We start from the raw sequence: 57,671 nt of genomic DNA, 5'->3' as shown, positions 1-57,671 counted from the left end.
CTTTTCACCAGGCTCGCGGCCCATGGTACAGCAGTCGGACTGCCCTCGGATGATGACATGGGGAACAGCGAGGTCGGGCACAATGCCATCGGGGCCGGGAGGGTCTTTGACCAGGGCGCCCGACTTGTCAATTCGGCGCTCAAAACGGGAAGGATCTTTCAGTCCGGTGTCTGGGATAATATTGTGAAGCAATCTCAAAATGGTGGAACGATCCATTTCATCGGGCTGCTTTCCGACGGGAATGTCCATTCCCACATTGAACAGTTATTTATTATGATCGACAAATGCGCCGAGCTGAATTTAAGCAAGGTCAGAATCCATGCCCTTCTGGACGGAAGGGATGTGGGAGAGAGGACGGCGCTTGATTACATTAAACCGACAGAGGAGAAACTAAAAGACATATCGCAGCAGAAAGGCCTTGATTACGCCATCGCTTCAGGCGGCGGACGCATGAAGGTAACCATGGACCGGTACAATTCCGACTGGAGTATCGTGAAGAGGGGATGGGATGCCCATGTTCTGGGAGAGGGGAGGAAGTTTCCATCCGCTTCTGAGGCCGTGACAACCTTTTACGAGGAAGACCCGAAGGCCACCGATCAGTATCTGCCGGCATTTGTTATCGCCGATGGTTCGGGGACGCCCGTTGGGGCGATCAAAGACGGGGATGCCGTGATCTTTTTCAATTTCCGGGGTGATCGCGCCATAGAGATATCCAGAGCATTTTCCGAGAAGGAATTCTCTGAATTCGAAAGAGGTCCTCTTCCAGACATATTCTATGCGGGAATGATGGAATATGACGGGGATGCCCATATCCCTCCCCATTTTCTGGTGCAACCTCCGGCGATCGACCATGTCATCAGCGAGTACCTTTGTGCGGCAAAGGTAAAAACCTTTGCCGTATCCGAAACCCAGAAATTCGGTCATGTGACTTACTTCTGGAACGGTAACCGTTCCGGCTATATCGACGCATCACTGGAAAAATATGTGGAGATCCCTTCCGACCGCATTGAGTTTGACCGCGCCCCGCAGATGAAGGCAAAAGAGATAACAGATGCCGTCATTGATCTGCTCAGGAGCCGCCATTACAGATTCGGAAGGCTGAATTTTCCGAATGGTGACATGGTCGGGCATACAGGTCAGATGGATGCAGCCATAGTTGCAGTGGAGACAGCGGATCGCTGCGTGGGAGAATTGCTGGATGTCATAAAGGAGATAGGCGGCATTGCCGTCATCACCGCAGACCATGGTAATGCGGATGAAATGTTTACGATAGACAAGAAGGGGACGAAATCGGTAAAGACCGCGCACAGCCTGAATCCGGTTCCCTTTATCATTTATGATCCCCTGTATCAGGGCGAATATCATATGGCGGATGTCCGGGAAAAAGGTCTGTCCAATATCGCGGCGACACTTCTTAATCTTCTGGGTTTTGAGAAACCGCCGGAGTATGATCCGTCATTGATAGAAATGGTGTCTGCCGGGAAGTCATAAATTCCGAAATGGATTCAGCTAAAAAGGGGATTGTCCCGCAGGTCAGGATAATCTATTGAAATCATTCGAAGGACGCTACAAATTCCACTTCGCGTGGCACTTTATAAGGAGATAGATACATTTTGCAGTGACGGATCATTTCTTTTTCATCCGGATGAAGTCCGCTGCGTAAAACAATCTGAGCTTTCACCACTTCGCCGCGCATCAAGTCTTCTTTGCCTGATACACGTGAGTTCAGCACAGCCGGATGCATTTCCAGCACCATTTCCACTTCGCGCGGATAGACATTAAAGCCGCTGGTGATGATCATTCTTTTCTTACGGCCCGTCAGGAAAATATAATTTTCCTCGTCCATTCTGCCCAGATCTCCGGTATAAAGCCAGCCGTCCCTGATTACTGAAGCGGTGGCCATGTCATCTTTATAGTAGCCCTTCATGACGTTTTCGCCCCGGACAATTACTTCTCCAATTTGATTGCGCGGCAGCTCCCGTCCTTCATCATCAACAATTTTGGCGTCAATGCCGATGAGGGGAGTGCCGATGGAACCGGGTTTGGCGACGCATTCCATCCTGTTGAAAGAACAGCAAGGAGCAGCTTCCGTGAGCCCATAGCCTTCCAGAATACGGACACCGAGCTTTTGCTCAAAAACGGGTATGAATTCGGGAGGCATGGCCGAGCCGCCGGTGACGCAAAGCTTAAGTGAGCTCAAATCATATTTTGCTGCTTTTTCATAAAAGACCATTCCCATATAGAGGCGGGGGACGGCGCAGATATAAGTTATTTTTTCTTTTTCAATAGTGGAGAACAGGCTGTCCATGGTCAACCGATCCATCATGACCGTTGAGCAGCCGGCCTGAATGACGTTGAGCATGTTCACCGTGGCTCCGAAAGAGTGAAACAGGGGAATCAGACAAAGTCCGACATCGTCCGGAGATCGGCGAAATATGGGGTGAACCATGTCGAGCTGCGAGCATAGATTGCGATGAGTAAGGACAGCTCCGAGCGATTTGCCGGTTAATCCCGCCGTATAAATAATCTGGGCCGGATCATCAGGGTTAATGGCCTCTGCCCGGAGATTATCTTTACGGACGGTCATATGGGGATCCTTGTCGATGTGAATCTCTCCTGAGTCAATGACGCAGGTGGAATGACACGACGAAATTTGATCTTTGATTTCCCGGTATTTTTTTTCTCCTGACGGATAAGTGATGAGAATCTTTGCGTCGCTGTTATTCAAAAGATAGCATAGTTCGGCTGATGTAGACGAGGTATTCAGTAAAACGACGACAGCTCCGGATTGGACGACGGCAAAATAGTAATAAACAAATTCAGGAATATTGGGAAGCATGAGGGCTACTTTATCGCCTTTTTCCATTCCCATGCTTTTCAATGACTGCGCGGCAGCCTGAACGGCTGATTGCAATTGCCTGTAGGTAACGCGTTGGTTGTCAGAAATCAGGACAGGCCGGTCAGCGTATTTTTGAACAGATTCTTCTAAAAGCCGGGCTAGAGTAATCGTCTTTATATTCTCCTGTAAGTTTTGCCGTTCCTTAACAAAGAATACATTTTTTTTCAAGCGGATATCGATTTGAATGGCGTTATTTCAAGGGGTGTCAACTTCTTTTTACTTGCCAGTGCCTTGTTTTTACTTTATGATTCCCCCCGTTCGTAAGAAGTAGTGATAAATATTGGGATTGACGCAAAGTTTTAAAAAATAAGCATCTCCTGCGGGAGTGCAGAAGGTTTTGAAGATTACAGGGGTGTTAAAATAGCGATAACAGTGGACCAGGCTTGTTGCCAGGTGCGCCGGGTTTGTAGCACACACCGGCGCACCTTCTGTTTGTAACCTGTTTTTCATTTTGTAAATTAAAGGATTTTAATCCCGCTGTTGCGGGACGCGCGTTAATTCGCCGCAGCTTGTTGTGATATGAAGCGTTCATTTGAACGCCTCGACAGTTTGCTGCGAGGTGGTTGATTAAAAATAAAGACTATGGGAAGGTAAGGCATGTCAATTATCATAGATGGCAACAAGATAGCGCAGGACATCCGTAGCGCGGTTCGTGAAGAAACTCGGGCGTTCAAGGCGAAAACAGGTATTGTCCCCGGTTTGGCGGTTGTGCTGGTTGGCGAAGACCCGGCATCGCAGGTTTACGTGGGAAGAAAGGCCAAAGCCTGCGCGGAAGTCGGCTTTCTGTCGCGCGAGTATAAATTGCCCGTTGATGCAAGCGAAGAGAAGCTCTTGGCGTTAATCAACGATCTGAATCAGGATCCGCTCATCCATGGCGTTCTGGTTCAACTTCCGCTGCCCGGGCATATTGCCACCGATAAAATCATTGCGGCAATTGATCCGCACAAAGATGTGGATGGTTTTCACCCTTATAATGTGGGCGGTCTGGTTACCGGCTCGCCGCTGTTTGTTCCCTGCACGCCTCGCGGCATCATGGAATTAATAACCCGAACCGGTATTGAACTTTCCGGAAAGGACGCGGTCGTTGTCGGACGCAGCAACATTGTCGGCAAACCCATGGCGCTTCTGCTTCTGGCACAAAACGCGACGGTCACGATGTGCCATTCCAAAACAAAAGATCTGCCGGTGGTAACCTCGCGGGCCGATGTGCTGATTGCCGCCGTGGGAAAACCGCACATGATTAAGGCGAACATGGTTAAAGAAGGCGCGGTCGTTATAGACGTCGGTGTCAACCGCCTGGAAAACGGCAAGCTGGCCGGCGATGTCGCTTTTGATGAGGTTGCTGCCAAGGCATCCTATATCACGCCCGTGCCCGGCGGTGTGGGGCCGATGACCATCGCCATGCTGATGAAAAATACTCTGGATGCGGCAAAAATGGCCCGATAGAACCGAAAAAGACGACAGGCGCTCAGTCATTGAGGCTTTTGCAACAATATGACGGTCACGCTTTAACGCCGTTCAAGAGATTGGGGAATAGTAAGTGAAGACGAGCATTATCATTTGTTTTTATGAAAAGACGGACTATCTGAAATGCTGTCTTGATTCCCTTAAAAGCTGCAAAGATGATTTTGATGAAGTGGTTGTTGCAGACGATGGTTCCAGCGAGACGGCAGTAAATGAAGTGAAGAAGCTTGCCGGGCATTATCCTTTCCCGGTTGTTCATGCCTGGTATCCCCGGGACGGTGCCCGCCGTGCCGCGTGCCGAAATAACGGGATCCGGCATGCTACCGGCGATTATCTGATTTTTCTGGATGCCGATTTTGCCGTTCTGCCTCGTGCGATAAAAAGTCATGTCGACGCGGCCAGGCCCGGGTGGTTTGCAGCCGGCCGATGTAAATATTCAACAGAAGAGCAGGCCCGAAAAATATTTTCCGGCCCGATTTCTCCTGATTTACTGGAAAACATATACGCGGAATTACCGGAAGATCCCATTTTGAAGGAACATCGTGAATTTGTCCGTTATGGAATTTTGCGGAAGCTGCGGCTGGCATCTGCCCGGAAGCAGACTTTCGGCGGCCATTTTTCCATTCACAAAAAGGATATTGAATCGGTTAATGGGTATGATGAAAACTATGTCGGTTGGGGCGGTGAGGATCAGGATATTGCTTTGCGTTTAGTGATGGCGGGATTTCGCGGCGCTTCGGTGATTAAAAGCTCCCGGATGCTGCATCTCTGGCACCCGAAGGCCATGGGAGACAAGCACTGGCGTGAAGGCCAAAACACGGAATATTTTTTTCGGAAGAAAATTCCCGTATTTTGTGAAAATGGATTGAATAAGAAAGATTTCGGAAAATGAAAACCTTAAAAGAAATTGCTAAAAAAATTCCGGGACAGCTGTTTGATTCTTTCAGAGGAGGAAATGACTCGGAGACAGGGGAGAATGTTTCCATCGGGATCACCACATTTGGAAACCGCTTCGATCGTTATTTTGTTCCTTTACTGTCCCGGCTGAAAGAGTACGCGCCGGAAACCGAAGTCATCGTTGCGATCAACGGCGAGCATGAGCAGGCATTTGATGAAGTTTATCGCAGACGGATCTTAGAGTTTGCTGCCTGCCATAAAAAAATCTACCCTGTCATGTTTCCTCAGTTCAGAGGGTTATCGAAGTTATGGAACAGTATTATCATCAATGCCTCTCACGACTACATTCTTCTGATTAATGATGATATTATGATTAATGATGCTTCATTTATGAACAGTATCTGCCTGGCCATCAGAAAAAACAAGGGTCGATCCTTCCTGATTAATAAATCGTGGTCACATTTTCTGATCAGCAGGGCGGAAATTGACGAATTAGGGTATTTTGATGAACGGCTGCTGGGGATCGGTGAAGAAGACGGCGATATGACATGGCGGTATATCTCCCATTTCGGAAGAGAGATGAACAGTTTTAAAATGAAAAGTTTTATCAATTACGCCGAAGAAACGGTTAATACCTATAAACCGATCAACATAAAAAGCCATTCAGGGAGCAAGTACAGTCTTTTTAATCGGGAATTTATGTTTAAAGAAAAATATCAACCGGATGCAACAGGTCTCAAAGGAATGTTTGATGAACCGGTCAGGGTAAAAGATCCCGGGAAAGAACAGTATCCAAACGAGCGTTTCTATCACCTGCACAAGAAAGATATATAGTGTTGAAGACCCCGCCTCGATTTTTTCAGTTTTCGAATACGAAATTGATTACACGGTATCGACGGTGAGCAGTTTCATCCAGAAAATTGCAGAATTCTAACATCGAATGTGTTAATAGATTGCCATCAAAATTAAACAATTGTTGCAGAGGAGTTATTTAATGCGTAACTTGATATTTGGCTCGGAAGGGTTCGTTGGTAATCCTTTGGCTGTTTATTTGGAGGAATTGGGTGAAGAAGTTGTGCGCTTCGACATCAAACGTGATGCCTCGGAGGATTTACGTCAGTGCCGTATCGATTTTTCAGGTATCGATCGCGTTTACTTTCTGGCATGGGAGGTGGGAGGCGCCAAGTACCTGTATGAGCAGGACTCGCAATTTCAGCAACTGGATTGGAATCTGAGACTGTTGATCAACGTCATGCCGCAGTTGCAAGCCAGTCAGATCCCGTTTCTTTTTATATCAAGTCAGTTGGCGGAAGAATATGACACGGTATATGGTGTAACCAAGCGGCTGGGTGAAGTATGGACCCATCTGATGAACGGGGTGCGGGTAAGGCTCTGGAATGTTTACGGCCCCCTGGAGAAACCATCGCAGCGCACCCATGTCATCAGTGATTTTGTTCACCAGGCGGTTATCGACAAAAAAATCGTCATGCTGACAACAGGCGATGAAAAACGCCAATTCATTCACATTAATGATGTCTGCCGGGCTTTTCATAAGGCACTCGATATGAATCTTAAGGGTGTTTACGATGTCAGTAGTTTTGAATGGGTCAGTATAATGGATGTTGCCAGGATTATTGCCGAGGCAGCAGGTGCAGAGGTTGTGACCGGTCAGAAAATCGGAGCTACCCCCATTACGCCCATGAAAGGCCGTGTCCCCGGATGGTTGCCGGAAGTAGGTTTGCAGCAGGGTTTGAGCCGTATGGTCAATGAGTTGCAGTCAAACCTGGGTGTGAAAAATATCAGATGATTAAAGCTTGACAGCGGAATCATTCAAAATTGTCAACGGATGGGCCATACATGTTAGCTAGAATTGTTAAAAGTTGGAAAGGACAGGATTTCCTGCGTCAGACACCCGGCGGGAAGGGATTTTGGGACGGCATTCAATTTACTTTCGATCCTGTCGATGAATGTGACGTGCTGATCATGCTCAACAACCAGATGAAGACGGATGTTACCTGCCGCTGTCCCCGGGAAAATGTCTGGGCCATCATGCAGGAACCTTACCTGAAGGGTCACAGTGACTGGATGGCGGAAAGGCATGAAGCTTTTCACAGGGTGTTTTCAAACTACCTTCCTGCGAATCATCCCAAATATGTTGTCTCACACCCCGCTGATCCATGGCATGTAGACAAAACTTTTGATGAGCTGACCACCATCGCCATGCCTTCTAAAGAGAGAGCGGTATCCTGGATTGCCGGAAATCCGAGCGATTTGCCCGGACATTTTAAAAGATTGTCGTTTTTGAATTTTATCCGGAAAGATACTCAACTGGATATTGACTATTATGGACGGGCCATTCGCTTCATTGAAGATAAATGGGACGGGCTGGCGCCTTATAAATATTCCATTGTTTTACAAAATAGCAGCAGTCCGGATTACTGGACGGATATGGTGGCCGATAGTTTCTTGTCCTGGACCATTCCGATTTATTATGGCTGTACGAATCTTGAAGATTACTTTCCTGAGGAATCGTTTATTAGAATCGATATCGATCAACCCCAGCGCAGCCTTGAAATAATCAGACAGGCTGTTCGCGATGACCATTGGGAGAAACGTCTTCCGGCGCTTGAAGAAGCCAGAACGAAAATACTTCATCAGTACCAGTTCTTCCCGCATATGGCAAAATGCATTCACCGTTACGCCTCTCAGTCCGGCATTAAGTCGACCCAGACGATACCGGCGTATCACAGAAGTGCCAAAGCGCAATTGTACCGATATGAATATAAATTAAAAAAAATGATGAAATTCAAATTCGGAACATGAACGGCGGACTATTCATGTCGCCGGCTATCAGCATTTGTTCAATACGCATGAACATGTTTTTTCAGCTGACGGTTTCCGGATGACTCATTTTTTGCGCTTCGCAATATAACAAGGCAATCATTGCAAACAAGACACACAGCGGCGCTTCGAGCAAATGCATGAAAACCTCATTAAAGAGGCCGTAAACAGAGAACAAAATAATAAGCCCCAGACAAAGCTGCCCCGTCAGACGCAGTTCCCGGTTATTGCGTTGTCTTATTCCAGCAAAGCACATCCTGACTCCCTGTATAACGATGAAGATGGACAGTAAGAACCCCACCAAGCCTAAGCGCACGATGAATCCCAGCCAGATATTATGATGAGTATTATATTCAACGGTCTCATTTTTGTATTTCTGCGGTATCTGCGCCCGCAGCGCGTCGTAATCGATGAGCTTCCGGCCCGGGGGAGCGATGCTGAAGCCCGTTCCCGCTACCGGATGTTCTTTGATTATCAGCAATGAAATGTAGTTAATCGTGTATCTTTCGGAATTGGATCCTTTGTCCTCGAATGAACGCACCTGGGCGGAAAAAATGTATAAACTTAGAATCAAAAGCAGGACGACTGCGGACAAAATCTTTTTATTATCCCAGAAGAGCGCAAAAATAACAAAAGGCGAAGCAACCATGAGCGAGCGCATTTGAGTGACAAATAATATTGAGAAAAGTCCCCCAAGACATATAGTTAAAGCGCATTTACCCCAAAGTCCCTCGCCGGTTCTCATCAGATGAACAACAAGCACAACGGCAAATAGGGCCATGAATCCCAGCGGTCCTACCGGAAGCTGATGATGAGGAATGCCCATACGGGCCAAAAAGGAATTTTGGGCCACCACATAAAAATAGTACATGTCGTGCAAACCGGAGATCATGACTGATACGATTATCACCCAGAACAACAGACGGATCTTTGCGCGTGAGTTGAAAAAAATCGTCAACAATAAGAACAACAAAATATACTTTAACAGATGACTGCGAATATCGTGGATACTGGCACCGACATCGAGGGCCCAGAATAATCCGATAACCGCCCATCCGGCAAAGAGTGCAAACGGCAGGGTAAGGGGAGTTTTTAAAAAGCTCCAGTCGCGGTATCGGTAAAAATAAAAAAGCAACAGAACGACGGCTGAGTAAAAGCTTGCTTCACGTATTGCCGTAACATGAGGAAAGGGATTAAGTGCGACATTTAATAAGACGAGGAAAGGGACGACTTTTCCCCATAAGGCACTTTCCCATTTTGCCGGTTGGTCGAGACAGATGCCTCCCACACGGAGGGGAGCAATAGTTTGCATACCCAATTCCTTTTCTTCAGTATGGTAAATGACCGATGGATGGTCGAATAGACCGCATCAACACGGCATTTGCCCATGCTATCTTATTTTGCCAGCAAGGTCTTCGATCGTACTTGTTTTTTCGCGTTCATCCAACCTTCTGGTCATAACCGCCGTTGCGTCAATTGCTTCCCGAATGACCTTTTTTACCTGATCGGGGTTCAGTTCTTCCAGGCATCGGCTCCGTCCGCTGTTGTTACATCCTAATTGGCGGCAGGGGATGCAATCCATATCCGACACGATGACATAATGATCTTTTCCCAGAGGGGCCCAGTCCTGCCAGCTTGTCGGTCCGTAAATAGTGACGGTAGGAGTGCCGGTTGCTGCTGCAATATGAGGCGCCGCGCTGTCCACACCCACATGAAGACGGCTCAAACTTAATAGTCCGGCCAGGTCAGGCAGCGTGGTGATACCCGCAAAGTTGAATACCCCCTGTGTTTTCTCGCGCCGGATGAGTGCTTCCGCCTGGGGGCGTTCTTCCGCTGATCCGATTATGAGGATCGGGAGAGAAAACTCCTGCCACAGCCAGTTGATAATTTCAATCCATTTGCGATGATCCCATTCTTTGTAAGACCAGCGGGAGAAGGGATTAATGGTAAAAAAAGGGTTTGCAGTACCCACTTTTTCACGCGTCAGGATATCCCCGACACGCTTTTTAACGGAATCGGCAATCCGCAACCTGGGAATGATGTTATCCGAATCTATGCCGAGCTTTCTTAAAATGCGCAGGGATTGATCCGTCGCGCCGCGCGGATAAACCGGATAGTCGGGTACTATGCCATGGGTAAAAAGATAGCTTCTCCAGAAGGGCACGCCTTCAGGATGATGCTGGGTTACCCGATACGGCGCTCCCGTGGCAAAAGACAGGAATGCTCCCCGATCTCCCAGCCGCAGGTCAACCGCAAGATCGAAATGCTGATCCCTGATATTTTTTAGAAAAGAAAGGTGCGAAGCTGCCTGATGGAATATATTTCCCTTATATCGCTCCACTTCGAACACCTGAGAAACGGAAGAATCCGCTTTCAGGAGGCCTCCAAAGCCCTGTTGGACCATGACGGAAATCTCTGAGCCCGGGATTGAATTTTTTGCTGCCCATATGCTGGGTATTGTCCAGACCACATCACCGATATCCCCAAGCTGAATAAGAAGAACTTTTCGGATTTTATCGGGAAGCCGGTAAGTGGATTGGTTGATGATGATCATAGCGTCAAAGGTCTTTCCTGCTTTTTTGAGGCAATAATTTCCGAATAAATGTCACGATATTGGCCGGCTACCGCGTCCCAGGTGTTTTGCAAAGAGGTCTGAACTGCGGCGTCTGACATTTGCCGGCGAATGTTGCCATCCAGGAGCAGACTAATCCGGGAGGCGACGTATGGATAGTCCGATGTCTCGGAGATGATGAAACCGTTTTTTCCTTCCTGCACCAGATCTTTTGCGCCGACATGGCTGCTGATGATGACCGGGAGCCCTGCCGCCATGGCTTCGAGAACAACCATGCCGAAAGTGTCAAATTTGGAAAGCATGATATACAGATCACTTGCCAGATAAAGATCCGTTAAATTATTTTTGGGGACCGGACCCGTGAAAATGACATTTCCGCCAATGTTCATTTCCTTCGCCATTTTCCGATACTTTTTGATGTTGCCTTTTCCGGCGATCACCAATTTAAATTTGCTGTTTGCTGTTTTTAATCGTGCAAGGGTCAGTAAAATATCATCGAGGCCTTTTATTTCAAAATTCATCGAAGCGAAGATAATAACCGGATCGGTGCTGTCGATTCCCAACGCGTTCCTGACGGCGTGGCGAACATCGTTTTTATTTTGATGCGCGTAGTCGGATAAATTGACGCCGGGATGGATGATTTGAACCCGGTCGGGGTCGATGGGGTATTCCTGAAGGAAGATGTCTCTGGTTAATTTGGAAACAGCAATGAACTTTTTACAATGGCCTTCATAGACAAGTTTCTTTTCCACCCAGGCCGTAGCCCGGTCATTGAGGCTCATTCTTTTGCGGCGGACCTGATCAACCCAGTACCGGTGAGGCACGCCATGAAGCGTAAAAATATCAGCCGAGAATATTCTTTCGTGGCTGTGCACCAGTGAAAAATTGTTTTGTTGGAGACGGTGTCGGGCAAACCAGGCAAAACTGACGGTGGTCAGGAACTTGGGAAATGAAATGATCGGGACCTTATGAAACCGGACAGGATTGGCATTGGACTGCCATCGGTTGGCAAAAACATGAAACCCGTAGTCGGTGTTTGCGCATAACCTCCCGGTTAATTCGGAGGCAAATTGTTCAGCACCGCCGAGCAATCCGTATTTGGGGATAATAACTGCAATTTTGTGCATAAAATAAAATTTCTTTACCTGCTTTTTGTGCTGCCAGATCTATCACAGATAAAAGAAAAAATCAGGTTTAAATAATTTGGACCGTGCTTTCTTCGGTTGTGTGAGCGGGCCATGGAGGCGTTTCATGCCGGGAGAAGCCGGAAATAATGCGGCCATCAAACACGCTTAAGATTAAAGTTTGCGTCGTTACGAGAATTATGCTTTATAGATAAAGCTTAAATAAAGTGTATAAATATTAGGGATAATGCCGCGGATGTTATCGGGATTTGTACCGGAAAAGCAGGCGTTGATCCGCAAATTATCATAGGTGTTGAAACAGTCGAGGGTATGGAATGGACAGAGTTCCTCTATCCGTGGCGATTATAACCAAGAACGAAGCGGAAAATATCCGGAGCTGTCTGCAAAGCGTTGTTTTTGCCGCTCAGATCGTTGTGGTTGATTCCGGAAGTGAAGACGCAACGCTTGCGCTGGCCGAAACATTCGGCTGTGATATTTACCGGGAGTCCTGGTATGGTTTCGGTCCGCAAAAGCAACTGGCCATAGATAAATGTGTTCAGCCCTGGGTCCTTGTTCTGGACGCTGACGAGCGAATTCCTCCGGAAACGGCGGATGTCATCAAAAGGATTGTCACGGATGCAGGGGTACAGGCAGCCGGTTTCAGTTTTCCGCGTAAAAACTTTTTCCAGGGCCGCTGGATTCGTCATGCCGGCTGGTGGCCGGACCATGTGGTGCGGCTTTTTCGCCGCCAGTCAGGGCGCATGACGGCCGCGACGGTTCATGAAGCGGTTGAGGTTCAGGGTCAAGTCGATCAACTGGATGTCCCCATTGAACATTTCACAGAGAGCAGTTTGAGTAAAATTCTGCAAAAGATTGATAAGTATTCAACGCTCGGCGCACAGGAGTCTTTTACCGCCGGGAAGCGTTCATCGCCATTCTCTGCTTTTTTCCGATCCTTTTTTACGTTTATTCAGGATTATATTCTTCGTCTGGGATTTATGGATGGCCGTCAGGGACTCACGCTGGCCGTTACCGATTCAGTTAACAAATATTTCAAGTACGCTAAATTAAGCGAACTGGGAAGGATCCAAAACGGCGAAACGCAGCAGAGACTGTCCCGCCGAAAAAATACCGGATAAAACATGGATATCTCCGTTATCATCGTCAACTGGAACACCAAAGACCTTTTGGCGGTCTGCCTGAATTCTATTGCCGAAACGATGGAAACGCTTGCATATGAGATTATTGTCGTGGATAATGCGTCTTCCGACGGATCGGTTGCGATGCTTACGGAGAAATATCCACGGGTTAAAATCATTGCCAATCAGGAGAACCGTGGATTCGGCGCCGCTAATAATCAGGGTTTTGCGGTGATGCAGGGTCAATACGCCCTGCTGATCAACACGGATGCCGTGCTGACGGCCGGGGCGGCAAAAAAAATGTGGATTTTTGCCGAAGCGAACCCCTTGGCGGCAATTGTCTGCGGCCAGTTATTGAATGCCGACGGCAGCAGGCAAAACTCCGTCGCCGCTTTCCCGACGCTTTTGACCCTGGCCACCAACACATCGCTTCTCGAATATCTTTTTCCCCGTAAATATCCCAGCAAAAGGTACAATCATGCCGGGCCGCTGGAAGTGGATTCGGCCATCGGCGCCTGTATGATGATTCGGAAAAAGGCACTGGACGAAGTTTCTTTCTTTGATGACCGTTACTTCTTCTTTTTCGAGGAGACGGATATGGCCTACGCGATGAGACGCAAAGGCTGGCTGGTCTACCAGGTTCCCGACGCGTTGATCTATCATTTGCAGGGCCAGAGTATCGGCCATAATGTGAGATCGCGGATAGAATTTTACCGTTCCCGATATCAGTTTCTGCGCAAGTGGCACTCAAGCGTATACTACCGGGCGGCGGCTGCCGTCATTTTTCTGCGGCTGTTCGTGAACGCGGTGCTGAGCGGGGCAGGGGTTCTGGCAACGCTGGGTTTGGCGGCCGGCCTTCGGCAAAAGCTGGTGGTATATGCAAAGATCATCAAGTGGCATTTTTCAGGACGTTAACCGACGCAAACCTGTTCCATTACTGGATAATTTATTGACAGTCATGAGGATATTTAGTAGTTAAAACCCCCTATTCCGGTTCATATCACGCGCTGTGTGATTGACAGGATGGAGGGGTGAGAAATGTTCAGAGAGATAATGGGCCGTTTCTGATACAGCATCCAAGAAATTTAGTTGGTAAACCATTGATTGATGACGTTGTCAGAATAAAAGGTGTTTAGCAGTATGGCGATGAATCCGCAATTAAAAAATCCAAAATTTTACTTAATGATATTTTCGGATATTCTGCTTTTCATTGTTGCTCTTTGTTTGTCCTATTTGATTCGCTTTGAATTTTCTTTTGACAATGTTTACACCCGGCAAATCTATGGTCTGATTCTCTGGATAGTCCCTCTAAAACTTGTTGTCTTCCTTTTGGGTGGGCTTTATCGTGGTATGTGGCGTTTCACCGGCGTGAGGGATTTCTGGCTTTTAGCCAAGGCTTGTCTCTTGTCAACGATGCTGATCATGTTGATTATTCTGATTGCCAAAGGATTTCAGGGATATTCCCGCGGCGTTTTTATCGCTGATGGTATTATCACCTTCATGTTGACCGGCGGGGTCCGAATGGCGATCCGATCTTTCTATGCCGTCCTGATGAGCCCGAACGCAAATGTCCATCCACCGGCTCACACCCGAATGACAAAAGTACTAATCATCGGTGCCGGACAGGCCGGTGAAAAGATATTGCGCGAGATCATCGAAAATTACAACCTTAATTATGAAGTAGTCGGCTTTATTGACGACGATGCTGCAAAGCAGGGGCGGACCATTCACGGGATACGGGTATTGGGGACGTTAGACCATCTGTCCGCCATCATTGAGAAAGAAGACATCCAGCAAATCCTTATCGCTATTCCGTCCGCCAGCGGCGATAAAATCAGGCGGATTGTGGAATCCTGCCAACAAAGCAATACCTCTTATAAAATATTGCCCGGTATCGGTGATCTGATTGACGGTCGGGTCAGCGTGAAGTTTCTCAGGGATATCAGCTACGAGGATCTGCTGGGACGGTCGCCCGTCCAACTTGATACTGAAGGCATCCGCAGCTATCTTGACGGCAAAATCATTTTGATTACCGGCTGCGGCGGCTCCATCGGTTCCGAGCTTTGCCGGCAGGTGGTCAAATATCAGCCCCGCAATCTGATTTTGATTGACTCCAGTGAGTCCAGTCTTTTCAGCATTCAGATGGAAATGCAAAACGAAAATTACTGCCGCCGCTGTGAAGCCGTTTTGGGACAGGTGCAGGACGAAGTTTTGATGAATACTGTTTTTGAGAAGTACAAACCCGATGTTGTATTTCACGCGGCGGCCTATAAGCATGTGCCCATGATGGAGAAAAATCCCTGGCAGGCCGTTTATAATAATATTATCGGGAGCCGTGTGATTATGGAGACGGCTGTGCGGCACCACGTGGATCGATTTGTATTGGTTTCGACCGATAAAGCCGTTCGCCCGACGAACGTCATGGGCGCCAGTAAGCGGGTGACGGAATTGATTATGCAATGCCAAAAGGGAAATGGCACCCGGTTTATGGCGGTAAGATTCGGCAATGTGGTTGGTTCGTCCGGGTCCGTAATTCCTTTTTTCCGCCGTCAGATCGAACAGGGCGGGCCGGTCACCGTCACGCATCCGGAAGTAAACCGTTTCTTCATGACCATTCCCGAAGCGTCGCAAATGATCCTGCAGGCCGGTACGATGGGGGAGGGCGGTGAAATCTTCATTCTAAAAATGGGAACCCCCGTCAAAATCATCGATATGGCACGGGATCTAATTCGTCTTTCGGGTAAAGAACCGGATGTGGACATTAAAATTGTTTTTACCGGTTTGCGGGAAGGTGAAAAGTTATATGAAGAGCTGATTACGGAGGGGGAAGATATTCTGCCTACCGGGCATAAAAAAGTCATGGTTTTGCGTTCAGACAGCCTCTTCAGCGGTGCGGCGAATCCCGATGACGCTAAAGAAAATCTTTATCGTGAAATCGATGAACTGGTGAAGATGGCGGAGCGTCACGACGCAAAAAGCATTAAAGCAAAACTCAAGGAAATTGTGCCTGAGTTTGCACCGCAGGAAAACGATAGCGTTCTTTAAAGATACAGGAGGTTGATAGTGAAGCGAGTACTGATAACAGGCGGATGCGGTTTTATCGGATCAAATTTTGTCCGCCACATGCTGGAGCATTATCCCGATTGTCACCTGACCAATCTGGACAAGCTGACTTACGCCGGCAATCCCGGCAATTTGACGGATATTGAAAGGAGTCCGCGGTATCGCTTTGTGAAGGGCGATATCGGCGATGCCGCTTTGGTCAGAAAAATCTTTGCCGACGAACAGATCGATACCGTCATTCATTTTGCCGCTGAGTCTCATGTGGATCGCAGCATTACCGGACCGGCTGAATTTGTACAGACCAATATTATGGGAACCTTCAACCTTCTGGAAGCGGCGCGCGACTCATGGCTCTCCGATTCTTCGGGCAACCCGTCGGACAAGGGCTGTCGATTTCTGCATGTCAGCACCGATGAGGTTTACGGATCTCTTGGCGACACCGGCGCTTTTCAGGAGACCACCCCCTATGATCCCCGGTCGCCTTATTCCGCCAGCAAGGCATCTTCCGACCATCTGGTCAGTGCGTATTTTCATACCTATGGCCTGCCGACGCTGATTACCAATTGTTCCAACAATTACGGACCCTACCAGTTTCCGGAAAAGCTCATCCCGCTGATCATCAACAACGCCCTGCAGGGGAAGTCTTTGCCGGTTTACGGCGACGGCAAAAATGTCCGGGATTGGCTCTATGTTGCTGATCATTGTGAGGCGATTCTAACCGTCATTGCCCGCGGGCTGGCTGGCGAAACTTACAACATCGGCGGAAACAGCGAAAAACAAAACATTGAAATCGTCCACACGATCTGTGATCTTCTGGATGAAAAAGTCGGCCTATTGTCCGGCGGCAAGAACAGAAGAACGCTGGTTACCTACGTCAAAGACCGCGCCGGACATGATCGCCGCTACGCCATTGACGCCACAAAGATCCGCACGCAGCTCGGATGGAATCCCCGGGTAAATTTTAAGGACGGGATGCGCAAGACCGTTGAATGGTATCTGGATCATCAAGACTGGATTGCCTCCGTGACCGACGGCAGCTACCGCGAGTATTATGAAAAAATGTACGGGAAGGATTAATCGATGACAGGCATTCAAAAAGGCATCATTCTGGCCGGCGGCGCGGGCAGCAGACTTTATCCGCTGACGCTGGTGGCCAGCAAACAATTACAGCCGGTTTATGATAAACCGATGATTTACTATCCTCTGTCCACGCTCATGATGGCGGGGATTCGTGAAATTCTGATTATTTCCACGCCGCAGGATACGCCCCGCTTTGAAGCCCTGCTGGGCGACGGCAGCCGCTGGGGTATCAAGCTCTCTTATAAAGTGCAACCGGAGCCCAAGGGGATTGCCCAGGCGTTTCTGGTCGGTGAAGACTTTATTGCCGGAGATGCCGTTTGTCTGATCCTGGGAGACAATATCTTTTACGGCAATCTGGGACTTCATAAAATCGTCAAAGAATTTCAAAACGGCGCGGTCATTTTCGGCTATTACGTCAACGACCCGGAACGCTATGGCGTTGTGGAATTTGACCCGGTGGGGAAAGCCATCAGCATTGAAGAGAAACCGGCGAAACCCAAGTCCAATTACGCCGTGCCCGGATTGTATCTTTATGATCAAAGCATCACGCAGATCGCCAAAACCATGAAGCCGTCGGCGCGCGGTGAATTGGAAATCACGGATGTCAATATGGAATATTTGCGGCGCGGCGGCCTGCACGTGGTTCCCCTGGGACGCGGCATTGCCTGGCTGGATACAGGCACGCACACCAGCCTTTTAGAGGCCAGTCATTTTATCGGAACTCTGGAGGCGCGGCAGGGATTGAAAATTGCCTGCCTGGAAGAAATCGCTTTTCGCATGGGATTTGTGGATAAGAAGAAGATGAAACAGGTGATAGAAGAAACACCCAAATCGTCTTATCGGGATTATCTGGAAAGAATCCTGAAGGAAAAATCGTACCATGAATATTATTAAGACCGATCTTCCCGATGTCCTCATTATAGAACCGCGTGTCTTCGGCGACGCGAGGGGATTTTTCTTTGAAAGCTTCAACCAGAAAGATTGGCAGGAGAAAACCGGTCTGCGGACGACTTTTGTTCAGGACAATCATTCCCGTTCTGAACGCCATGTACTGCGAGGTCTGCACTACCAGATTCAGCAACCCCAGGGCAAACTGGTGCGCGTTGTCAGGGGTAAAGTGTTCGATGTCGCGGTGGATATTCGCCGGTCATCGCCGGACTTTGGCCGGTGGGTAAGCACTGAGCTTTCCGAAGATAATCACCGCCAGCTGTGGATCCCCGAAGGCTTTGCCCATGGATTTCTGGTGTTAACCGACTTTGCCGAATTTCTCTATAAAACGACAGACTACTGGGCGCCCCGATACGAACGCACGATTATCTGGAACGACCCGGATCTGGCTATCCAATGGCCGTTGGAACAACAGCCGGTACTCTCGACAAAAGACCGCGATGGTGTATCCTTCAAAAAGGCGGAATATTTTAAATGAAGGATGCGGAATAGGAACCGGCATTTCTCCTGATTGTGTTGCGCTTTTATCCCTTGACATTGTGATATAATTTGATAATGTCCGCTGTGTTCAAGTGATGAACACGACGGACATGACTATGAATCAGAGATTAAAAATAGATACGGAAGAGTCTCTCATGCTTATGCGGGTCATCGATACGAATCCGCAAATGACACAGCGTGAGCTGTCGTCTCACCTGGGCTTAAGTCTCGGCAAAATCAATTTTTTAATGAAGGCTATGATTGAAAAGGGTTTTGTCAAAGCAAATAATTTTAAAAACTCCAATAATAAAATTGCATACCTGTATTACCTGACGCCAAGGGGCATCGAAGAAAAAGCAAAGATCACTTATCGCTTTCTAAAGTTGAAACTGGCAGAATATGAAAGGCTGGAGGAAGAAATCCGGCAGTTGGAGCAGGAAGTTAATTCAAAGCAATTTCCGGTGAAATAGTCTGGAAGTTGCTTTTGAACATGGTCATCGTGCATTGGAAGCACCATAAATAGAATGTTGTTCAACCCTGTGTAGGCAGCCCATGCGTAACTCAGAGGGCGGAGCTGTATAACGCAGGGTTAGGGAAAGCAAAAGACAACTTGAAAAGTAACAATTCTTCAAAATCCAGGATCTTTCCTTTCAGTCTTGACGATTAAAAAACTTATGAATGAACATCCCAGCGGCGATCAAATTCAGGGATTGATTGAAAACGCACCCTAATCGAAGATGAAACATTGATGCAGATGAACGAAACAGTTGATATTGTCATCGTTGGCGCAGGAGTTGTCGGCTTGGCGATTGCCGAAGCCGTGGCGGTAAGAAACCGTCAGGTTGTCGTCCTGGAAAAAAACAATTCCTTCGGCCAGGAAACAAGTTCCCGCAACAGTGAAGTTATTCATGCGGGGATCTATTACCCGAAAGAATTCCTGAAAAGCCACCTTTGCCTTCAAGGCAACCGTCTTCTTTACAGCTGGTGTGAAAAGCATCATGTTCCTCATCGGCGGATTGGCAAGCTGATCGTGGCGACCAACGAAGCGGAATGTGCCGATCTGGAACGAATCAAAATAACGGCACATGATAATGGTGTCGAAAAACTTGAGCTTCTGGGACGGGTGCAACTCAAATCCAAAGAGCCGGAAGTGAATGCCGTGGCGGCTCTGTTCTCTCCCGATACCGGGATCATTGACACACATCGGCTGATGCAAACACTGCTGGCAAGCGCCGGGAAAAAAGAGGCCATCATTACCTATCGGTCGGAAGTGACGGCCATTCATTTCGACGGGTCCGTCTGGGATTTGGAGATTAATAACGGCGAGTACCGCATCAGCACAAAAACTCTTATCAACAGCGCCGGACTTTCCGCCGATCTTATTGCCGCTCTTACCGGCATAGACATTGATGCGGCGGGCTACCGGTTAAAGCCCTGTAAAGGGAATTATTTCACAGCGGCGCCATCACCCCGGATTCATCATCTCATCTACCCTGTTCCCGTGAAAAATAACGTTGGCCTCGGTATCCACGCAACACTTGATCTTTCCGGGCGTGTGCGCTTCGGTCCTGACAGCCGCTATTTGTCCGATGACAGGGCGTTCGACTATGCCGTGGATGAAGGCCTGAAAACAGCTTTTCACGAGTCGATCCAAAGATATCTTCCCGGTGTTTCCCTGGATGCTCTGACCCCGGACATGAGCGGCATACGACCCAAGATTCAGGGACCCGGCGACCCGGCGATGGATTTTGTCATCCGGGAAGAAAGCGACTGTGGAATGCACGGTTTAATAAACCTGATTGGCATCGAATCGCCCGGGATGACATCGTGTCTGGCTATCGGGAAGCATGTCGGGGAATTGATTTCATGAGTTGTCCGGACAAATTTCAAATGAACGGGATTGGACTATGAGCAACAGCATTGAATTAAAACAGATAAAAAAGCAAACGCTAAAGAAAAAAATCGTCTTTGTTTCCGGTAATTTTAATATTATCCATCCGGGGCATCTCCGGCTGCTTCGATTTGCAAGGGAATGTGGTGATTATCTGGTTGTGGGTGTGCTGGACAATAAATCCCCCGGTTCTTTTGTCGATGAACAACTGCGTCTGGAGAGCATTCAAGCTATCGCCTGGGTGGACTATTCATTCATCCTCCATGAGCCGGTTATCGCCTTTATTGAAAAACTTAAACCGGCTTTTGTGGTCAAGGGAAAAGAGCACGAGGAAATGGATAATCCGGAGAAGGATGTTCTCAGTCGCAATGGCGGGAAATTAATATTCGGTTCCGGTGAAATCAGTTTTTCTTCAGTGGATTTAATGAACACCGAGTGGAAAGAGTTGTCCGTTTCATCCATTAAAAAACCCGTTGACTATCCCAAGCGGCATAATTTCAGTTTCCGTGAATTAGCCGGCATTGCCGACAAAATGAGGGATTTGAAAGTCTGCGTCCTGGGAGATACGATAGTTGACGAATATATTACCTGCGATGCCCTCGGCATGTCGCAGGAAGATCCCACGATTGTGGTCACGCCCGTAGCGCACGAGAAATTTCTCGGAGGGGCGGGAATTGTTGCTCTCCATGCCAGAGGATTGGGCGCCGATGTTCACTTCTTTTCCGTTGTCGGCAAAGATGAAACAGCTGATTATGCGAAAGAAAAGCTGACCGCGCTGGGTGTCAATGCCCATTTGTTCCCGGATGAAAGCAGGCCGACAACACTGAAGCAAAGATTCCGTGCCCGGCAGAAAACGTTGCTGAGAGTCAGTCATTTGCGTCAGCATGCGATTTCCAGTGAAATCAGAGAACGATTCTACAGGGATATGTTGGATGTTCTTGATGGTATGGATCTGATCATATTTTCGGACTTCAATTATGGCTGCCTTCCGCAACCGCTCGTGGATCAGGTTACATCATTTTGTCTTCAAAAAGGGATTATGATGGTTGCGGATAGTCAATCATCCTCGCAGGTTGGCGACGTGTCGCGGTTTCAGGGAATGATGCTGGTAACGCCCACCGAACGGGAGGCCCGTTTTGCCGTACATGATTTTGAGTCAGGTCTTGTGGTTCTTGCGGAGAAATTAAGAAAAAAAGCAAGCGCCAGAAACGTCATCATTACCCTGGATGAAGAGGGCGTTCTGATCCATGCGGAAACGGAAAAGGCAAGCGACTGGTTAACCGACAGACTTCCCGCTTTCAATACGGCCCCCAAGGATGTATCGGGAGCCGGCGATTCCTATTTGACCTGTACCTCCATGTCCATGGCGGTAGGCGCCGATATCTGGAAAAGTTCCTATATCGGGTCACTGGCCTCCGCCTGTCAGATAGGGCGGATTGGCAATATTCCCCTGACCACGCATGATTTAAAAATGGAAATCAACGGGAAGAAGGTTGTACCATGAGAGCGCTACTGCTTGCAGCGGGACTGGGTACGCGTTTGCGGCCGTTAACCAATGATATTCCCAAATGTCTCATTGCGATTGACGGCAAGCCACTTTTGTATTACTGGATGACCATGCTTTATGAGAGCGGCGTATATCCCATGCTGGTAAATCTTTATCACCATGCGGATAAAGTTGCTCATTTTATTGATCAGAGTCCGTTAAAAAAATATGTTGCTACAATCCATGAAGATAAATTATTGGGCACCGGGGGGACGCTTTTAAAAAATCGGGAGTTTTTCGGCAATGAGGCGATGATGCTTGTCCATGCTGATAACCTTTCCGTATTCGATGTGCGGGCATTTATCGACAGCCATCAGAACCGTCCTGCAGGGTGTGAAATAACCATGATGACATTTAAAACTCCCACGCCCCAAAGCTGCGGCATTATCGAAACGGATCATCAAGGGTGTGTCCAGGCTTTTTATGAAAAGGTAGCCAACCCTCCCGGCGACAGGGCCAACGGAGCCGTTTATATCATCGAACCGTCCCTGTTTACATATCTTGAGGGTCTGAAAAAGGAATTTATTGACTTCAGCACGGAAGTCATTCCCCATTATATCGGTCGCATCAACACATTCCATAACGATATTTATCACCGGGATATCGGTACGATCGAAAGTTACGAAGCAGCCTGCCGGGAGTATCCGGCCGTAAGCAATCAATACAAAAATCAATTGGCCGAAAACACAGGGATATGAAGATGAACTGGTTATCAAATGTCGATGAAATAACACAACGTCTCCGGTGTCTGTCCGCTTTGGACGGCGACAAGAACAGCATGCCCGCAGATGACGCTTTTGGCCGGTGGATCGATTTGGCGCTGAATATCAGAGACAGGCAAAATACCATATTTCTGATCGGCAACGGCGCCAGTGCTTCCATGGCCAGCCATGTTGCGGCCGACTTGGCAAAGAACGGCCATGTTCATACGGAAGTATTTTCCGATTTATCGTTGATTACGGCGATCGCGAATGACGTCAGTTATGACGAAGTCTTTGCCGAACCCTTGCGCCGTCGAATGAGAAAGGGCGACATGCTGGTCGCCATCAGTAGTTCCGGGCGGTCCATGAATGTCCTCAAAGCCGCGGACGAAGCAGCGAGATTGGGAGGCACCGTGGTGACGCTTTCGGCGATGCACCCGGATAATCCTTTGTCCGGCAGGGGATTGATAAATTTTTATGTTTCGGCAACAACTTACGGTTCCGCCGAAACATGCCATGCCGCCATTCTGCACCATTGGATCGATAAAATCGTGGAAAGGAATTCTATTTGAAACAGATGAGTGAAAAAGTAATGGTCATAGGGAGCAATTCGTTCTCCGGCGCCAGTTTTGTGGATTATCTCCTGGGAGAAGGAATTGAAACGATTGGGATCAGCCGTTCACCGGAGCCCCACGCTGTATTCCTTCCCTACAAGAAAAGAGACACATCCGGATTCCGGTTCTTTGAGCTGGATCTCAATCGCGATCTGGACAGGATTATGAAAATCATCGACGAGCAGCGCCCGGACTACGTGGTAAACTTTGCCGCCCAATCCATGGTGGCGGAAAGCTGGCGAAATCCGGTCCACTGGTTTCAGACCAATGTTGTCGCCACCATTCAACTCCATGATGAATTGCGTAAGAGAGACTTTTTGAAGAAATATGTTCATGTCTCCACCCCGGAAGTTTACGGTTCCTGCGAGGGACTCGTCAGGGAAAGCACGAACTACAATCCCAGCACACCCTATGCCGTTTCCCGCGCCGCGGCGGATATGAGTTTGATGAGCTTTCAAAAAGCCTATGGTTTCCCGGTGGCGTTTACCCGGGCAGCCAATGTTTACGGACCGGGACAGCAACTTTATCGAATTATTCCCAGGACGATTCTATTTTTTCTGATCGGCCGGAAACTTCAACTGCATGGCGGAGGGCATTCCATCCGTTCTTTTATTCACTTCCGTGACGTTGCCGATGGAACGCTCCGTGTCGCAAGACAGGCGTCGCCGGGGGAAATATATCACTTTTCGACGGCCAGAAACCTTTCCATCAGGAATCTCGTGGAAATGATTGCCGCTCAGCTAGGGGCGTCGTTCGACGAGAATGTGGAAGTTGTGGGTGAACGCCTGGGTAAGGACGCCGCCTACACGCTGGACAGTACCAGCGCCAGAGAAAAACTGCAATGGCAGGACAAAATCAGCCTCGAGCAGGGTATTGAAGAAACGATTGCCTGGGTAAAAGACAATCTGGAAGAAATCAAGAGACAACCTTTTGACTATATTCATAAACCATAAGGAGCGAAAATGCATATTCTAGTAACAGGTGGTTGCGGCTATATCGGCAGTGTTTTAACACCGAAACTCTTAAACCTGGGTCACAGCGTGACCGTTTATGACATTCAATGGTTCGGCAATTTCCTTCCCGAACATAAGAATTTAAAAGTTATCCGGGGCGATATCCGCAACACGGATGAGATCCCCATGGAGGGCATCGATGCCATCATCCATCTGGCCAATATTGCCAACGACCCCTGCGGGGATCTTAATGCGAAATTAGCATGGGAGGTCAATGTTCTGGCAACCATGGGCATGGTGGAAAAGGCCATTGCGCATAAGGTAAAACAATTTATCTTATCCAGCTCCGGCAGTGTCTACGGCGTTAAGGATGAACTAAAGGTAACGGAAGACCTTTCCCTGGTTCCGATTTCCGACTACAACAAGACAAAAATGATCAGTGAGCGGGTCCTGCTGAGTTACAAAGATCTCATCACCGTTCAATGTGTCCGTCCCGCAACGGTCTGCGGTTTCTCGCCCCGCATGCGTCTTGACGTTTCCGTAAACATGCTGACCATGCAGGCCCTGACCAACGGACGAATCACCGTTTTCGGCGGGGACCAGACGCGTCCCAATATTCACATTCAGGACATTACCAATGTCTTTATTCATTTCCTGAATCTTGGCGACAAGGCGCCGGGCGTTTTCAATGCCGGATTTGAAAACATATCGATTCTGGACATCGCCAAGCGGGTGACGGAGCATGTGCCCGCGGAAATTATTGTTTCGGAATCAAATGATCCCCGATCCTATCGCATTAATTCCGATAAGCTGCTGTCAACGGGTTTTACTCAGAAGTACACGGTGAATGATGCAATTCTGGGAATCATCGAGGCTTTCCGGGCCGGTGATCTGAAAGACCGCGACCTCTGGTATAATATCAGAACCATGAAACAAATTGAGAATCTGGAATAAATCACATGACGTCATTATCAATCGATCAGTTGGACCAGACAGCCCGGGAAATCAGGGGTATGCTGGTGGAAATGTCCCACCGGACCGGCGGCGCCCACCTGGGATCGGCGCTTTCCTGCGTGGATATCATGGTGGCGCTCTTCTGGCAAAAGCTGTCCATTAATCCCGCGAAGCCCGATGATCCTCTGCGCGACCGCTTTATTCTCAGCAAGGGGCACGCGGCCACGGCCCTCTATGTAACATTGGCCAGGCGGGGATTTTTCCCTCTGGAGACGCTTGCGGATTACGCCTGTCATGGAAGCTGCCTGCCGGAGCACCCGAGTCCGCATTGTGTCCCGGGTGTGGAAGCGGCCACGGGTTCTCTGGGGCACGGCCTGTCTCTGGGACTGGGAATGGCACTGGCCGGCCGCATTCAGAAACAGTCCTATAATGTTTATGTCCTCATGAGCGATGGTGAGTGTAATGAAGGTTCCGTCTGGGAGGCGGCCATGTTCGCTCCGGCACAGCGTATCGGCAACGTTGTTGCCGTTATCGATTTCAATAAATGGCAGGCGACCGGACGAAGCCGCGAAGTCATGGCCATCGACCCTTTGAAAGAAAAATGGGAAGCATTCGGATGGAGCGCTTATGAAGTGGACGGACACGACTTGACCGCCCTCGTTGAGACTCTGAAGGGGTTGCCCGATGGCAGCGGCAGACCGACCGTCATCATTGCTCATACGGTAAAGGGGAAGGGTGTATCGTTTATGGAAGACGACAATAACTGGCACTACCGTATCCCCACGGCGGAAGAAGTCCTGAAAGCCAGAAAGGAGCTGCGTCTGACATGAGAAATGCCTTTGCGAAGGAACTGACCAGACTGGCGGGAGAAGACAGTCGCATCGTATTGCTTTCCGGCGACATCGGGAACCGCCTCTTTGATGATTACAAGAAGAACTTTCCGGATCGTTTTTACAATTGCGGCGTTGCCGAGGCGAATATGACCAGCATGGCTGCGGGCATGGCTATGAGCGGACTGCGGCCGATTACCTATACTATTACGGCCTTCAACACGATCCGCTGTTTCGAACAGATTAAAATCGATATCGCCTACCACAATCTCCCGGTGATTGTTGCCGGTGTGGGCAGCGGTCTGTCTTATGCGGAACTTGGGGCGACGCACCACTCCTGCGAAGACATTGCCTGTCTGCGCAGTCTGCCCAATATGCAGATTATCAATCCGGCGGACCCCTTGGAAGCCCGTCTGGCCCTGCGCGCGGCCTTGCGGCAGGATCAACCGGTTTATTTACGGTTGGGGAAAAAAGGCGAGCCCGCTCTCTATGATGCGGAACCTTCCTTTGCCATCGGCAGCGGCGTCGTCATGCGGGAAGGAAAAGATGTCTGTCTGCTCGGGACCGGTACGATCATGTCTGTGGTGCTGGCGGCGGCAGCGGCGTTGGAAGCCCGGGGAATCTCCACAAAAGTTATTAATTTTCACACCCTCAAACCCCTGGATGAGTCCCTGCTGGACCGGGTATTTTCCGAAGTCCGGCTGGTCGCGACCGTGGAAGAACATAATTTGATCGGCGGCTTCGGCAGTGCCGTGGCGGAATGGCTTTCCCGGGGTCCGGCGAAACGGGCGCGCCTGCTCTGCAAGGGGGTTTCCGATCAGTTCTTTTGTATGGCAGGCAAGCAGGATTATGCACGCGAACACTTTGGCCTCACGCCGGACGGGATCGCAGGCGACGTGGAATATCGTCTGAAAGCAATCAATGATCGTAGGGATTGATTTCGATAATACCATCGTTTGTTACGACGGGGCTTTTCATCAGGCGGCCTGCGAGCAGCGACTGATTCCGCCGGATACACCGGTTACCAAAGGGCATGTTCGCGATTATCTGAGACGTATCGGGAAGGAAGACAGCTGGACCGAATTGCAGGGGTATGTTTATGGCTCCCGCATGGAAACGGTGGAGACCTTTAAGGGTGCTGCCGATTGCATCAGAAGCCTGACCAATCGGGGAGCCACAGTTTATATCATCAGTCACAAAACGCGTTATCCCTATCGTGGAAATCGCTACGATCTTCACGAGGCGGCACGAAACTGGCTGGCATCCAGCGGATTTCTCGAAACGGCGGGCCTCGTCATGGACCAGGTTTTTTTTGAACTGACCAAAGAAGAAAAATTGTCCAGAATCGGCGCGGCGGGATGCACGCATTTCATTGACGATCTCCCCGAAATCCTGTGTGCTGAAGGCTTTCCCGCCAATACGGCGCGGATGTTGTTTTCACCGGACGCGCAGACCGTTGCCTGCGGGATGTTGAGGTTTGCTTCCTGGGAAGAAATTGCTGACTACTTCCGGGGCCGGAATGCAGGATAAGTCGGATAAGGCACTCCTTGACGTGTGTTCCCGGGCCGCACGGCTTTTTTCCTCGATCGGCGCCGCAGCAGGCACTGAACTGGTTCCGCTGGGCCTGGGGGGGAACAACCGGATTTACCGCGTGGAAGCCGGCTCCCGGACTTATGTTCTCAAAGAATATTTTCGTCATCCCGGAGATACCCGCGACCGCCTGGGGTCGGAATTCGCGCTGGCCAGATTTGCCTGGACCAATGGATTGCGCTGTATTCCTGAAGCGATCGCCTGCGACACGACGGAAGGACTTGGTCTTTTCGAATTCATTGATGGGGAGCGAATCCTTCCGGGAACACTTTCCCGGACAGACATCGGTCAGGCCCGGGCGTTTATTGCCTCATTGAACCGTTTCCGGGAGACGCCGGAAGCCCGTGAACTTCCCCTGGGGTCCGAAGCCTGTTTTTCCATCCATCAACATTTAGCCGTAGTTAAAAGAAGAATTGACCGGATCAATGGAATCAATCCTGCCCTGCCGATAGACCGGGAAGCCCTGGCATTTGTGCGGGCGGAGCTTGCGCCGGCTTTCGGACAGATTACGGAGAAAATACTTCTGCAACTAACGGAGGAAGGTATGGAGCCGGATGCCGAATTGTTGCCGGAGCAGCGCGTGATCTCTCCTTCGGATTTCGGATTTCACAATGCTTTGCGGCGTCCGGACGGCACGATTGCCTTCCTGGATTTTGAATACGCGGGTTGGGATGATCCGGCCAAGCTGACCGGAGATTTTTTCAGTCAGGTGGCGGTGCCGGTTCCCGTCATGTATAAGGATGAGGTGCTGGATTCCATCGCCGATATTTTTTCCGAACGCGAGTCGACGCTGAGAAGAATGACCCTTCTGCTGCCGGTCTATCGCATTAAATGGTGCTGTATCCTGCTTAATCATTTTCTTCCTGTCGCCTCAGACAGGAGGATCTTTGCTCAGGGCGCGGCGGGTAAACAAAAAAAAGAACAGCTGACCAAGGCCAAACAATTGCTGACATCGCTTCAACAATTGGACGCCGGGAGAAAAAGGAATTAGCAATATGTCCTATATTGATTTTTTGTCCGTAATTCACAAAAGCACAAAGAGAGATTACCTGGCCCGGGTCAACGATCCGGAGTATCCCAAGGCCAAAGCGGCCGAACTGGCCAAGAGATGGGCCTTCGACTACTGGGACGGCGACCGCAGAATCTGTTACGGCGGCTACCGTTATATGGCGGGGCGCTGGGCTCCCGTAGCCAAAGCAATGATCGATCACTACGGCATTAAGCCGGGTGATAAAATTCTGGATATCGGCTGCGGCAAGGGCTTTTTACTCTATGAGATTTCGCTGCTGGTCCCCGGCGTCGAAATTTACGGGATCGACATATCCGATTACGCGATCGCTAATGCCAAGGAAGAAATCAAAGATCGCCTGAAAGTCGGAAATGCAAACCAGTTGCCCTTTCCCGACAACTATTTTGATTTTGTTTACTCCATTACAACATTGCACAACCTGCATTGTTATGACCTGGACAAGGCCCTTCGCGAAATGCAGCGGGTCGGCAGAGACAAAAAATACCTCTGTGTTGAATCCTATCGGAACGAAATCGAAAAAGCCAACCTGCTTTACTGGCAGGTCACCTGCGAAGCATTCAATACTCCGGAAGAATGGCAGTGGTGGTTTGATCTCTGCGGATATACCGGCGATCATTCTTTTATTTATTTTGAATAGATTCATGAAAAATCAAGGGGCGCAGAAAACAATGCCTCAGTCTCATATGGTTCAAGCGAGTGCACATGTGGAAATTTTATTATAAAATTAAAGAACGTCTTAAAAAATATTCATGGATCATTAAAGCATACGAATTCCTATTAATAAAGCGGCGGGAGCTGTTTCGCAGGCACCCCCAATTACCCAATGATTTTTGTTTTCATTCCATGTACATTCATACCAACGATCCGTTTACACAAAAGAACTGGAAGCATCTTCGCCGGGGTTATGACGATGAAATTTTCATCAAGGAGACCGTCCAAAAAATCCGTTTCAACACGATGTGCTCCTATGACGCTCTTGCAAATTTGGCTGCTATCGTTCGTTATCTCGAAGAAGGGCAGGTTCCCGGTGCATTTGTCGAAACAGGCGTCTGTCAGGGCGGCAGTTCCGCATTAATGGCCATGGTTTCTCTCAAATGGGGAAAGACCCGCCGGCATCTGCATCTTTTTGATTCTTTTGAAGGCCTGCCCAGGCCGATCAAAGAAAAAGACTACTGCGAATGGATGAAGTGGGACTGGGGAATCACCGCAAAGGATTGCGACGGAAAAATGATTTCCAGCGGCGCCTTGATCGCCGCAAAAGCCGACGCGGAGGAAGCGATTTTTTCCATTGCCCAATATCCCGAAGCACTGGCGACCTTTCATGTGGGGTGGTTTCAAAACACGGTTCCCCTCGCCGCCAAATCCATGGGGCCTGTCGCTTTGCTGCGTCTCGACGGCGATCTATACGAGAGCACTCTGGTCTGCCTTCGGCATCTATATCCCCTGGTTATCCGGGGTGGGTTCGTAATTATTGACGACTGGGGTTTGAAAGGATGCCGTACGGCCTGTGAAGAATACTTTGAGGAGATCGGGATCCGGCCTTATATCCACTTTGTTGACGGAACCGTCCGGTATTTCGTAAAGGAATGACAGCAAGCAGTTCCATCATCTTCGGCGGCGACGGCCAACTGGGAGCGAATCTGGCCACTCTTTTAAAAGAGAGAGGCAGACCGGTTTTGTCCACAATTTTTTTGAAGGATCAGCCCGCCCGGGATGAAATTTACCTGGACATCAGCAAAGATATGTCCCGGTGGCCCGTTCCCGGAAAATTTGCCGACGCTTTTTTCTGTGCCGCCATTACATCGACGGAGGTCTGTCGGACGCAACCCGACGTATGCCGCAAAGTAAACGTCGAAAACACCCTGGCGCTGGCCCGCCTACTATCAGAAACGGGTGCCGCCCTGTTCTTCCCTTCCACCAATCTTGTTTTTGACGGAAGCATTCCTTTCCGAAAATCAACCGATGCGACGAATCCCCAATGTGAATATGGACGGCAAAAGGTTGCAACGGAACAGGGCCTCGCGGCCTTAACGGATAAGGCTGCCGTGATCCGTTTTTCCAAAATCATCGGACCCGGCATGACACTTCTGACGAACTGGGCCAACGACCTCCGGAATGGAACGACAATTCATCCTTTTTCCGATATGGTTTTAGCGCCCGTGTCGCTTCGCTTTGCTACGGAGATCATTCTGGCCGTCATGCAAAAAAAAAGCTACGGCATCTGGCAGGTTTCCGCCGCCGAAGATGTGACGTACGAGGAAATGGCCAGGCATCTGGCCCGTAAAATAGGGGCGCCGCAGTCACTGATTGCGCCGGTTAAGGCATGTGAATCAGGCCTGACCATGGAAACCATACCGGAACATACGACACTGGATGCATCAAGATTGAAAGGCGAACTGAATATAACCGCACCGTCGGTCTGGGATACGCTTGATGAAGTCATTATCTGAGAGGGTGCACGACCGGCGTTTAAGCCGGAAGAATTATGCTGTTTAACTCCTACGTCTTCATATTTGCCTTCCTGCCCGCTGTCCTGCTCGGATTCTTCCTGATTGGCAGGCTGCATAAAAATGCCGCGCTCTTCTGGCTGTTTGGCGCTTCCCTTTTTTTTTACGGCTGGTGGAATCGTGCCTTTGTCCTTCTTATCCTTGCTTCCATTGTCGTTAATTATGGATTTTTCAGATGGCTGACGCGTCCCCGCGACAGCCGCCCGGTTCACGCAAAATGGGTGCTGACCGCCGGAATCGTTTTTAATCTGGGGGTGCTGGGATATTATAAATACGCCGATTTTTTTATCGGAAACGTCAATAATGTTACTAATTCGTTTTTTCTTTTGCAGCATGTCATTGTGCCCATTGGTCTCAGTTTTTATATTTTCACGCAGATTGCCTGTCTGGTGGATAGTTACCGGGGCGAAATCAAAGGGGGCAGTTTTCTCGAATATTGCATCTTTGTCTGTTTTTTTCCCCAACTGACGGCCGGGCCGATTGTCCGTTATCAGGAGATTATTCCGCAGTTTAAAGAAACGGAAAACCACCGTCTGCATTTCATCAATCTGTCCGTCGGATTAACCATTTTTTTTATCGGTCTTTTTAAAAAGGTTATTCTGGCCGACAATATTGCCGTTTATGCCAATGTGGTCTTTGAAGCGGCGGGCAAAGGGGTCAACCTCACATCAGCTGAAGCCTGGCTGGGAGCTCTTGCTTTTACGTTTCAGCTTTATTTTGATTTTTCCGGTTATTCGGACATGGCCATCGGCCTGGCCCGCATGTTTAACATTGTTCTGCCCCTCAATTTCTTCTCTCCGTACAAAGCAAAAAGTATCATTGAATTCTGGCGCTGCTGGCATGTAACGCTTTCCCGCTTCCTGAGGGACTATCTGTATATTCCATTGGGCGGGAACCGTAAGAGCACTCTGCGGCGCTACATCAATGTCATGGTTACAATGCTTCTGGCCGGTCTGTGGCACGGTGCCGGCTGGACTTTTGTCTTCTGGGGCGGTCTGCATGGGGGATATTTGGTCATCAATCAGGCCTGGCATAAAATTGCCGGCCGAATCGGCGTCCGGGTGCCGGAACGATGGCAATGGCTGACCGGATTTTGTGCTCGCGCTCTAACGTTTATTGCTGTGGTATTTGCCTGGGTGCCTTTCCGCGCCAAATCCTTTTCCGAAGCCATGGTGATATTCAAGGGTATGACCTATGACCTTGTTAACCTGCCGATGTTTTTGATAGGTAAGATAGTTAAACCCGGTGGAATAATCGTAGAGGCTTTTCCCAATATTATTTCATCGCTGCCGTCTAATTGGTTCTATTACGCGTTTTTAGTAATTCTCATTACAGTATTAGTCGTCTGGTTTCTGCCTAATACAAGTGAATTGATGTCTGATTTTAAACCGGTTCTTAATTCCTTGAACATAAAAAAGGGCGCTTTCCTGCAGCGTTTACGCTGGAGGCCCAGCCTGCCCTGGTTCGCATTTATTCTGCTGATTGCCGCTTTCTGTCTGAGCGATCTGGATAATGTCCGGGAGTTTCTCTATTATCAGTTTTGAAAACGAAAAGAAGCATCGCCTGTATGCCGTCGGTCTTATTATTTTGATCTTTATGCCGATTGCTGTTTCCTACGCGCTTTTCCGTTATCAACCTTCTCTTTTCTATTTCCGGGCGTGGGAATATCTGATGGAAGTTTTACACCCCAACCCGAACATGCCTCAGGTCTGGGAAGGAGTGGAACTGGGCGATATGTCCAGAAGTTATCTGTTTCGCTTTCAGGAACCGCGCCATACGCGCGTGTCCATTGATGCTGACGGTTTTCGCCGCGTTCCTTATGAAACGAATCGTTACGAAATTGTCGCATACGGCGATTCACAAGGGTTTGGTTCCGGTCTGAGTGATCACGAAACATTTCCCTGGAAACTTGCTGTAAAACTGGGGAAACCTGTCTTCAACGGGACAAGAAGTAATACCCCCGAAAGTCTTCTCGCTAAGCAAGAGCTTAAAGATGCGAGAATCATTATCGATGTTGTGCAAAGTTATGCGGTTTCCATCAAAAGCTACTTTCCCGCTAATTTCACAATAAAAGAATATGTTCCTTTACGTAAAGCTGTTTGGCCGGTGACCGTAAAACGGTTCAATCCGTTTGCCATATTAATGCGCATGATCAAAGGTTTAGTGCATGATGTTTTCGTAGGGGCCAAAGGGATTAATGAGTATATGTGTGAAAAAGAGTATCGCATTCCTTATTTTGATCAGGACCGGAATAAAATTGTTCTTACCGGTGATCCGGATATCGAGAATGATATGGCAAAGCAAATCGATATGATCGACCAATACAACCAGCGCCTGAAAAAGTTGGGTTATGTTTATGTTCTGGTACTCGTTCCACGCAGGGATCTGTTGTATGCGGATTCCATGGATGATTTCACAAAGAGCTATTTCCCCCGATTGATCCGATTGCTGGAGGCGAAAGGCGTTCATGCAGTGGATCTGCAGGATGACTTCCTGGCCAATAAAAACCTTGGCCTGTATTTTCGTACGGATACGCACTGGAATGCCAGAGGAACGGAAATCGCCGCCGACCGTGTGGCCGATTATCTGCAGAAAAAAGGTATTATCCGATCGTCGGAAATGGCCTCGAAAAGAACATCGCTGAAGATCAATCCAGTACAATCATCGTATGGGGTTCAATGAATCCAATGGTCATGATGAAACTATTTACTTTGCATCCGGTGTTGCATGATGAAGCCTGAAATTGCGGTTCAGTCCGATAAAACATGCCATGTTTGCCAATCCCCTGATATGCAGGTTATTGGAGAATTTTCTTCATTGGCGCAAGTCACTTCGGATTGCCGTCCCTGGAAAAGAGGGGGACAGCTCGGCATTTGCCTGTCCTGCGGTTTTGTGCAAAAAATTACGGATGATGCCTTCTTGCGCGATTGCGAGGCCATCTATAGAAGTTACGAGGTATATTATCAGGCGGGCGGCGAAGAGCAAAAGGTTTTTGACCAATCACGCGGCCTTTCCATGTCCCGGTCGGAATCGATCCTGGCTCAGTTGTTGAAAGAGAATAAACTCCCTTTTTCAGGAACGCTGCTGGATGTCGGGTGCGGGAACGGCAATCTGTTGAAATCATTTTCCAAACATTGTCCGCAATGGTCGCTGTCCGGGCTGGAATTTGACGAAAAAAACCGGAACGCTGTCGAGGCGATCGCGCATGTCGATCAGTTTTACAGCTGCGATCTCTCGAAAGTCCCCGCAAGCTTTGATTTGATTTCCATGATTCATTGCCTGGAGCATATCTCCGATCCCCGCCGGTTTCTTCTGCTCGTGAAGGAAAAACTGAATCGTGATGGAATGGTCCTGATTGAAATTCCTGATTACACGCAAAATCCTTTTGATCTGGTTATTGCCGACCACTGCACGCATTTTGATGTCTGCGCCATTCGGCAGCTTCTGGAACAATGCGGATTCGAACCGGTTCTTGTATCGACCGAATTTGTCTCTAAGGAAATAACCGTGTTGGCCAGGGTCAATGATGAAGTCAAAGAAACGACCCGTATGACCAGCGTGCAGGATTCTCAGCGCCGGCTCTCGGAAGCGATTGCGTGGCTGATAGAAAATATTGCCTGTGCCACAAGAATTGCCGACCATGAAGAGTTAGGAATATTCGGAACGTCTATTGCCGGGGTCTGGCTGTATAATGAAATCCCGGAGCGCGTTTCCTTTTTTGTTGATGAAGATGAAGCGCGGATCGGCAGATCTTTCCTGGAACGAAAAGTGTATCATCCGCGAAAACTGCCGAACCAGGGGCAGGTGTTTATTCCTTTGCCTCATAAGATTGCCGGCGGGATTGCCGCGCGCCTTAATATTTACGGGGATCGCTTTATTATTCCCCCACCACTATAAAGATCAGGAGTGAGGTTTTAATTATGGAAATACCCAGAAAGATGCGTGCAGCGATCCTTGTCGAACAGAAGAAGCCGTTGATTGTGGATGAGGTTGAACTGCCGGAAACGCTGGATTACGGACAGGTTCTGGTCCGGATTTTCTTCAGCGGGATCTGCGGATCGCAGATCGGTGAAATTGACGGCGCCAAAGGCGAAGACAGGTTTCTGCCTCACCTGCTTGGCCATGAGGGTTCAGGCGAGGTCATGGCAATCGGTCCGGGCGTTCGTCATGTGCGGACTGGTGATCAGGTGATTATGCACTGGCGGCCCGGGAAAGGCCATGAAGCCGCGACTCCACGGTATTCGTGGCGGGGCAAACCGCTCAATGCGGGTTTCGTGACGACGTTTAACGAGTATGCCGTTGTTTCGGAGAATCGTGTGACGGTCATGCCCGAAGATTTTGATCCAAGGCTGGCCACGCTTTTCGGATGTGCCCTGACCACAGGTCTCGGTGTTGTTTCCAACAACGCCAAAGTGAAGATGGGTGAGTCCGTTGTGGTTTTCGGCGCGGGGGGGGTCGGCCTCAACGTTATCCAGGGAGCTTCCCTGTCGTCTGCGTATCCGATTATCGGGGTTGATCTTTATGATAACAAACTGGAACTTGCGAGAACCTTCGGAGCGACACATCTCATCCATTCAGGAAAACAGGATGCACGGTCGGAAATTCTGAAAATTGTCGGAGCGCAGGGCGCCGATGTGGTTATCGATAACACAGGGAACACGGACATCATTGCCATGGCCTATGAACTGACGGCGGCGCAGGGCAGAACCATTCTGGTCGGCGTTCCCCGAAAGGGAAACAAGATATCCATTTATTCTCTGCCGCTTCATTTTGGAAAAATAATGACCGGATCGCATGGCGGCGAAGCCGAGCCAGCGGTTGACATTCCTAAATACATGAAACTCCATCAGGCGGGAAAACTCCGGCTTGACGGTTTGATTACGGATTGCTTTGATCTTGCGGATATCAACATGGCCATCAGTAAAATGCGTTCCGGCGAAATAGCCGGACGCTGCCTGATTGACATGAATCTAAAAGGAGCAGTGAATCAATGAAAAATATTAAAAGGGCTTTGTGTGTATTATCCATATTGTTCATCATGGGCATGGTCTGTGCGGGCTGTGAATCAAAAAAAGAAGACAACGCGAAACAATCAATTTCCTCTGCTGGTCAAAAGCTTCAGGGAACCATCCGGGTTTCCGGCGCCTGGGCTCTTTATCCCATGATGGTGAAATGGGCTGAAGAATTTTCGAAAATTCATCCGGAGGTTCGCGTTGACGTATCGGCCGGCGGCGCGGGAAAAGGCGTCGCTGATGCCCTGGCCGGTCTTGTCGATATCGGAATGGTCTCGAGGGAGATCAGCCCCGAAGAGATTCAGAAGAATGCCTTTTATGTTCCTGTCGTAAAAGATGCCGTGTTTGCGACGGTGAATGAAGCTAATCCAGTTCTGGCCAAGGGATTGCTGGTCAAAGGTCTTAAAAAGAAAACATTTTATGATCTCTGGATTACGGGCAAAACTATGACCTGGGGCGACGTTGCCGGTATGCCGTCCAAAGATAGAATTCAGGTTTATACCAGATCCGACTCCTGCGGTGCCGCTGAAATATGGGCAAAGTATCTGGAGGGCAAGAAACAGGAAGATCTCAAAGGTGTTGGTGTTTACGGAGACCCCGGTGTTGCCGAAGCGGTTAAAAAAGACGCTTTCGGCATCGGTTTCAACAACCTGAATTATGCTTACGATGCAAAGACCGGTCTTCCCCTGAAGGGGATTCAGGTCATACCCATCGATGTTAATGAGAATGGACGGGTTGATGACGAGGAAAAATTGAGCAATAAAAAGCAGGCGATGCAGGCTGTCATGTCCGGAAGTTATCCGTCACCGCCGGCGAGAGATCTCTATATTCTTTCCAATGGAAAATTTAAAGGCCTTTCTAAAGAATTTGTTAAATGGATTTTGACGGATGGACAAAAATTTGTTGAAGAAGTAGGTTATATCAAACCGGCCGACGATAAAATTAAAACCGCTCTGGCCAAGATGGAAGATCAAAACATCAAATGATGGTTCAGGTTCGATAACAGCATGGCATTTTTGAAAAGGTCTTCTTATCCCGGTTTTAGAAAATGGAAGGATTGTATTGCATCCGGGGTTATGCGCTCGAGCCTCATTTTTGTGAATGCGGTGGCCATCGTTATTCTGGCAGGGCTTTTCATAAAGTCCCTGCCGATTCTTGATAAGACATCCCTCGGCGAGTTGCTGCTTTCCTCTTCCTGGCATCCTCTCAAGGGGGAGTTCGGATTTTATCCGTTCATCATCAGCACAATCGAGGTTACGACAATTGCGATGACGCTGGCGATACCGGTCTGTCTGCTGGCGGCGATTTTTCTTTCTGAATACGCCCATGCCCGTATTCGCGAATTTCTCCGCCTTATCATTGATATTCTTGCGGGTATTCCGTCTGTTGTGTACGGCCTCTGCGGGGTTATTGTTGTGGTGCCCTTTGTGAAATATATTGGCCAGCTCCTGGGATACCAGACGACGGGCTACAGTCTTCTGTCCGGCGGCATCGTCCTCGCGGTGATGGTTTCACCCTTCATTATTTCCGTTTCGGTGGAAGTTCTCAGATCCGTCCCTTTCGAAGCAAGAGAAAGCACGCTTGCACTGGGGGCCACGAAATGGGAAGCCATTAAGTACGTTGTCCTGAAAAGTTCCCTGCGCGGTATTATTGCCGCCGTTGTTCTTGGTTTTTCACGGGCTTTTGGCGAAACGATCGCGGTACTTATGGTTGTGGGAAATGTGGCCGCCGTTCCCCAGACATTATTTGATCCCGCCTACCCGCTGCCCGCTCTCATTGCGAATAATTATGGGGAAATGATGTCCATTCCCCTTTATGATTCGGCGCTTCTGCTGGCGGCTCTGGTGCTGATGCTGGTGGTGGGAATTTTCAGTCTGACCGCTCATTTCACTTTGCTGCGTATGGGATGGAAGAGCCGATAAAATGAAGACGAAAGCGCGCAAAGCGGAAGAAACCTTATTCAAAGGGCTGATGGTTGTTTCACTGCTGCTGATTTTGTCGGTTCTGGCCGGCATTGTTATTGTCATCACCATGAAAGGAGCATCATCCCTATCATGGGCCATGCTGGTTGAAACACCCAAGGGAGGGTATTATCTGGGCAAGGGCGGCGGCATTGCCAATGCGATCGTGGGGTCTTTTTATCTTGCTGCCAGTGCCACGGTAATTTCCATTTTAATTAGCCTGCCCGCGGCTTTTGCCCTTCAGCAGGATTTCAGCAGCCGGAAATTTGCAAATTTTACCCGATTGCTGCTGGACGTTCTCTGGGGGACGCCTTCGATTGTCTATGGCGCCTTTGGCTTCATCATCATGGTCTATTTCGGGATCAGGGCATCCCTTCTGGGGGGGATTATCGTGCTGACGCTCCTGATGTTGCCGATCATGATCCGATCCATGGAAGAAGTCATCAGAACGGTTCCTCTGACGCTGAAAGAAACGTCCTATGCGCTCGGCGCTACAAGAATTGAAACAACACTGGCCGTCGTAATGAGACAAGCGCTGCCGGGAATTATTACCGCTGTTCTGCTGGCTTTCGGCCGCGGTATCGGCGATGCCGCTTCGATACTTTTTACCGCCGGCTACACGGATTATTTGCCGCGATCCCTTTTTGAACCGGTGGCCTCTTTGCCGCTTGCCGTTTTCTTTCAGGCCGGGACGCCGATTCCGGAAGTTCAGGATCGTGCCTATACGGCTGCCTTAATATTGTTGTTCATCGTCCTGATGGTTAACATTGTTTCGCGCATCCTGTCCTGGCGATCTTCAAAATACATCATAAAGTAGATGGTATAACATGTCAGTCATCAGCATCAACAACCTCAATATTTCCTACGGGAACCACAAAGTCCTTCAGGATGTCACCATTAACATGTCCGGCAATCAAATCATTGCCATACTCGGTCCGTCCGGATGCGGCAAGACGACGCTGCTGAAAAGCCTGAACCGCTTACTGGATTTCAATGAACAGGTCCGGGTTGACGGAGATATTCAGATTGGCGGGACGAATATTAATGATCCGGCGGTCGACGTCATTGACTTGAGAAAGAAAGTCGGTTTTTTGTCTCAGCGGCCTTTTCCCCTGCCGATGTCCATCTATGACAATATTGCCTTTGGCCCCAAATTGCACAGACTGAGTGATGAACAGGTCCAGCGGCAGGTGGAGGAGAGGGAGAAGAAGCATAATATCCTAAATGGTTCCATGCAAGACCTCCTTCTGACGAAGGATTCTAAAAGAAACAAATCCATGGATCACCTGGTGGAGTATTATCTCCGGCTGGCGGGGTTGTGGAATGAAGTTAAAGACCGGTTGCATGCGCCGGCGTCACAATTATCCATCGGTCAGCAACAGCGGCTGGCCCTCGCCCGTGCGCTGGCCGTTGAACCGGAGATCATTCTTGCCGATGAACCGACATCCGCTCTGGATCCGATTTCCGCAAAACTTGTGGAGAATCAATTTACGCTTTTAAAAAGAGATTACACGATTATTGTAGTTACTCATATATTGCGGCAGGCGCGGCGGCTTGCTGATTACGTCATTTTTCTCTATATGGGAGAATTGGTGGAACACGGCCCGTCGGCGGAATTTTTCAATAGTCCTAAAGATGAAAGGACGATTGCCTATATCAAGGGAGAAATCAGTTAACTTTTGAGGATGTAATGAGTTCATACAGTCTTTCATACCTTAACCAGCTTGAATCGGAATCAATTCACATCATGCGTGAAACAGTGGCTGAATTCAAGAATCCGGTTATGTTGTATTCCGTTGGAAAAGATTCCAGTGTCATGGTCAGAATAGCTCAAAAAGCTTTCTATCCCGGCCCCTTTCCCTTTCCCCTGATGCACGTGGATACGGGGTATAAATTTCCTGAAATGTATGTCTTTCGCGATAAATTCTGCAAAGAAATCGGCGCGCGGCTCATTATCGAGCGAAATGAAGAATGGATTGCCAGGGGCTGTCATCCCCTGGACATCGGCGTGGATAAATGCTGCAGCTATTTAAAGACAGGCGCCTTGCTGGACGCGATCAGGAAGCACGGGTTTGACGCGGCTTTCGGCGGCGCACGGCGGGAAGAAGAGAAATCACGGGCAAAGGAGAGAATCTTTTCTCTTCGTGACGCGCATGGGCAGTGGAATCCGAAGAATCAGCGCCCGGAACTCTGGGATTTGTATAACACGAGGATCAATGAAGGGCAGACTGTTCGTGTTTTTCCTTTAAGCAACTGGACGGAGCAGGATATCTGGCAATATATCAAGAAAGAACGCATACCCATTGTTCCTATTTATTTTGCGCAGAAACGCGAAGTTGTGAAACGCGACGGCATCCTCGTGCCGGCATCATCCGTTTCCAGCGCGAAGCTCAGCAAAAAAACGATGATTGCCGGGGAAGATGTTGAAATGCTTTTATGCCGTTTTCGCAGCCTGGGTTGCATTCCTTGCACCGGCGCCGTAGCCTCGTCAGCCAGCACGATTGATGATATCATTGGAGAGGTGGAGGCGGCGCGAAAATCGGAACGGGAAAACCGCATCATCGATCTTACCAGTGATTCCTCTATGGAACAGAAAAAGAAAGAGGGATATTTTTAATGAAATACCGGGAAAAATCTCTGCTGCGTTTCACGACAACGGGGAGCGTGGATGATGGAAAGTCCACACTGATCGGCCGTCTGCTTTTTGAAACGAAATCCATCTTTGAAGATCAGTATGATGCCATCAAGAAAACGTCCATCAAGAAAGGGTACAGAGATGTCGATCTGGCCCTTCTCCTTGACGGTCTTTCTGCCGAACGCGAGCAGGGCATTACCATTGATGTGGCTTATCGCTATTTTGAAACCCCGACGAGAAAATTCATCATCGCGGATACACCCGGTCATACCCAGTATACCCGAAACATGGTTACCGGAGCGTCGACCGCTGATTGCTCCATCATCCTGATCGACGCCAGAAACGGCGTATTAACACAATCCAAGCGGCATGGCTTTATTGCATCCCTGCTTCAGATTCCCCACATGGTTGTTGCGGTCAACAAAATGGATCTCGTGGACTATTCCGAAGACATCTATAACCGCATTGTCGACGAATATCGGGATTTTTCTGAAAAACTGGAAATACATGACGTCACCTTCATTCCGGTTTCCGCCTTGAAAGGCGATAATGTTGTTGAAAAAAGCGCCAACATGCCCTGGTATGAAGGGGGAACTCTGCTGCACTATCTGGAGAACCTTCATGTGTCGGCGGACCGAAACCTGGTTGATTTCCGTTTCCCTGTTCAGTACGTGATCAGGCCCGATCTTAATTTCAGGGGCTTTGCGGGACGGATTGTGTCCGGCACCATTTGTCCGGGAGAGGCTGTCATTGCTCTGCCGTCCGGTCAGTCCACAACGATTAAAGCCATTCAGACTTTCGATGGTGAACTGCAGGAGGCCTTTGCGCCGCAATCCGTCGTCTTAACCATGGATGATGAGATTGACATCAGCCGGGGGGACATGATCGTCAGAAAAAATAACATCCCCCAGGTCGGCCATTCCTTTGAAGCTGTGATTTGCTGGATGGATGAACAGACCATGATTCCCGGCTCGACCTATATCCTCAAGCAGACAACCAATTCCGTAAAAGCGCATATCGCCGGCATTCTGTACAAGATAGACGTCAATACGCTTCATCGGGAATCAACGGATACACTGATGCTCAATGAAATCGGACGGGTCAACATTGTAACGGTGTCCCCGGTGTTTTTCGATGCATACAAGATGAATCACAGTACGGGCAGTTTCATTTTGATCGATCCATTGACCAACCACACCGTCGCCGGCGGCATGATCCGCGGGGTTGCCAGGGCGATCGATGATATCCGTGAAAAAAAGGAAACCGAAGACGCTCATCGGCCCAAGTCGCCCCATATCGTCTGGGGCGGATGGAACATCCCCCGTGAGCAGAGGGAAACCAGAAACGGACACCGGGCCGCTGTGCTGTGGCTGACCGGATACTCAGGCTCCGGAAAATCGACTATTGCCAAAAATCTGGAGAAGAAGCTCTATCAGGCGGGATGCCAGACGGTGCTGCTTGACGGCGACAATATCCGGCACGGCTTGTGCGGCGATCTGGGTTTCTCGGAAAATGATCGGCATGAAAATATCCGCCGGGTTGGAGAAACAGCGAAACTCTTTTTTGAGTCCGGGAACATCGTTATTTGTACTTTCATTTCCCCCTTTGCAAAAGACAGACTGTTTGCCAGATCCCTTTTCCCGCCGGATCGCTTTTATGAAATTTACGTCAAGTGCGATCTGGATATATGCGTGCGTCGTGATCCCAATGGCCTGTATAAGAAGTCCATGAGCGGCGCCATCAACAATTTTACGGGAATATCCTCGCCGTATGAGGAGCCGGCCAATGCCGAGATGGTGGCCGAAACGGAGATATTCAGCCCTGAAGATATTGTCGGCGGCATTCTGGAAAAACTGCTTGCGGACGGAATTATATCCGAACGACACCGAAACTGACCAAGCCGGAAGGGCTCTGCAAATTTCAAGTAAAATGGCACGCCCTCTCTCCTTCATGATAAGGAATGATGATGACCAACCAAATTGAAAATCAAACATGGGATCAGATTATCAGACCGAAGACAGGCTGGTTTGATCTTCATTTCAGGGAACTCTGGAATTACAGAGATCTGGTGCTGTTTTTTGTAAAAAGGGACTTCAGCGCTTTCTATAAGCAGACGGTTTTGGGGCCTTTATGGTATGTTATCCAGCCTCTTTTTACGACCATTGTTTTTACCGTTGTGTTCGGCAAAGTTGCAAAGATACCAACGGATGGGATTCCGCCTTTTCTTTTTTACTTATCCGGAATTGTTGCCTGGAATTATTTTGCAGACTGCCTGAAAAACACATCCAGTACTTTTATTACGAATGCGAATATTTTCGGCAAAGTCTATTTCCCCAGATTAACCGTGCCTTTATCAGTTGCACTGATCAATATGATCCAGTTTTTCATTCAGTTTATATTGTTTCTTTGCTTTTATTTCTTCTTCATCGCGAAGGGGGCTCCCATCTATCCCAATAAGTGGCTCATAATCGTTCCGTTGTTGATTATCCAGATGGCTTTTCTCGGCCTGGGAATCGGTATTCTGGTATCGTCATTAACAACGAAATACCGGGATTTGAATTTTGCCGTCGGTTTTGTCGTCTCGCTTTGGATGTATGCCTCGCCTATTGTTTACCCTGTTTCCAGCGTTCCGGATCGCTATCTTTTTTTATACATGCTTAATCCGATGGCGCCGATAATTGATATGTTCAGGTTCGCTTTTTTAGGTAATGGAATAGTTCATCCCGGCCATTGGATGATCAGCATCATGATGACGGTCGTTATTTTTTTCGTCGGGTTATTATTATTTAACAGGGTCGAGAAGACATTTTCAGATACCATCTGATGTGCCCAGGGTTTGGTTATGTCCAACATTGTTCTTAAGGTTGAAAATTTATCAAAACAATATCGTCTGGGTATTATCGGGCATCAATATCTTTTTCGCGATATCCAGTCATGGTGGGCCCGAATCAGAGGAAAAGATGATCCCAATCTGAAAATCAATCTGAATTCGACAGGCCGGTATCAGGCCAATCATGTTGATGGCTCCGGCACCTATGATGACGGCACCTTTTTAGCGCTGAAGGACATTAATTTCTCGGTGAACTATGGAGAGCGGATTGGCATCATCGGGCGTAACGGCGCCGGCAAGTCGACTCTCCTGAAAATAATATCCAGGATTACATCGCCGACGAGAGGCGTTGTTAAACTCAAAGGACGGGTTGCCTCGCTGCTGGAAGTCGGGACAGGTTTTCATCCGGAGTTGACGGGCAGAGAAAATATCTATCTCAATGGCGCCATTCTGGGTATGACGAAGGCGGAGATTGCGTCGAAATTTGATGAAATCGTTGATTTCTCCGGGGTAGAGATGTTCATCGATACGCCGGTTAAGAGATATTCCAGCGGGATGTATGTCCGCCTTGCTTTTGCCGTTGCCGCACATCTGGAACCGGAAATTCTTGTTATTGATGAGGTGCTGGCTGTCGGGGATTCTGAGTTTCAAAAAAAATGTCTGGGGAAAATGAAGGATATCTCGGAAGAGGGCGGGAGGACCATCCTGTTCGTGAGTCACAATATGGGGGCCATTCAAAGCCTTTGCGGGAGGGTCATTCTGCTCAGTGACGGACAGATCAAATCAGACGGACCTGCCACTCAGGTGGTTTCACGCTATATGTCGGAAGACTTCCACGCCGCTGGAGAAAAAATATGGCCGGATATCAAAAAGGCACCGGGAAATGATTATGTGAGAGTCAATTCCGTGCGTGTTGTCGATCGGGAGGGCAGGACGTGCACAAATTATGATGTTCGTGATCCCATTGCCATTGAAATCAAATATGCAGTCCTTCGGGACATGAACAGCATCAACACATCTTGTTGTTTTTTTAACCATCGGGGGGAAATAATATTTCATTCACGAAATGATTCCATAGACCGGCCTCCGGAGCAGAGAAAGTGCTCGCCCGGATTTTATGTTTCAACCTGCCGGATTCCGCCGGACCTGATGAATGATGGACAGGTTATCGTTCAGGTGGCGGTTACGGATGAACTGGAAGTTTATTTTCTCGATAAGGCCTGTGTTTCGTTTAATGTTCTGGACGCGATGGATCCGGATGGTGTTCGCAGGAATTACGTGCAGGAGTGGCCGCCTGCCGCTGTCCGCCCATTATTGGAGTGGACAAACCAGACCTATCCATTAAAAAATTCTTTTATAGATTAAGGAGGCAAACCGTGGCCGTTAACCATTGCAGAATATGTGGTGAACCCTATGAACCGTTTATGTCGTTTGGCAAAATGCCGATTGCCAATGGCTTTTTGACGCAAAGCCAATTTTCTGATGAGTATTTTTATGAGATGGAAGCAGGGGTATGTTCAAACTGCAACATGTTTCAATTATTGAATCAACCTGAACGCGAAATCATGTTCAATGAAAATTACGCATTTTTTTCGCAGACCTCTCAAGGCATGATTAATCATTTCCGGATGTTTGCGGAAAATGTCCGGCGGGATTACATCCAATCGTCAGATCCCTTTGTTGTGGAAATCGGAAGCAATGACGGCATCATGCTCCAGAATTTCGCGAAAGCCGGCATCCGCCATCTGGGCATTGAGCCTTCCGCAAACGTGGCCTTGGTTGCCCGGGAAAACGGCATTAATACAATTTCAGCTTTCTTTGACGAAGATCTTGCAAAAAAAATATTGACTGAATATGGACCTGCCGATGCCATCCTGGCCGCCAACGTCATGTGCCATATCCCCTATCTGCATTCCATTATCGCGGGGATGAAACAGCTCTTGAAGCCGGAGGGCGTCGTTGTGTTTGAAGACCCTTATCTCGGGGATGTTATCGAAAATACAACCTATGATCAAATTTATGATGAACACGTTTTCCTGTTTTGCGTTTCGTCAATCCAATATCTCCTGAAAAAGCATGATATGGAAATATTTGACGTCGAACCGCAAATCACTCACGGGGGGTCCATGCGGTATTATATTGCGGGGAAGGGAAAGAGAACAATATCTCCCCGCCTGTCCCGCCAACTGGCAAAAGAGGAGCATCTGGGCCTCAACCGGCGTGAAACGTACGATCAATTCAAAATCAACTGCGATCGGTTTCGCACGGACCTGATGACGATTCTGAATGACATCCGGGGAAAGGGGAAAAGCATCGTCGGATATGCGGCGACATCCAAGAGCACGACCATCATTAACTTCTGCGGCATCACCGACAAACATATTGACTATATCTGCGACACGACACCGATCAAACAGGGGAAATTCAGTCCGGGAGCCCATATACCGGTTCTGTCCCATCAATATTTCAAAGAGCATTATCCGGATTATGCGCTGCTGTTTGCCTACAATCATGAAAAGGAGATTATGGCGAAAGAGAGTGACTTTATGGCTTCCGGCGGCAAATGGATCGTTTATGTTCCGGAGATTAAAATCAGAGAGTAATTCACTTTAACGGACGATTGGACCTTTACAATGATTTTATGCGCTAACCCCAAAGCCCAGTATGTTGCTTATAAAGAGGAAATCGACTCAGCCATTGCCGCTGTGCTTGATGGGGGATATTATATTCTCGGAGATGAAGTAAGCGCTTTTGAGCAGGAATTTGCGTCTTTTACCGGTGTCTCCTGCGCCATTGGCGTCGGAAGTGGTACGGAAGCCCTGCATCTCGCATTGACCGCGTGCGGCATCGGTCCGGGGGATGAAGTGATAACTGTTTCGCACACGGCGGTGGCGACGATAACGGCTATTATCCTGGCCGGAGCAAAGCCTGTCTTCGTCGATATCGAAAATGAGTACTTCACCATCGATCCGGGGAAAATTGAGCAGGCCGTAACGGCAAAAACAAAAGCAATGGTTCCGGTCCATATTTACGGGCAGGCCGCCCTGATGAAAGACATTCTTGCTGTTGCTCAAAAACATCATCTGCGGGTCATCGAAGACTGCGCGCAGGCGCATGGTGCGTTTTGCGGGAACATGCAAGCGCATGGCGGCGGCCGCGGATCGTATAAAAGGTGCGGCGCCTATGGCGATATGGGGTGTTTCAGTTTCTATCCCACAAAAAATCTGGGGGCCATCGGTGATGGCGGAATGGTCGTGACCGATAATGTCGAGCTGGCCGAAAAGGTCCGGCAATTAAGGCAATACGGGTGGAAAGAGCGTTACGTCAGTAAGTCTTTTGGATGGAACAGCAGGCTGGATGAGCTTCAGGCGGCGATACTGCGCGTCAAGCTGCGGCATCTGGATGAAGATAATGGCAAACGTCTTCAAATCGCGGATGCCTATAACAGCGGGCTGGCCGAAACGGATTGTATGGTCCCTGCCCGACGTCCCGGGGATGGTCACGTCTATCATCTGTATGTCGTGAAAAGTCATGAACGGAACCAGTTGCTGTCGTATTTGAAGGCAGAGGGCATTATGGCCGCCATCCATTATCCGACTCCCGTGCATTTGCAGCCGGCATTCAACCAATCGTCCGATCTGCAGCGGTACGATCTTTCCCGCACCGAAAGGGCGGCAACCGAAATTCTGTCCTTACCCATGTACCCTGAATTGAGTATGGAGGAAATATCTGTGGTTATCGGTGCGGTAAAACGTTTCTTTAAAAGATGAAGAGGACGGAACAGGAGGCTGTCGTGAGATGATGAATCATATTGATGCCGCTATAGCGGGTGTCGTCTTTAAAAAGATTGAAACACACACCGATGACAGGGGATTTTTCAGGGAAATTATTTGCGGCTGCGGTGAAGATTCCACGATTATCGGTCAGGTGAGCCATTCGCTCGTTTATGCGGGGACTGTTAAAGCGTGGCATGCCCATAAAATTCAAACACAGTGGAATTACGTGCTGTCGGGTCTGATTAAGGTTGTATTGTACGACATGCGGAAAGAGTCTCCCACCTATCGTCAAAAAATGGAGTTTCTTTCCGGTGATTATCAGGTGCCGCAGGCATACGGATTTCCGCCGGGCATTTTACATGGATACCGGTGTATCAACGGACCCATGCATATCATCTATGTGACATCCGGTACATACGATACGGGCGATGAGGTTAGAATTCCGCATGATGATCCGGAAATCAACTATGATTGGACGGAAGGCATTAGAATACGGTAGGGTGTTTTTCTAAAGGATAAGGATTAAAGGATAAGGCCATGGATAAAATATTTTTTGCGGGACCCTGGATTACGGAGCACGAAATAAAGGTCGTGGAAGACATGATGCGCAACGGCTGGTATGAACACCCTTTTGACTATTGTGAGAAATTCGAAAAGGAATTTGCGGCATATCATAATCGAAAATACGGATTGATGACGCCCAGCTGCACGACGGCCATTCACCTGTTATTGACTGGAATGGGGATTTCCGATGGGGACGAAGTTATTCTTCCCGATTGCACCTGGATTGCGACCGGCGCGGGAATTACCTATCTGAGAGGCATCCCGGTCTTTTGTGACATCGATCCCGTGCACTGGTGCTTGGATCCCGAGTCGGTGAGAAAAAGCATTACGCCGAAAACCAAAGCGATCATGGCGGTGGGATTATTCGGCAATATGCCGCTGATGGATGAATTGCTTCAGATTGCCAGTGAACATGGCCTGCCCCTGGTTGAAGATGCCGCTGAGGCCCTTGGCTCGACATATAAAGGCGTTAAGGCTGGAAAATTCGGAATTGCCTCCACGTTCAGCTTTCACCGGACCAAGACCATCACGACCGGCGAGGGGGGAATGCTGCTTATTGATGATGACAAATTATTCGAGCGGTGCAAATTTCTCCGCGATCATGGCAGAAGAACCGAGGTCGGCATGTATTATAATTACGAGGTGACGTATAAATACATGCCGAACAATCTGTCAGCCTCTCTGGGCTACGCGCAGTTTCAAAGAATTGAGGAACTGCTGATCAATAAGAGAAACCAGCTCAGGCTTTACAGGGAGAACCTCCGGGATGTCGACGATATTGAAATCAATCCGGATCCGGTGGAAGGAATCCATGGAGCCTGGATGCCGACGATTATTATCGGCAAATCCTATAAGATGGATAAAAATGATGTGATCAGGAAAATGGCTGAACTGGAAATACCCTGCCGGCCTTTTTTCTATCCATTATCCTCCATGCCGGCTTATCCCGGGTTTCAGGAAAAATATGAAAAGCGGAATGTCAACTGTTATGATATTTCGCCAAGGGGCGTCAATCTTCCCTGCGCCGGAAATCTCACGGAAGACCAGATTGTCAGAGTTTGCGACGGAATTAAAAAGGTGTTGAAAAGAAAGTAAGATTCATCTATGTCCAGAGGCGGACAGCCTGATAACACGATCATTTCTCAGAGAAGGTGGAATTGCAATGGAAAATAAAATACCGAAAAGCGATATTAGAATCAATCTGGGCTGCGGTGGCCGTCCCCTGCCGGGATATATCAATGTTGATTTGGATACAATAGAACAAATGAAAGTGCGTTACCCGGGCACTGTATTTCCGGAGGGTGTTGAAGTATACCAGTATGACATCTTCAATCTCCCTTTTCCCGACGGCAGCGTTGCGCTGATTCGGGCCGATTCTCTGCTGGAGCATCTGTCTTTTCTGGAGGAAAGTAAAATTTTCCAGGAAGTAAAGCGCGTATTGTCTCCCGGCGGCTGTTTCGAATTTTCGGTCCCGGATTTCGAAGAAACCGTCCGGCTTTGGTTGCAGGCAAAGGACGAATGGAAGGATTTTTTCCGCAATGATCCGGAGGCAATTGCCGCTCAGCACTGGTTTGGTCAATATTCATATTCAACGGAAAGTCGATGGGGATACTTGACCGCCAGTATATTCGGACCCCAGAACAGCGAAGGGCAGTTCCATAAGAATTGTTATACCGAAAATAAAATTCGTGCGCTTTTGCATAGAATCGGATTTGAAGTGGATGAATTGTCCCGTTTTAACTGGAAAGGTGATCGGAACCTCATGATATTTGTCAGAGCCAGGAAAAAATCGTCATAATCTGTTCCGGGAAATTGAAGGAGTTTTTATGAAAGGAAAAAAGGTTTTAATCACCGGCGGATTGGGCTTTATCGGCAGCAACCTCGCACATCAGTGCCTGGCTATGGGGGCGGATGTCACAATTTATGATTGCCTGGATACACGCTCGGGCGGTAAGCTTTATAATATCCATGATATAAAAGATTCCGTGGAGCTCTGCTATCATGATATCTTGGACTATGACCAAATCGTAGAAAGAGTGGTTAAGAAAGATATTATTTTTAACTGCGCGGCCTCGACATCTCATCCCTTTTCCATGCGGGAACCCTGGATTGATATGGACGTCAATGTGCGCGGCGTCATTAATTTATTGGAAGCCGTTCGTCGATTCAACGCCGATGTGAAATTTATTCAACTCGGAACAAGTACGCAGTTGGGTAAATTGCAATACGAGCCCGCAGATGAAAAACACCCCGAATTCCCCACCGATATATACTCTGCCAATAAATCCGTGTCGGAGAAATATGTTCTTATCTATGCGAATGCTTACATGCTGCGCGCGGCGGTCGTCCGCTTGTCAAACGTGTATGGTCCGAGAGCCAGTATCCACAGCGCCGGTTTTACTTTTAACAATTATTTCGTGGGACTTGCCATGCAGGGTAAGAATATTGATATTTTCGGCGAAGGGAACCAACTGAGAAATGTGATTTTTGTCGATGATGCCGTCAATGCATTGATTGCCGCCGCTCTTTCGGAAAAAACACAGGGGCAGGCGCTTTTTGCCGTGGGAGATCATCATTACACCGTTGCGGAGATTGCGGAAAAAACGATGAAGTGCATGGGCAGTGGAAGCATAAAATATATCGAATGGCCCAAGGACAGAAAATCGACGGAGGTGGGCAATGCCGTGATCAGCAACAAAAAAATTAAAGAGTATCTTAATTGGGCGCCCCAATTTGATTTGGATGCCGGGCTTGTCGTAACCAGGGAATATTACAAAAAACATCTCAAACATTATTTGGCGTAAATAAAATGAAAATCATTGTAACCGGAGCATTAGGACATATCGGATCCCGATTGATCAGGGAGCTGCCCGCCGCTTTTCGGGGGCTGGAAGTTGTGATGATCGATAATATGCTGACCAATCGCTATGCCTCATTATTCAACCTTCCCGCGGAAAGCCGTTACCGGTTTTTGGAAATGAATGTGTTAAATGCCGATCTGTTTTCCGTGATCGATGGGGCGGATGTGGTTATCCATCTGGCGGCTATTACCGATGCCGCCGGAAGTTTCAACAATAAAGAGCAGGTCGAAACGAATAACTTTAACGCGACAGCCAGGGTTGCTGAAGCCTGCGCCGGTCTCGGCTGCCCGATGATTCATATGTCCTCCACCAGTGTTTACGGGACGCAGAAAAACCTGGTCGACGAATGCTGTACGCTCGAAGATTTAAAGCCCCAGAGTCCTTATGCCGAAACAAAACTTAAAGAGGAAGACTATCTCTTCGAACTGGGCCGGTCCAAAGGCTTGAAATTTATTGTCTGTCGTTTCGGCACGATATGCGGAATTTCTCCGGGCATGAGATTTCACACGGCTGTCAACAAATTCTGCTGGCAGGCCGTTATGAGACAGCCCCTGACGGTCTGGACAACCGCCTTGCATCAGAAACGTCCGTATCTGTCCCTGCAGGACGCCATGAAGGCGTATCAGTTTATCATTCAAAGCGGATTGTATGATAATCAGATCTATAATGTTTTAACCGATAATCTAACGGTCAACGACATTGTTCAGAATATTGCCGCGCATATTCCACATGTATCGATTAAGTACGTTGATAATGAAATCATGAATCAGCTTTCTTATGAGGTTTCCAGTCAGCGCTTCATGAATCATGGTTTTCGCTATTCCGGATCCATTGCGAAAGATATCGAAGAAACAATTGCATTGCTTGGAAATTGCAATCATGAGCACTGATCAGGAAAGTCCCTGCGTCTGGGATGGAATAGTCGATGCGTTTCCGGAATCGGAATCTGATCACGTTTGGGATTCCGAGCGTTGGGTCACGTCAGTGTTTAAAGCTTTATCGTCACCCGGCGCTATTGGTGGCGCCAATAAAACCGCGCCTTCTGAATTGAGCCTGGTTCATGAGTATCCCCTGCCTCCGATTGCGGCATTACTCGCGACTTACAAAACCGATTCACCCCTGCGTATTCTTGATTTTGGCGGCGGCAGTGGAAACAGTTTTATGGCCTGTATTCATTCGTTGCCCGACCCGCAAAAAATAGAGTATCACATTGTGGAAGGGAAAAGAATTTGTGAAAAGGGTCGAGAAATATATGCGAACTTCAATAATATTTACTATCATGATTCTTTACCTGTTGGCGAAAGCAGGTTTCACATTGTTCATATAGCAGCAGCACTTCATTATATCCGTGACTGGCGTGGGCTCTTGAAGCAACTCCTGAATTATCAACCTGATGTCCTGATGCTCAATGCGCTGAATGCCGGAGATATTAAAACGTTTGTATCCTTTCAGAATTATTACGGAGAGAAGATTCCCGTCTGGTTCTGGAATATCAGTGAAGTGACGGAATATGTACAATCACGGGGTTATCACCTTATCTACAAATCACTCCTGGAATTTTCCTTCCTCGGAAAGATTCAACTTCTGCCCATGCAAAATTTTCCATCGGAATATCGCTTGGAACGGAAATGTAACTTGATCTTCGGATCGCCAACGCTCAGGGATTAACATGTCAAAAAACGTCATTCATATCGGCGCCAATAAAACCGGTTCAACAACGCTTCAGCGTTGCTTGTTTTCAAAAAGTAAAGATCTCGTCTATATCGGTGAGGATGGTGATGATTATGCGGAACATCAGGATACCATCCTTTCTCTTATTTCGGATGATGATATCTATTTCAAAGCCCGCGAAGCTGAAGATCTTTTCAAGCGCAAGAAAGAAACGGCCGGGGATAAGACGCTGCTGTTTTCCAGCGAAGATATCATGACCAGCCATATTCCTGCATTGTGCGCAAAACGTCTTTCCGGCTATCTTCCGGACGCTGAAATATTACTGGTTGTAAGAAATCAGCTGACGGCTGTTCCGTCGATGTATGCCAACCATGGCGCCTACCTGAGGAATGTTCCGCGCCGGTACTGGAAACGATTTGTTTCGTTTGATGAATGGATGGATCATTCCACAAATTTTATCAAATACAGTCTCATCGGCAGTTATTTTTATCATAGAATCCTTTGTGGCTTTACACAATACTTTGACAGAAAGAAAGTTAAAATCTTGTTCTATGAAGATTTTATTTCTAACCCGCCCGGCTTCATCAAGGATCTTTGCGCGATTTTGCGCATAGATGCCGATGAGGCCATTGGGCTTGTTTCATCGCGGCGTGAAAGGACGAGGAACACCATGCGTCAATGGCAGTATCATCGATTCTGTGACCATTTTGGAGGCCGTGATATCATACAATACATTCCCGGCGCCGCCCTGAAGGATATGGCCAGAAATTATGTTCAGTCAGGCCCGCCAGCCGAAGGTTTTATGTCGGATGCCTGGAGGAAGCGGGTTATTGAACTCTATCAGGAAGACAACGCGAAATTGATGCATGAGTATGGACTTGATCTGAAAAAGTACGGCTATCCTTTACCGGGTTGAACGGCGGAAAATGATTCGACTGCTCCGCTTAGATCAGCCAGCCCCCCCATCAATCCTGAAAAAAGATAGATGAGCTCAACACAAAAAGAATTGGATAAGAATCTGACAGTCGTTCTCACGCTCAAAGACCGTGTGCCGTTTACATATAGATGGATGGCCTACGCCAATGAAAGCCGCTTTCCTTTTAAAATTCTCATAGCGGACGGCGGCCTGGATAAGCAGATAACTGAAATATTATCAAATAGAAGCAACTACCCCAACCTCGATTATGATTATATTCGATATCCTTATGACGAAACATATTCCATATATCATGCAAAAAAAGCTGATGTTTTGACAAAAGTTAAAACGCAGTTCGCCGTATTTACGGATAATGACGATTTTCTCATTTATGACGGTCTTCGTGAAGCTATGAAGTTTTTGACGGCAAACCGTGATTATTGTACCTGCAGAGGAGAGACGTATAGTTTTATTTTGAGTCCTGACTTAAATGCTCTTTACGGAAATGCAATCCAGTTTTCATTATACGAGGCTGCATCGCTTGAAGAAGAGAGGGCGTTAGAACGCATTTCCAGACACTTTGAAAAGTACTCAACTACATATTATGATGTCCATCGGATTGAAGACATCAGAGAAAATTTTAAAGCGTTACATGACTTTGATATAAAAGATGTGACCATCGCCGAACTATTAACAAGCTTTATGACGGTTGCATCAGGAAAAGTAAAGAAAATAGCTCATCCGTATCTTCTCAGGCAGTATCACATGAATACAAATTGCGCTAAAGAGGACATATTGGTTGATCGTTTTGACAGAATGCTTTTAGAATCCTGGTCGGATGATTTTACAGCATTTGTAAAGGCAGTTGCCGCAATCTGCGGGATCAGGGACAATATAAGTGTTGAAAGTGCGATTCAACATATAAAAAAAGGCTATCGCAGATTTATTGATCCGGTTATTTTAAATAGCATCTTGAAAAACACCATACAACAGCCGCCGCCTTCCAATACATCTATAAAATTATATCTATTCAAAAGTTATGAAGCACTTAAAGCTAAATTAACGGGTGCGGGAAAAGGCACGAAAATAAATCCGGATGCCAGGCAGGTTTTAAATCAAAATGATTTCTGTCCGGATTTGAATCATGATCAAGAAGTATCCCGTATCAGGGAATTTCTATTGAGCGGTTTTAAAAACACATGATGATAAAAAGCGTGAATTATTCTTACTTGCGCATTTAACCCGGATCAATTTCCGTTGATAGATATTCATCAGAAAGAAAAGTATAAATCGGAGATGGTTGAAAAACAAAATCCGTTTTCCCGCAAAATCCTGCTGATAAAACCCAATTACGGGTTTTTCCCGATCGGTCTGGCTTATGTCATGGCGGATATGGATAGAAATGGTATTCCTTTTGATTTTATAGATTCTTTTTTTCAAAAGGTAAATTATAAAAAACTTTTCGCTCAGAACGACTATCTGGCCGTGGCAACAGGCGGTCTTGTGGGTGACGCACCTTTCTTTCTTGAGTTAGCCGGGCGTATAAAAAAATACGGAGAAAGCATGCCGTTTATTCTGGGCGGTAACATTACCCAGTGCGTTAATCCGGATATTCTATTCGACCGTTTCGGGATAGACTATGCCGTGCTGGGAGAAGCGGAGACAGCCTTTGCCGGTTTATTACGCCGTCTGGAACGAAGCGAAAAATTTTTCGATGACCTTCCGGGCGTCATGTTTCGGGATAGAAAATCCGGAACAATCCACAGGAAAGCATCTTTAAGGCTGAATCTGGATTCAGATGATCGGGAACCTGCCTGGCATCATTTGGACATGGAGAAATATCTGCACAGCTGCCATCACAGCTTTCCCGGACGGACGTTTTTTCCTGTTATGACCGGACGCGGGTGTACGGGGCATTGTTCTTTTTGCCGGCCCACAATGGGACAATTCAGATCGCGAAAAATCAATAACATCCTCAAGGAGATGTGGAGGATGAGTGAAACATATGATTTTTCGGTTTTCGGCGTCATGACGGAAGTGCTGTTTGCCCACCATGAGGAAATTGTCGAATTCTGTCGGCGGTATTCAGCGGAAGGACCGCCGAAGGAATGGTTTTGCAGTCTCAGACTGGATGTGGATCCGGCTATCCTCAAGGTGATGAAAGAATCAGGTTGCATCGGTGTGTCCATCGGCGCGGAAAGCGGCTCCGATAAAATCCTCAAACGGATGAATAAGGGCGTTAACAGAAAAACTATTCAGACATTCCTTCATGAACTCAAAGCAACTAAAATGCCGCAGGAATGCAATGTGATGGTTGGGAGCGAGGGAGAAGGTGGGGAAGATTTGCGGGAAACATTCAATCTGCTGATCGAGGAAGAGATGTTTTCCAATATTAATCTGACAATTGCCTACCCCGGCACATTGATTTACAGACATGCCAGAGAAAAAAAAATTATCGAAGACGAGTATGAGTATTTAACAAAGCTGCAATACATTGGATTGGACGATGAACGCATTGCCGAAAAAAATTATTTAAATGTCAGTGATTTTCCCGGTACGGAAGACCTTCACAACGGGATTATGAAAGAAGTCCGGCGCTATCTGGGATTCCTTTCCGGCAGATTCAAATGTGATCTCCAACTGGAGGTTGCCGAAGGGGGTTATCAGTATTCTGCCCGGTGTCCCATCTGTAAAAAAAGCAGCGAAATCGGCAAGGAATTCGGGAACTGGAGATGGGACGGCCTTGTCATAAGATTGGTTTGTCCACACTGTTTCAATGTTTCATTTTCCAGGATTGGATCACCGGAATCAGTTGACAGGTTGAGTGAGGCATTGCAGGGGGTGGAGAAGGTCCTGATTCTGGGTACGGGCATGAACGCCAAAAGCATCCTGGCGTTCGGCCTTCCGGGGTTTGATATGAATAAAATCATCGGCTTTGTTGGTTCAGGCGGCACGCCAGAATCGAAAAAATTCTTTTTCTATCCTCAATATAGGCTGGGCGAAATCAAGGAGCTGAAACCAGACCTTGTTCTGATAACAGATATGTATTTCCAGGATGCCTGCGATTTGATGGCGACTGAAAATCTGGTCAATAAAGAAAGATTGTTGCCGTTAATGCCGGATGTGTTTCCTGAAAAATTACTGCAAAATAAAAAGATTCTGTTGATGGGTGCGGGTCGCTGTCTTCATTACATTATGGAAAAATTAAGAACCATAGATGGATGTATCATTGCCGGGGCTGTTGATGATAAACAGATCGGAAAAAAGAATCCGTCGGGGGTTGATATTCTTCCGGTGAGCGCGATATTCTCCAATGATTGGGATGTTATGATTAATATCTCGAACAGCAGGCTTTCCAATGTCCTGTTGATGCGATTATTCATCAATAAATTCATTCTTCGCCAGCAGAAGATCATTCTGGAAAGACATAAACATCCACGCTTGAATATCAGTTTATGGAAGCCCCATAATTATCTGAATAGAAAGTTGCTGATTTGAGAAGATACGGTTACCCATTATGGATAGAATGAACATCATTCAGTTGACTGGTTGCCATCTCTTTGGTAAGTATTTAATAATCCGGGGAAATTAATGAGGTCTATGCAAAACGAATTTGATAAGAATTTAACGGTCATTCTCACGCTCAAAGACCGTGTGCCATTTACCTATCGGTGGATGGCTTACGCCAACGAAAGCCGCTTTCCCTTTAAGATACTCATCGCGGACGGTGGATCAGACAAGAAAATTACCGAAGTCTTATCCAGCGCGAATACCTATCCTCATCTGGATTATGAGTATATCCGTTACCCTTATGATGCGACCTATTTAATTTATCATGAAAAGAAAGTGGATGTTTTATCCAGAGTAAAAACACCCTTTGTTGTTTTTGCAGATAATGATGATTTTTATATCGTTGATGGTCTCCGCCAATCGGTGAAATTTCTTTCGGAAAACAATGACTATAAAACATGCAAAGGACAAGTGTATGCGTTTACCATTGCGCCGGATGCAAACGGAGCTTATGGAAGCATTGATCGCTGCCTCGTGCAATCAGCGGTTTCCCTTGAGGAGGATAAGGCTTCAGACCGTATTATATCGCACTTCGCAGCGTATTCAACAACCTACTACGACGTCCATCACATTGAAGATGTTAGATGCTATTTTGATGCGTTACGTGATTTATATCCCAAAGATGTAACGATTGCTGAACTCTTAACGAGCCTGATGGCTGTTGCATCAGGAAAAATCAAAACACTTTCCGTCCCGTATCTTCTCCGGCAGCACCATTTTAATACAAACTGCACCAGGGAGGACTCGTTAAT

At 48.1% G+C, this 57,671-nt stretch carries 54 protein-coding genes (2 of these 54 cut by a window edge); 50 read left to right on the top strand and 4 right to left on the bottom strand.

The features are described 5' to 3' along the window. On the top strand, window positions 1-1,491 hold the 3' portion of the coding sequence (locus CVU71_10760; GenBank protein ID PKN17997.1) for a 2,3-bisphosphoglycerate-independent phosphoglycerate mutase. It extends 156 nt beyond the left edge of the window; only the last 1,491 of its 1,647 coding nucleotides appear in the window; its start codon lies off the left edge, out of view; it ends in the stop codon at window positions 1,489-1,491. Window positions 1,492-1,552: 61 nt separating this feature from the next. Here CVU71_10760 and CVU71_10755 read toward each other — a convergent pair whose 3' ends face one another. Further along, the gene (locus CVU71_10755) at window positions 1,553-3,067 is read right to left on the bottom strand and encodes a hypothetical protein (GenBank protein ID PKN17996.1); all 1,515 of its coding nucleotides are present in this window, start codon (window positions 3,065-3,067) and stop codon (window positions 1,553-1,555) included. 429 nt (window positions 3,068-3,496) lie between these two features. On the opposite strand from CVU71_10755, the gene CVU71_10750 reads away from it, so the two are divergent. The 5 genes from CVU71_10750 to CVU71_10730 all read left to right on the top strand — a co-directional run bounded on the left by CVU71_10750 (window position 3,497) and on the right by CVU71_10730 (window position 8,083). After that, on the top strand, window positions 3,497-4,345 hold the full coding sequence (locus tag CVU71_10750; GenBank protein ID PKN17995.1) for a bifunctional methylenetetrahydrofolate dehydrogenase/methenyltetrahydrofolate cyclohydrolase FolD: 849 nt from the start codon (window positions 3,497-3,499) through the stop codon (window positions 4,343-4,345). A 94-nt stretch (window positions 4,346-4,439) separates the two neighbouring features. Next, window positions 4,440-5,255 (top strand): hypothetical protein, encoded by an 816-nt coding sequence (locus CVU71_10745; protein ID PKN17994.1) that lies wholly within the window; start codon window positions 4,440-4,442, stop codon window positions 5,253-5,255. Beyond that, window positions 5,252-6,094: a hypothetical protein gene (locus CVU71_10740; protein ID PKN17993.1), complete on the top strand. Its 843-nt coding sequence runs from the start codon at window positions 5,252-5,254 to the stop codon at window positions 6,092-6,094. The genes CVU71_10745 and CVU71_10740 overlap by 4 nt, the downstream gene beginning before the upstream one ends. Window positions 6,095-6,254: 160 nt before the next feature. Then, window positions 6,255-7,067 carry a hypothetical protein gene (locus tag CVU71_10735; GenBank protein PKN17992.1) on the top strand — a complete coding sequence of 271 codons (813 nt, stop codon included), beginning with the start codon at window positions 6,255-6,257 and terminating at the stop codon, window positions 7,065-7,067. A 50-nt stretch (window positions 7,068-7,117) separates the two neighbouring features. Beyond that, entirely contained in the window at window positions 7,118-8,083 is a 966-nt protein-coding gene (locus tag CVU71_10730) for a hypothetical protein (protein PKN17991.1), read from the top strand. Window positions 8,084-8,144: 61 nt separating this feature from the next. On the opposite strand, the gene CVU71_10725 is transcribed toward CVU71_10730, so the two are convergent. From CVU71_10725 to CVU71_10715, 3 genes are all read right to left on the bottom strand, one after another. Next, a complete protein-coding gene (locus tag CVU71_10725) occupies window positions 8,145-9,413 on the bottom strand; it encodes a hypothetical protein (protein ID PKN17990.1) in 1,269 nt (422 codons plus the stop codon). Window positions 9,414-9,491: 78 nt separating this feature from the next. Beyond that, the gene (locus CVU71_10720) at window positions 9,492-10,655 is read right to left on the bottom strand and encodes a hypothetical protein (GenBank protein PKN17989.1); all 1,164 of its coding nucleotides are present in this window, start codon (window positions 10,653-10,655) and stop codon (window positions 9,492-9,494) included. Continuing rightward, window positions 10,652-11,800 carry a hypothetical protein gene (locus CVU71_10715; GenBank protein ID PKN17988.1) on the bottom strand — a complete coding sequence of 383 codons (1,149 nt, stop codon included), beginning with the start codon at window positions 11,798-11,800 and terminating at the stop codon, window positions 10,652-10,654. Before CVU71_10715 ends, CVU71_10720 begins: the two co-directional genes overlap by 4 nt. Window positions 11,801-12,132: 332 nt before the next feature. On the opposite strand from CVU71_10715, the gene CVU71_10710 reads away from it, so the two are divergent. From CVU71_10710 to CVU71_10495, 44 genes are all read left to right on the top strand, one after another. Further along, entirely contained in the window at window positions 12,133-12,936 is an 804-nt protein-coding gene (locus tag CVU71_10710) for an LPS biosynthesis protein (protein ID PKN17987.1), read from the top strand. Between the two features lie 3 nt (window positions 12,937-12,939). Beyond that, a complete protein-coding gene (locus CVU71_10705; protein PKN17986.1) occupies window positions 12,940-13,851 on the top strand; it encodes a glycosyltransferase family 2 protein in 912 nt (303 codons plus the stop codon). A 231-nt stretch (window positions 13,852-14,082) separates the two neighbouring features. After that, window positions 14,083-15,981: a polysaccharide biosynthesis protein gene (locus CVU71_10700; protein PKN18692.1), complete on the top strand. Its 1,899-nt coding sequence runs from the start codon at window positions 14,083-14,085 to the stop codon at window positions 15,979-15,981. Window positions 15,982-15,999: 18 nt separating this feature from the next. Further along, a complete protein-coding gene (gene rfbB / locus CVU71_10695) occupies window positions 16,000-17,076 on the top strand; it encodes a dTDP-glucose 4,6-dehydratase (protein PKN17985.1) in 1,077 nt (358 codons plus the stop codon). Window positions 17,077-17,079: 3 nt separating this feature from the next. Further along, on the top strand, window positions 17,080-17,973 hold the full coding sequence (rfbA, locus tag CVU71_10690) for a glucose-1-phosphate thymidylyltransferase (protein PKN17984.1): 894 nt from the start codon (window positions 17,080-17,082) through the stop codon (window positions 17,971-17,973). Beyond that, a complete protein-coding gene (gene rfbC / locus CVU71_10685; protein PKN17983.1) occupies window positions 17,960-18,505 on the top strand; it encodes a dTDP-4-dehydrorhamnose 3,5-epimerase in 546 nt (181 codons plus the stop codon). Before rfbA ends, rfbC begins: the two co-directional genes overlap by 14 nt. 157 nt (window positions 18,506-18,662) lie before the next feature. Beyond that, window positions 18,663-18,977, top strand: coding sequence for a MarR family EPS-associated transcriptional regulator (locus CVU71_10680; GenBank protein ID PKN18691.1), 315 nt, complete (start codon window positions 18,663-18,665; stop codon window positions 18,975-18,977). A 278-nt stretch (window positions 18,978-19,255) separates the two neighbouring features. Continuing rightward, window positions 19,256-20,377, top strand: coding sequence for an NAD(P)/FAD-dependent oxidoreductase (locus CVU71_10675; GenBank protein PKN17982.1), 1,122 nt, complete (start codon window positions 19,256-19,258; stop codon window positions 20,375-20,377). Window positions 20,378-20,414: 37 nt separating this feature from the next. Beyond that, entirely contained in the window at window positions 20,415-21,902 is a 1,488-nt protein-coding gene (locus CVU71_10670) for an ADP-heptose synthase (GenBank protein ID PKN17981.1), read from the top strand. Further along, window positions 21,899-22,642 carry a mannose-1-phosphate guanylyltransferase gene (locus tag CVU71_10665; protein PKN17980.1) on the top strand — a complete coding sequence of 248 codons (744 nt, stop codon included), beginning with the start codon at window positions 21,899-21,901 and terminating at the stop codon, window positions 22,640-22,642. The genes CVU71_10670 and CVU71_10665 overlap by 4 nt, the downstream gene beginning before the upstream one ends. Next, window positions 22,639-23,217: a phosphoheptose isomerase gene (locus CVU71_10660; GenBank protein ID PKN17979.1), complete on the top strand. Its 579-nt coding sequence runs from the start codon at window positions 22,639-22,641 to the stop codon at window positions 23,215-23,217. Before CVU71_10665 ends, CVU71_10660 begins: the two co-directional genes overlap by 4 nt. A gap of 5 nt (window positions 23,218-23,222) precedes the next feature. Continuing rightward, window positions 23,223-24,212, top strand: a complete 990-nt coding sequence (locus CVU71_10655; GenBank protein PKN18690.1) for a dTDP-glucose 4,6-dehydratase — start codon at window positions 23,223-23,225, stop codon at window positions 24,210-24,212. Between the two features lie 9 nt (window positions 24,213-24,221). Beyond that, window positions 24,222-25,166, top strand: coding sequence for an NAD-dependent epimerase/dehydratase (locus CVU71_10650; GenBank protein PKN17978.1), 945 nt, complete (start codon window positions 24,222-24,224; stop codon window positions 25,164-25,166). A gap of 5 nt (window positions 25,167-25,171) precedes the next feature. Next, window positions 25,172-25,996: a transketolase gene (locus CVU71_10645; protein ID PKN17977.1), complete on the top strand. Its 825-nt coding sequence runs from the start codon at window positions 25,172-25,174 to the stop codon at window positions 25,994-25,996. Further along, window positions 25,993-26,934 carry a transketolase gene (locus CVU71_10640; protein PKN17976.1) on the top strand — a complete coding sequence of 314 codons (942 nt, stop codon included), beginning with the start codon at window positions 25,993-25,995 and terminating at the stop codon, window positions 26,932-26,934. Before CVU71_10645 ends, CVU71_10640 begins: the two co-directional genes overlap by 4 nt. Next, window positions 26,918-27,526, top strand: coding sequence for a hypothetical protein (locus tag CVU71_10635; protein ID PKN17975.1), 609 nt, complete (start codon window positions 26,918-26,920; stop codon window positions 27,524-27,526). Before CVU71_10640 ends, CVU71_10635 begins: the two co-directional genes overlap by 17 nt. Further along, the gene (locus tag CVU71_10630) at window positions 27,516-28,577 is read left to right on the top strand and encodes an aminoglycoside phosphotransferase family protein (protein ID PKN17974.1); all 1,062 of its coding nucleotides are present in this window, start codon (window positions 27,516-27,518) and stop codon (window positions 28,575-28,577) included. Before CVU71_10635 ends, CVU71_10630 begins: the two co-directional genes overlap by 11 nt. A gap of 4 nt (window positions 28,578-28,581) precedes the next feature. Next, complete coding sequence (locus CVU71_10625; GenBank protein PKN17973.1) at window positions 28,582-29,253, top strand: SAM-dependent methyltransferase; 672 nt, start codon at window positions 28,582-28,584, stop codon at window positions 29,251-29,253. 65 nt (window positions 29,254-29,318) lie between these two features. Continuing rightward, the gene (locus CVU71_10620; protein PKN17972.1) at window positions 29,319-30,206 is read left to right on the top strand and encodes a hypothetical protein; all 888 of its coding nucleotides are present in this window, start codon (window positions 29,319-29,321) and stop codon (window positions 30,204-30,206) included. After that, window positions 30,203-31,066 (top strand): hypothetical protein, encoded by an 864-nt coding sequence (locus CVU71_10615; protein PKN17971.1) that lies wholly within the window; start codon window positions 30,203-30,205, stop codon window positions 31,064-31,066. Before CVU71_10620 ends, CVU71_10615 begins: the two co-directional genes overlap by 4 nt. A gap of 35 nt (window positions 31,067-31,101) precedes the next feature. Continuing rightward, entirely contained in the window at window positions 31,102-32,667 is a 1,566-nt protein-coding gene (locus CVU71_10610; GenBank protein ID PKN17970.1) for a membrane-bound O-acyltransferase family protein, read from the top strand. Further along, window positions 32,636-33,805: a hypothetical protein gene (locus tag CVU71_10605; GenBank protein PKN17969.1), complete on the top strand. Its 1,170-nt coding sequence runs from the start codon at window positions 32,636-32,638 to the stop codon at window positions 33,803-33,805. Before CVU71_10610 ends, CVU71_10605 begins: the two co-directional genes overlap by 32 nt. Window positions 33,806-33,850: 45 nt before the next feature. Next, window positions 33,851-35,020 (top strand): hypothetical protein, encoded by a 1,170-nt coding sequence (locus CVU71_10600; GenBank protein ID PKN17968.1) that lies wholly within the window; start codon window positions 33,851-33,853, stop codon window positions 35,018-35,020. Window positions 35,021-35,043: 23 nt separating this feature from the next. Continuing rightward, a complete protein-coding gene (locus tag CVU71_10595) occupies window positions 35,044-36,117 on the top strand; it encodes a dehydrogenase (GenBank protein ID PKN17967.1) in 1,074 nt (357 codons plus the stop codon). Continuing rightward, the gene (locus CVU71_10590; GenBank protein ID PKN17966.1) at window positions 36,114-37,121 is read left to right on the top strand and encodes a phosphate ABC transporter substrate-binding protein; all 1,008 of its coding nucleotides are present in this window, start codon (window positions 36,114-36,116) and stop codon (window positions 37,119-37,121) included. Before CVU71_10595 ends, CVU71_10590 begins: the two co-directional genes overlap by 4 nt. A 90-nt stretch (window positions 37,122-37,211) precedes the next feature. After that, the gene (gene pstC, locus CVU71_10585; GenBank protein PKN18689.1) at window positions 37,212-38,057 is read left to right on the top strand and encodes a phosphate ABC transporter permease subunit PstC; all 846 of its coding nucleotides are present in this window, start codon (window positions 37,212-37,214) and stop codon (window positions 38,055-38,057) included. 1 nt (window position 38,058) lies between these two features. Further along, the gene (gene pstA / locus CVU71_10580; protein PKN17965.1) at window positions 38,059-38,913 is read left to right on the top strand and encodes a phosphate ABC transporter, permease protein PstA; all 855 of its coding nucleotides are present in this window, start codon (window positions 38,059-38,061) and stop codon (window positions 38,911-38,913) included. A gap of 10 nt (window positions 38,914-38,923) precedes the next feature. Continuing rightward, the gene (locus CVU71_10575; GenBank protein ID PKN17964.1) at window positions 38,924-39,772 is read left to right on the top strand and encodes a phosphate ABC transporter ATP-binding protein; all 849 of its coding nucleotides are present in this window, start codon (window positions 38,924-38,926) and stop codon (window positions 39,770-39,772) included. Window positions 39,773-39,786: 14 nt separating this feature from the next. Then, window positions 39,787-40,713 (top strand): sulfate adenylyltransferase subunit CysD, encoded by a 927-nt coding sequence (locus tag CVU71_10570; protein ID PKN17963.1) that lies wholly within the window; start codon window positions 39,787-39,789, stop codon window positions 40,711-40,713. Next, window positions 40,713-42,626 (top strand): bifunctional sulfate adenylyltransferase subunit 1/adenylylsulfate kinase, encoded by a 1,914-nt coding sequence (locus tag CVU71_10565; protein ID PKN17962.1) that lies wholly within the window; start codon window positions 40,713-40,715, stop codon window positions 42,624-42,626. Before CVU71_10570 ends, CVU71_10565 begins: the two co-directional genes overlap by 1 nt. Window positions 42,627-42,691: 65 nt before the next feature. Then, a complete protein-coding gene (locus tag CVU71_10560) occupies window positions 42,692-43,555 on the top strand; it encodes an ABC transporter permease (protein PKN17961.1) in 864 nt (287 codons plus the stop codon). A gap of 18 nt (window positions 43,556-43,573) precedes the next feature. Continuing rightward, window positions 43,574-44,926 carry a hypothetical protein gene (locus CVU71_10555; GenBank protein ID PKN17960.1) on the top strand — a complete coding sequence of 451 codons (1,353 nt, stop codon included), beginning with the start codon at window positions 43,574-43,576 and terminating at the stop codon, window positions 44,924-44,926. Window positions 44,927-44,937: 11 nt separating this feature from the next. Continuing rightward, complete coding sequence (locus tag CVU71_10550; GenBank protein ID PKN17959.1) at window positions 44,938-46,164, top strand: SAM-dependent methyltransferase; 1,227 nt, start codon at window positions 44,938-44,940, stop codon at window positions 46,162-46,164. 30 nt (window positions 46,165-46,194) lie between these two features. Further along, on the top strand, window positions 46,195-47,331 hold the full coding sequence (locus tag CVU71_10545) for an erythromycin biosynthesis sensory transduction protein eryC1 (protein ID PKN17958.1): 1,137 nt from the start codon (window positions 46,195-46,197) through the stop codon (window positions 47,329-47,331). Between the two features lie 31 nt (window positions 47,332-47,362). After that, window positions 47,363-47,836 (top strand): hypothetical protein, encoded by a 474-nt coding sequence (locus CVU71_10540; protein PKN18688.1) that lies wholly within the window; start codon window positions 47,363-47,365, stop codon window positions 47,834-47,836. A gap of 38 nt (window positions 47,837-47,874) precedes the next feature. Beyond that, window positions 47,875-48,996 (top strand): DegT/DnrJ/EryC1/StrS family aminotransferase, encoded by a 1,122-nt coding sequence (locus tag CVU71_10535; GenBank protein ID PKN17957.1) that lies wholly within the window; start codon window positions 47,875-47,877, stop codon window positions 48,994-48,996. 67 nt (window positions 48,997-49,063) lie between these two features. Beyond that, a complete protein-coding gene (locus CVU71_10530) occupies window positions 49,064-49,699 on the top strand; it encodes a methyltransferase (GenBank protein ID PKN17956.1) in 636 nt (211 codons plus the stop codon). 28 nt (window positions 49,700-49,727) lie between these two features. Then, complete coding sequence (locus CVU71_10525) at window positions 49,728-50,705, top strand: hypothetical protein (GenBank protein PKN17955.1); 978 nt, start codon at window positions 49,728-49,730, stop codon at window positions 50,703-50,705. A 5-nt stretch (window positions 50,706-50,710) separates the two neighbouring features. Continuing rightward, entirely contained in the window at window positions 50,711-51,652 is a 942-nt protein-coding gene (locus CVU71_10520) for a nucleoside-diphosphate sugar epimerase (protein ID PKN17954.1), read from the top strand. Beyond that, window positions 51,570-52,430, top strand: coding sequence for a hypothetical protein (locus tag CVU71_10515; GenBank protein PKN17953.1), 861 nt, complete (start codon window positions 51,570-51,572; stop codon window positions 52,428-52,430). The genes CVU71_10520 and CVU71_10515 overlap by 83 nt, the downstream gene beginning before the upstream one ends. Before the next feature lies 1 nt (window position 52,431). Next, on the top strand, window positions 52,432-53,349 hold the full coding sequence (locus CVU71_10510) for a hypothetical protein (GenBank protein ID PKN17952.1): 918 nt from the start codon (window positions 52,432-52,434) through the stop codon (window positions 53,347-53,349). Window positions 53,350-53,418: 69 nt separating this feature from the next. Continuing rightward, on the top strand, window positions 53,419-54,552 hold the full coding sequence (locus tag CVU71_10505; GenBank protein PKN17951.1) for a hypothetical protein: 1,134 nt from the start codon (window positions 53,419-53,421) through the stop codon (window positions 54,550-54,552). A 54-nt stretch (window positions 54,553-54,606) separates the two neighbouring features. Continuing rightward, window positions 54,607-56,847 (top strand): hypothetical protein, encoded by a 2,241-nt coding sequence (locus tag CVU71_10500; GenBank protein ID PKN17950.1) that lies wholly within the window; start codon window positions 54,607-54,609, stop codon window positions 56,845-56,847. Between the two features lie 93 nt (window positions 56,848-56,940). After that, window positions 56,941-57,671 carry the 5' portion of a hypothetical protein gene (locus CVU71_10495; GenBank protein PKN17949.1) on the top strand. 376 nt of this gene lie beyond the right edge of the window, so only the first 731 of its 1,107 coding nucleotides appear in the window; its start codon is at window positions 56,941-56,943; its stop codon lies beyond the right edge, outside the window.

It is taken from the genome of Deltaproteobacteria bacterium HGW-Deltaproteobacteria-6, assembly GCA_002840435.1.
In the GTDB taxonomy this organism is placed as follows: Bacteria; Desulfobacterota; Syntrophia; order Syntrophales; family Smithellaceae; genus UBA8904.
Note: the sequence above shows the minus strand (reverse complement) of the source record. Positions and strands in the feature narration are given on the sequence as shown.

Excerpts from the sequence above, each read along its gene's own strand:
- CVU71_10520 (PKN17954.1), top strand. The coding sequence starts at position 50,711 with ATGAAAATCATTGTAACCGGAGCATTAGGACATATCGGATCCCGATTG.
- CVU71_10615 (PKN17971.1), top strand. The coding sequence starts at position 30,203 with ATGACAGCAAGCAGTTCCATCATCTTCGGCGGCGACGGCCAACTGGGA.
- rfbA (PKN17984.1), top strand. The coding sequence starts at position 17,080 with ATGACAGGCATTCAAAAAGGCATCATTCTGGCCGGCGGCGCGGGCAGC.
- CVU71_10625 (PKN17973.1), top strand. The coding sequence starts at position 28,582 with ATGTCCTATATTGATTTTTTGTCCGTAATTCACAAAAGCACAAAGAGA.
- CVU71_10725 (PKN17990.1), bottom strand. The coding sequence starts at position 9,413 with ATGCAAACTATTGCTCCCCTCCGTGTGGGAGGCATCTGTCTCGACCAA.
- CVU71_10515 (PKN17953.1), top strand. The coding sequence starts at position 51,570 with ATGGTTTTCGCTATTCCGGATCCATTGCGAAAGATATCGAAGAAACAA.
- CVU71_10750 (PKN17995.1), top strand. The coding sequence starts at position 3,497 with ATGTCAATTATCATAGATGGCAACAAGATAGCGCAGGACATCCGTAGC.
- pstA (PKN17965.1), top strand. The coding sequence starts at position 38,059 with ATGAAGACGAAAGCGCGCAAAGCGGAAGAAACCTTATTCAAAGGGCTG.
- CVU71_10740 (PKN17993.1), top strand. The coding sequence starts at position 5,252 with ATGAAAACCTTAAAAGAAATTGCTAAAAAAATTCCGGGACAGCTGTTT.
- CVU71_10590 (PKN17966.1), top strand. The coding sequence starts at position 36,114 with ATGAAAAATATTAAAAGGGCTTTGTGTGTATTATCCATATTGTTCATC.
- CVU71_10595 (PKN17967.1), top strand. The coding sequence starts at position 35,044 with ATGGAAATACCCAGAAAGATGCGTGCAGCGATCCTTGTCGAACAGAAG.
- CVU71_10630 (PKN17974.1), top strand. The coding sequence starts at position 27,516 with ATGCAGGATAAGTCGGATAAGGCACTCCTTGACGTGTGTTCCCGGGCC.
- CVU71_10560 (PKN17961.1), top strand. The coding sequence starts at position 42,692 with ATGATGATGACCAACCAAATTGAAAATCAAACATGGGATCAGATTATC.
- CVU71_10670 (PKN17981.1), top strand. The coding sequence starts at position 20,415 with ATGAGCAACAGCATTGAATTAAAACAGATAAAAAAGCAAACGCTAAAG.
- CVU71_10530 (PKN17956.1), top strand. The coding sequence starts at position 49,064 with ATGGAAAATAAAATACCGAAAAGCGATATTAGAATCAATCTGGGCTGC.
- CVU71_10735 (PKN17992.1), top strand. The coding sequence starts at position 6,255 with ATGCGTAACTTGATATTTGGCTCGGAAGGGTTCGTTGGTAATCCTTTG.
- CVU71_10635 (PKN17975.1), top strand. The coding sequence starts at position 26,918 with ATGATCGTAGGGATTGATTTCGATAATACCATCGTTTGTTACGACGGG.
- CVU71_10575 (PKN17964.1), top strand. The coding sequence starts at position 38,924 with ATGTCAGTCATCAGCATCAACAACCTCAATATTTCCTACGGGAACCAC.
- CVU71_10525 (PKN17955.1), top strand. The coding sequence starts at position 49,728 with ATGAAAGGAAAAAAGGTTTTAATCACCGGCGGATTGGGCTTTATCGGC.
- CVU71_10565 (PKN17962.1), top strand. The coding sequence starts at position 40,713 with ATGAAATACCGGGAAAAATCTCTGCTGCGTTTCACGACAACGGGGAGC.
- CVU71_10650 (PKN17978.1), top strand. The coding sequence starts at position 24,222 with ATGCATATTCTAGTAACAGGTGGTTGCGGCTATATCGGCAGTGTTTTA.
- pstC (PKN18689.1), top strand. The coding sequence starts at position 37,212 with ATGCGCTCGAGCCTCATTTTTGTGAATGCGGTGGCCATCGTTATTCTG.
- CVU71_10605 (PKN17969.1), top strand. The coding sequence starts at position 32,636 with ATGTCCGGGAGTTTCTCTATTATCAGTTTTGAAAACGAAAAGAAGCAT.
- CVU71_10700 (PKN18692.1), top strand. The coding sequence starts at position 14,083 with ATGAATCCGCAATTAAAAAATCCAAAATTTTACTTAATGATATTTTCG.
- rfbC (PKN17983.1), top strand. The coding sequence starts at position 17,960 with ATGAATATTATTAAGACCGATCTTCCCGATGTCCTCATTATAGAACCG.
- CVU71_10720 (PKN17989.1), bottom strand. The coding sequence starts at position 10,655 with ATGATCATCATCAACCAATCCACTTACCGGCTTCCCGATAAAATCCGA.
- CVU71_10535 (PKN17957.1), top strand. The coding sequence starts at position 47,875 with ATGGATAAAATATTTTTTGCGGGACCCTGGATTACGGAGCACGAAATA.
- CVU71_10505 (PKN17951.1), top strand. The coding sequence starts at position 53,419 with ATGAGCTCAACACAAAAAGAATTGGATAAGAATCTGACAGTCGTTCTC.
- CVU71_10680 (PKN18691.1), top strand. The coding sequence starts at position 18,663 with ATGCTTATGCGGGTCATCGATACGAATCCGCAAATGACACAGCGTGAG.
- CVU71_10710 (PKN17987.1), top strand. The coding sequence starts at position 12,133 with ATGGACAGAGTTCCTCTATCCGTGGCGATTATAACCAAGAACGAAGCG.
- CVU71_10570 (PKN17963.1), top strand. The coding sequence starts at position 39,787 with ATGAGTTCATACAGTCTTTCATACCTTAACCAGCTTGAATCGGAATCA.
- CVU71_10620 (PKN17972.1), top strand. The coding sequence starts at position 29,319 with ATGTGGAAATTTTATTATAAAATTAAAGAACGTCTTAAAAAATATTCA.
- CVU71_10645 (PKN17977.1), top strand. The coding sequence starts at position 25,172 with ATGACGTCATTATCAATCGATCAGTTGGACCAGACAGCCCGGGAAATC.
- CVU71_10545 (PKN17958.1), top strand. The coding sequence starts at position 46,195 with ATGATTTTATGCGCTAACCCCAAAGCCCAGTATGTTGCTTATAAAGAG.
- CVU71_10540 (PKN18688.1), top strand. The coding sequence starts at position 47,363 with ATGAATCATATTGATGCCGCTATAGCGGGTGTCGTCTTTAAAAAGATT.
- CVU71_10675 (PKN17982.1), top strand. The coding sequence starts at position 19,256 with ATGCAGATGAACGAAACAGTTGATATTGTCATCGTTGGCGCAGGAGTT.
- CVU71_10715 (PKN17988.1), bottom strand. The coding sequence starts at position 11,800 with ATGCACAAAATTGCAGTTATTATCCCCAAATACGGATTGCTCGGCGGT.
- CVU71_10655 (PKN18690.1), top strand. The coding sequence starts at position 23,223 with ATGAGTGAAAAAGTAATGGTCATAGGGAGCAATTCGTTCTCCGGCGCC.
- CVU71_10660 (PKN17979.1), top strand. The coding sequence starts at position 22,639 with ATGAAGATGAACTGGTTATCAAATGTCGATGAAATAACACAACGTCTC.
- CVU71_10665 (PKN17980.1), top strand. The coding sequence starts at position 21,899 with ATGAGAGCGCTACTGCTTGCAGCGGGACTGGGTACGCGTTTGCGGCCG.
- CVU71_10555 (PKN17960.1), top strand. The coding sequence starts at position 43,574 with ATGTCCAACATTGTTCTTAAGGTTGAAAATTTATCAAAACAATATCGT.
- CVU71_10640 (PKN17976.1), top strand. The coding sequence starts at position 25,993 with ATGAGAAATGCCTTTGCGAAGGAACTGACCAGACTGGCGGGAGAAGAC.
- CVU71_10730 (PKN17991.1), top strand. The coding sequence starts at position 7,118 with ATGTTAGCTAGAATTGTTAAAAGTTGGAAAGGACAGGATTTCCTGCGT.
- CVU71_10510 (PKN17952.1), top strand. The coding sequence starts at position 52,432 with ATGTCAAAAAACGTCATTCATATCGGCGCCAATAAAACCGGTTCAACA.
- CVU71_10705 (PKN17986.1), top strand. The coding sequence starts at position 12,940 with ATGGATATCTCCGTTATCATCGTCAACTGGAACACCAAAGACCTTTTG.
- CVU71_10600 (PKN17968.1), top strand. The coding sequence starts at position 33,851 with ATGATGAAGCCTGAAATTGCGGTTCAGTCCGATAAAACATGCCATGTT.
- CVU71_10610 (PKN17970.1), top strand. The coding sequence starts at position 31,102 with ATGCTGTTTAACTCCTACGTCTTCATATTTGCCTTCCTGCCCGCTGTC.